Raw genomic sequence first — 57671 nt, forward strand, 5'->3', positions numbered from 1 at the left:
AGTAACTGCCAATTTATCTTCTAACCAAATATCATCTTGATCAGAAAAGAAATAGTAATCGGCTTTGCTATGTTTTAAAAGGGTATAAAAGTTTTTAATAACACCAAAATTTTCACGGTTGTCAGCATTAATAAAAACAATACGTGAATCAAACTGCGTATATTGCTTAATAATTTCGGGTGTCGTATCACTAGAGCCATCATCACGAATATACAAAGTCCAATCCTTGACTGTTTGTTTCTGGATACTTTCAATCTGTTCAGCCAAAAATTGTTCACCATTGTAGGTAGACATGAGAATATTAATCTTCATTTAAAAATAGTCCCTCGTACTCTCCAACGATTTTTTCCCATGTGTAATTTTGTTTAACAATGGCACGCGCACGATTACCATATTCCGTAAAATCATAATGACCATCGGCGTCATTAATCAAACATGAGAGATTACCTGATGTTTTATTCCAATAAAAAGCACTTGCTCCTGCAACTGACTTATTGAAAGGCACATCAAGCACAAGATTTAACTTGGTATGTCCTAGAGCTTCTAACAAACCAGGATTTGTTCCACCAACTTCATGACCGTGGATATAAGCAAAAGCGTTCTCACGAATGTAGTTCAGCAAATCACGATCATACACCGTACCAACAAACTTAACCCTGTGATCACGTTCAAAGTTTGTCAAATGTTTCAATTTATCAAAATAAGCACTATTTTTGTGGTTAGAAATAATAATCAAATCACGTCTTGTATTTGATTTCATAAACTCACGAATTGCTGTTTCATAATTGTTTTCTGGCACAAATCGGCCAACGATCAGATAATAGCCATTTTCCTTAGTTTTCCAATTATCAAAACATTTTCTAACCTTATAATCATCAGCTGTTAGAGTTGATTTTTTCAAATCCGTTCCATAAGCAATAAAACGTGTCTTAGCATCTGGATAAGATTCTTTTATATAGTTTTCAATACCAATATTATCTGAAATAACCAAATCAACTGTTTTAGCCATCAATTTTTCAGCATATTTTAAATAAGCTTGAACCGGTTTTGACCATTTTGAGCGTTTCCACTCAAGACCATCTGGATTGACATAAACTTTCCCACCAAGAGCGTGAATTCTCCAAACAAAAGGTGCAATAAATGCCCCAATTGTGTTACCCAAAATATAAAAAATAGGGTGTTCAATACCAGATCTTTTTACCATTTGAAGTCCATAAGTAATTGCCATCATATCATAAGCAATCACTCGTGCTGGACCAATTTTAGGTGCCTTGATGGTAAAACAATCTGCGCCCTCATATTTAAAATGCGTATGATGTTTATCATCACTTAAACAAGCGACGTGATAAACAATATCTGAGCTCTGCTTATTTTTTACCAACTCCTCAACAAAAGTCTCAAAGCCACCATACTTTGCAGGCAAACCTCGACTTCCGATGATGAATACATGTTGCATAGCACACTTCTCCATTCTAAAATACAATCAAAAATATTATACCATATTTTAAATAAGCTGGCGATGGAAAAACGAAAGCCTCTTGAGAATATAGGTAATCTGGTGGAAATTTCACACAAAAACACCAGCATTTCTACTGGTGTCATCTTTTATCTAATTCCCAAAGCAATGCGGGCATAACGACTCATTTTATCAACTGACCAAGCTGGGTACCATACCAATTTGACTTCAGTATTAGTTACCTCAGGAATCTCACGCATTGCATCGTGAATTTGATCGGTAAGAAGATCCGCTAGTGGGCACCCCATTGTTGTTAAGGTCATATCAATTTCAGTGTGTCCATTTTGCTCGAATCGAATCTCATAGACAAGCCCTAGATTAACAATATCAATCCCTAATTCAGGGTCAATAACTGTTTCCAAAGCTTCAAGGATACAATCTTTAATCTTTGCGACATCTTCTTCTGTATATTTTTGTTCAGACATAAGCGAACCTCTTGACTATTTTTTAATCTTCGATAAAATCACGGAGCTGTTTGCTACGGCTCGGATGGCGAAGTTTGCGAAGTGCTTTAGCTTCAATCTGACGAATACGTTCACGCGTCACATTGAAGACTTTACCAACATCTTCCAATGTACGCATTTTACCATCATCGAGACCAAAACGCAAGCGCAAGACGTTCTCTTCACGGTCAGTCAATGTGTCTAAGACTTCATCAAGTTGTTCACGAAGAACAACACGAGTTGTGTAGTCTACTGGATTTTCAATAACTTCATCTTCAATGAAATCTCCAAGATGGCTATCATCTTCTTCACCGATAGGTGTTTCTAGAGAGACAGGTTCTTGAGCAATTTTCAAGATTTCACGAACTTTATCAGGCGTCATATCCATACGTTCAGCAATTTGTTCTGGCGTTGGATCTTGTCCAAGTTCTTGAAGAAGGTTACGTTGTTCACGAACAAGTTTGTTGATTGTTTCAACCATGTGAACAGGGATACGGATTGTACGAGCTTGGTCAGCAATCGCACGTGTAATAGCTTGACGAATCCACCATGTTGCATAAGTTGAGAATTTGAACCCTTTTGAGTAATCAAATTTATCAACGGCTTTCATCAATCCCATGTTACCTTCTTGGATAAGATCAAGGAATTGCATACCACGTCCAACATAGCGTTTTGCAATAGATACAACCAAACGCAAGTTAGCTTCTGCCAAACGTTGTTTTGCTTGAAGATCGCCCGCTGCGACTGCAACTGCCAATTCTTTTTCTTCTTCGCTTGACAACAAAGGCACAACCCCAATTTCTTTAAGGTACATACGAACTGGGTCATTAACTTTAGCAGAGTTGCTACCAAGCAATTCTTCGTCAGTTAGTTCTTCAGGTTTTGGTTCTTCAACCACATATTTTGTTGATGGGTTACCTTCTTTATCAGTAATTGAAATACCACCGTCTGTCAAACGTTCCAAAAGATCATCAATTTGATCAGCATCGAGTGAAAATGGAATAACCAATTTTTCTGTCACTTCGTCATCGACAGCTGTTCCGTTCTTTTTATGATTACGAATAAATTCTGCAACTTGAACATTAAAAGTAGTAATTTCTTTTTCTTTTGCCATATTTTCCTCTATTCCATTTTTCTTTTTTGAGCAATGAGATTTTCCAAAGCCGCAAGTGCTGCATCAACATCCCCAAGATTGCTAGATTCACGAATTAACTTACTTTGCTTTTGCAAATCTCTTTCTTGGAGCAGGCGATTGCGTTTTTGAATAATTTCCTCAATTTCATTAGGGGCAACATCTTCTGGTAGATTTTCTTCTAACACTTGATAATACATCTGCCGCGTTCGGTCATCTAGCTGCGCTAAATCATAGGAAGTCACCTCACCTTGTTGCATCAACAAATCATAAAGTGTCTGCAATTCTTGGGTATCAAAGGTAAATTCTTCCCGATTTCTAAATTCATTAAGAAGATAATCATGCGTCAACAACCGTTGCATCAATTGACTCTCTGCTTTCATAATCGCAGAGATATTCTTTGATATTGGCAATTCAACGACCGTCACTCTTTGCTTAGCAGCTTCCGACTGAAGAGCTGAACGATTTTGAAGTCGCTCGCTGTTTACCGACTGTTCAACTTGATAATAATCAAAGTCAGGCAATAAATCAGCCACCATATTAATATACGAATTTTGTGCTGTAATTGACGGCGATTGTGCAATAATCCTAGAAATTTTTTCCACATAAGCAATCTCAGCCTGGAGATTATCACTATTTTCCGGTTTTAAGTAATGAATAAAGAATTCAGTACTGCTAATGCGACTATTTTCAAGCAAGTTAGCTAGGGCTTGAGGTGAATTCTTTTGAATGAACTCATCTGGGTCCATCTGTTCAGGAACTCGCACAATTTCAACATTAAAATCTTTTAAAAGCTCTAAAGACTTAGCAATCGCATTCTGCCCAGCATTATCACCATCATATGTTAAAATAACTTTTTTAGCATATCGTTTTAAATGTCTGACGTGCTCAGGTGTTAATGCCGTACCCATCGAGGCAACAGCATTTTCAATACCAGCGCGATAAGCCGCAATAACGTCCATGAAACCTTCCATCAAGTAAACTTCATGTTTTTTAGACATAACCGGACGAGCTTTATCAAGATGATACAATTCATAAGACTTATTAAATAAAGCTGTCGACCTTGTGTTCTTATACTTAGCTTGCTGACTATCTAAATCCTCTTTCGTCCAAATACGCCCAGAAAAAGCAACCACCTGACCATTATCATCCGTCAAAGGAAACATGATACGATTTTGAAACGCATCATAAACTCGATTGGTACGTTCAGACAAATTAAAAAGACCTGAAGCCATCAAAGCATTCTCTTCATAACGTTTTGCAAGAGATTGATAAAGAAAATCAGGCTCATTTGGCGACAATCCAATATTGAAATAATCAATCAATTCATCCGTCAAACCACGTTGCGCTAGATAAGCTTTCGCTTCTTGACCTTCTTTGGTTGTTTTTAAAACAGCATTGTAAAACTTAGCCGCATCCTTATGAATATCAATAAGAACTTGGTTAGGATTTTGCGGTTTTGCTTGTGCTTGCTGTGTTTCAACCTGCAAAGGAATTCCAGCACGTTCAGCGACACGATGAACACTCTCTAAAAAACTAATCTGATGATATTCCTCTAAAAACTTGTAAACATCCCCAGATTTTCCGCAACCAAAACAATGAAAAAACTGCTTGTCTTCAATAACATTAAAAGATGGCGTTTTTTCCTTATGAAATGGACATAATCCTATATAGTTGCGTCCTGCACGTGTAAGATTGACCACTTCGCCAATAACATCAACAATATTAACGCTATTTTTTATCTCGGTAATTAACTCTTTGTCAATTGCCAAAAGATCACCTCCACGCACTATTCCCATTTTAGTTTTGTATTTCATTATACCATTTTGATTCAGATTTGTAAATTCTCAAAAACCAGACTTTAGCACATAATTTTGGTATAATAATACTAATAAAACATACAGGAGGTTTTTCGTATGATTAAAGAACTCAAAGAATTTTTGTTCAAAGCAAACGTTCTTGATCTCGCTGTCGCTGTTGTTATGGGGGCTGCTTTCAACGCTATCGTAACATCACTTGTTAATGATGTCATTACACCACTTTTCTTAAACCCAGCTCTAAAAGCTGCTGGTGTTGCCAAAATAGCTGACCTTTCTTGGAATGGTGTCGCTTATGGTAGTTTTCTAAGTGCTGTTATCAACTTCCTTATTGTTGGTACAACACTATTCTTCATCGTCAAAGCTGCTAACGCCGCTGCTGCTCTTACTAAGAAAGAAGAAACTGAAAAAGCAAACGAAGATGCCGCTCCAACTCAAGAAGAACTTCTTACAGAAATTCGCGATTTGTTGAAAGAAAAATAATCTTTATCAATCGTTAAAGCATAAAAAGAGACGCCTAGCTTAGCGCCTCTTTTCTTTGTATCTAATGTTTAATTAGAATTTTTTACGTTTGCGAGCTGCTTCTGATTTGCGTTTACGTTTTACAGATGGTTTTTCGTAGAATTCACGTTTACGTGATTCTTGAAGAGTCCCAGCTTTAGTCACAGAACGTTTGAAACGACGAAGTGCATCGTCAAGTGATTCGTTTTTACGTACTACTGTTTTTGACATATGTTTCACCTCCTCAAGATATTGTAACATTTACACGTTCTCTATTAGGATACCTAATTTATCAAAAAAAGTCAATCCTTACACGCGCTAAATGCCATAAAAATTTAAAAAATGTTTTCAGCAAAATTTCCATCACACTTATGATTTTTTTAAGGTTCCTTCACTATACTATAAACAATCCTAAAACTTTTCTTTTTCATAATCTCCTAAAAGACGACTGCAGAAATGCAGTCGTCTTTTTGTTATTTAGTATGTATTTTTCTTGCTTCTGGCATTTCGACAGTTATCTCAAAGTGTTAAGAAAAGCGGCAATCTGTTTATTCACTGTTACAGGATTATCAACATTGGAATTATGGGCAGAATCAGCAATCCAAACTAACCGAAATCCTGTTCTTTTAGACCATTCTCTGTTATAGGCTTTCACCTTACCTGTGGTATCCTTTTCACCTACTATCAAAAGTGTCGGACAAGGTATAGACAGTTCTTGATTATCTTCTAGGAACCCTGCATATCCAATTCCCATGAGATGGCACAGCTCCGCTTTATCATACTTGGCAATCATTGTTGCCATATTTTCTCGACCCCATTTCGTGATAGTATTTTTCTTCACAATAGATGATTTCAATAATTTCTCAGGGAATAATTTTGCCATCCACTCAATTTGATGTAGCCACCACATATCAGATTTTGAATAGTAATTGCCATACGGTGATGAGTCAATGGATACAAAGGCCTTCACCATTTCTGGATATCGCCTTATGAACGCCTGCGAGATAAACCCGCCCATAGACTGTCCGATTAGAATAACCTGCGATATACCACATTCAGTAAGGATTGTTTTTATGGCATTTGCAGCCTCACCATAGGTAAAAGAGACGTAAGGGCGAGACTCCCCATGTGCTGGTGCATCCCATGCGATGATATTATAATCATTTTCAAAAAATAAAAATTGTTGTTCAAACATCGTATGATCTGCTGTCAATCCATGAAGAAAGAACAGAGTATCTCTGGATAAAACAAAGACATCTGATTTCCAGTAAGCAATACTTCCATTGGGATTATCAATCTGCATTTTCTTCATAATCTATCACCCTACATTCCGTTTTAACTGTATACCCCACCTGTTGCGTGTTGTTTGTTGTTGCACTACTGATAATAGTATTATTCTTTTCATTATATCATATTCAAAATAAAATTGCAAAATGGTAACCTTGACAAAAAAGCCAACTGATGACTAAATCAGCACCAATCAGCTTTTACCACGTGTGATTATTATAGCAATTGTTTTGCTTCTGTAACGGTTAGTTCCAAGACACTTCGCAAAAATGGAAATTTTGTTTTCATTTCGTCAAATTCTGCGCCCTCATTGACCAATCTACCCGTTCCTAATATTCTAACCCCCCGTCCCTTGATAGCCGTTAAATCCCTCTACTTGACGAGCACCACATGTCAGAATAAGATTCGGATTAACCTTTAAATCCTTTTCTGTACTATGCATCCCCGCTACTGGCAAGAGTATCCGATTATCTCCCTTTAAAACAAGATAAGAATTCCAAGTGCACGTAACATGCGGCATTTCTTCACCCCACGACATTATCGAAACAACACCCTCATGATTTAAAACATTTTTAAAAGTCTCAGTAAACATAAGAAATATCCTCTGTGTTCATATTTTGAGCTAAATCACGCTTCAACTCAGGGTCATTGTAACATCTCAATTTAAAGAAATGATTTCAGTTATGCTACAAGTAAACTTTTATAATTAAAAATTTTCTGGCATGATAATTATGATTTTTTAAGAATCTCCCTCTATACTATAGACAATCCTAATAAACTTTCTTTTTCATAATCTCCTAAGAACGACTGCCAATGGTGGTCGTTTTTTTTGGGGGGATATAAAAGAGAGTGAGACAAATAAAGTCTCCACTACAGACTTTATTCATGAGCCTAAAAATTAAAAAGCGAATCAGTAGTTTCGCAGAAACTTGATTTCTCAGCAAGCCTCAATTTCTTGTTACTGACCTAAAACGGTCTATTCCAAGATAGTTTTTGACACTTACTTCGTAAGCTTTATTTCCCGATTATAAAAGTTCTCCGAACCTTTATAACTCACCCCCGCATGACTCAAAAGCTTGGGGAAGCTTTTGAGGTGGGAAATAGAGTCAAGTGAAGCTTGACATCAAAAAGGTTTGGGGAACCATTTTGAGGTGGGAAATGAAGTCAAGCGCAACTTGATGTCAAAAAAGGGTTGTAAAAGCTGATTTATCAGCACATTAGGACCCACTCAGCAGTGATTGATTGCTCAAACAATTGAAAATTGTTTGAGGTTGGAAATCTACGTCAAAAAGTGCTTAATCAATTGTGCATGGGAAAATAAAGTCAGTAATCGCTGTTTTAATATTTCTTGACAGAGACCTCCAACAATCTATCGCCAGATTGTTGACCTTGTAAATAATCACTATGTAAACAAAGAAACTGGGTACTTTGTCCCAGCCTCCTTTATTTATTCATCTTCATCAACCGCATCGCCTGTAAGTTGTGCAGCATCTGAAATGAATTGCTTATATTTATCTTCTTTGGCTAATTTTTTGATAACTTTATTAACCGTTTTGACAAGTTTTCCGCTACCTTTTGGCATTGCTACAGCTTTAGCATCACCGTCACTTGTTTTCAATGCAAAATTAGCTAGCGCTAAATCTGAATTTTGTGAAAGGTACCCTTCGGCAACTGGTTTTTCAAGGTCAACTGCTTGGACTTGACCAGATTTCAATTCGTTAATAGCCTCACCCATTGCTGTCAAAGAAATGATTTTTGAATCTTTCAATTGTTCTTTAGCCAAGCCTTCTTCAATTGTTCCTTTTTGAACAGCTACTTTAAGACCTGACAAACTACTAATTGAAGTGAATTTATCAAGGTTGCTTGTTTTGACAAGAATGGCATTTTCAGTTTCGTAGTACGGGTCTGAGAAATCGTAAGCATTTTTACGTTCCTTAGTTGCTGACAAACCAGAAATCGCAATATCAGCTTTACCAGTTTGAAGACTTGAAAGGACGTTATCAAAACTCATTGAAGACAATTCAAGTTTAACGCCAAGTTCGTCAGCAATAGCTTTCGCCAACTCAACATCAGCACCGACAATAGTATCTTTGCCATTAACCAAAGCTTTAAACTCAAAAGGTGCATAGTCTGGACTGATTGCAACAACTAGTTTACCTTTTTTAACCACTTTTTCTTGCAAATTTTCATTTGATGAAGATCCGCAAGCTGCCAAGGCAAAAACAGAGACAAATGCAAGTGCCCCTAGAACAAGCTTTTTAATTTTCATATTTATTCTCTCTTCTCTTAACATTATCTCTATTTTATCCATTTTTTTGCGATTAGTCAACGATTTTTGAATAAAAATTCAATTATTTATTCAAACATAAAGATAATAACTCTAATCCCTTTTCTAAAGTTTCTTTTTTACATGAATATCCCAATCTGACATAACCTTCTCGGTCAAAGCGGTTCCCAGGAACCAATAAAACACCGTAGTCTTTGAGCAGAGTCAGGCAAAATTCTTCAATCGGACAAGTGACTTCCAATTTTACAAAAGAGGTTGGTACTTCTGCTGGTCTTATATAGGAAGCTTTTTTCTCTTTTTTTATCCATTGGTCAAGAATTTCAAGGTTCTGTCTGATGATTTTGCGATTACGCTCTAGAATTACGTCCTTATGTTTCAAAGCTAAGCTAGCAACCATATCGTCAAACACACCCGCACAAATCATGGTATAGTCGCGATAATCACGCAAAATATCAGTTACTTTATCACAAGCGGCCACCCAGCCGACACGAATTCCTGGCAGTGAAAAGGTCTTAGAAAGACTATTTACCGAAATTCCCTTTTCATACAAATCAATAATCGACGAAACTTTTGTGTCCGTAAAAGGACGATAAACCTCATCAGCCAAAATATAAGCTCCGCAAGATCTAGCAATAGCGACTAGTTCACGCAGATAATCATCATCCATAACAGCACCCGTCGGGTTATTGGCATTATTAATGCAAATCATTTTGGTATTTGGACGAATCAATTGACGAAGTTCTGCTAAATCTGGTAACCACTTATTTTCTTCACGGACCTGCCATAAATCAACCTCCGCTCCCAAAGATTTTGGAATATCATAAAGTTGTTGGTAAGTTGGATACAAAGAAATCACATGATCCCCAGGTTCAATCAAACCATACAAGACCAGCATATTGGCACCCGTGGCACCGTTGGTTTGGAGAATTTGATTTTCAGTCACAGATTCATATAATTGACTGACCGCCTTTTTAAATTCTGGCGAGCCTTCAATCCAGCCATAATTTAATTTTTTAGCAAGTAATTCCTGATAAAAAGACGTTTCAGACTCCCCAGTCAATTCAAATAATTCTTGCAATGTTAGAGCTTCTATTGACACACCTGCAATGTCATACACAGCTTCTCTTTCGTGGCTATTGAGCCATTCTTCGACTCCAAATCGTGGTAATTTCATCGCTTACCTCTTTTGACTTTCTAAGATTATTTTACCATTCGTAAGGAAAAACTGAGAGCAATAACCCTCAGTTTCTTTTCACTTCATTATTCTGATTCAGAACTACTCTGCGTGTAAGTTGAAGCTTTTTCAATCCAAGCATCAAACTCACCTGATTTCTTAGCTTTCTTGATAACTTTATTCACAGAAGCAATTAACTTTTTATCAGTTCCTTTAGCAAAGGCTACCGCATAAGCATCTGTATCAGTTGATTTCAATGGCATATCTGCGATGGCTAAATCAGGATTTTGAGAAATATAGCCCTCAGCAATCGCTTTTTCTAGCACAACTGCCTGAAGTTGATTATTTTTCAATTCATTAATCATTTCACCGTTTGAAGTTAGTGAAACTAGACTTGAACTTGGTAATTGGTCTTTGGCAATGTTTTCTTGAATTGACCCTTTTTGTGCACCAACAGATTTTCCTGCCAAGCTTTCAAAACTTGTATAAGTCGCTAAATCAGCTTTTTTAAGAATCACGACATTTTCTGCTTCATAATAAGCATCTGAGAACTCGTAAGCTTTTTTACGTTCATCTGTCACTGAAATTCCCGCAATAGCGATATCAGCTTTACCAGAAGTCACAGAAGCGAGAACGTTATTGAAGGACATCACTGAAAAATCAGCTTTAACATCCAATTCTTTAGCAATTGCCTTAGCTAGTTCAATATCTGCACCAACCAAGGTATCTTTTCCATCAATTAAAGTTTTAAATTCAAAAGGTGCAAATTCTGATTCCGTCGCGATGACGATTTTACCTTTATTTTGAATACTTTTTTGACTTGTTCCTGACGTTGAACAAGCTGTCATCGTTCCTAATGCTAAAAGTAGAAACAAACCTCCTAAAAACTTCTTCATATCATTTTCTCCTTAGTTACTTGATTCACTAGTTGACAAAGCATATGCTTCTTGAACAAATTGATCAATTTTTCCTGAATCTTTCAAGTCTTTGATAACTTTATTGACCTCTTTAGTCAATTTGTCGTCACCTTTAGGAAGTGCTACAGCATAAGCATCCGCGTCATCATTTTTCAACTTGATATTGGCAATTGTCAAATCATCGTTATTAGCAGCGTAACCTTCTGCAATTGGTTTTTCAAGGACAACTGCTTGGATTTGACCATTTTTCAATTCATTAATCATTTCGCCATTTTGTGTCAAAGCAACAACTTTTGAACCTTTCAATTGTTCAGAAGCCACATTTTCTTGGATAGATCCTTTTTGAGTTCCGACAGACAAACCAGCTAATGAACTTGTTTTTGTATATTTATCAACGTCTGTTTTCTTAATCAATACAACATTTTCTGATTCGTAATAAGCTTCTGAGAAATTATAAGCTTTTTTACGTTCAGGCGTTGCTGAAATACCTGAGATAGCCACATCAGCTTTACCTGATTGAAGGCTTGCCAAAACATTGTTAAATGACATTGAAGAGAATTTCACTTTAACACCAAGCTCTTCTCCGATAGCTTTTGCAATCTCTACATCCGCACCAACAATAGTATCTTTGCCATCAACTAAAGTTTTAAATTCAAATGGAGCGAATTCTGGATTCATAGCAACGACAAGAGTTCCTTTATCTTTAATATCTGAAACTGATGTATCTTTTTGATTTCCTGAGCCACAAGCTGTCAATAGAAAAGCTGAAGCAACAAGAGCTAACCCACCAAACATTTTACTTACTTTCATAGTCATTTTCTCTTTTCTTTTTTGATATGTATACATTTTATTTAATATTTATACATTTGTCAACCCTATTTTTATAAAAATTCATTATTTTTGTATTTTTTCTGTATATACATAAAACGCGAGGTCTTTTTATCAACCTCGCGTTCTTGTTTATACTCTATTTAATCTTATTTGCTGTGCCAGATTTCATCGTTGTATTGTTCGATTGTACGGTCTGATGAGAAGAAACCAGCCTTAGCAATATTTTTGATAACTTTAGTCATCCAAGATTTTTGATCTTCGTAATCAGCAAGCATTTGTTCTTTAACAGCAATGTATTCTTTAAGGTCAATCAATGTCATGAACCAGTCTTTGTTAATCAATTCATTATAGAGACGTTCAAGACGTTCAGCATTACCATGTTTAACCAATTCATCACTAACAATAAAGTCTACTGCTTCTTTGATGACAGGATCATTTTCATAGTAATCAGTTGCTACGTAACCTTGAGTTGCATAAAGATCAATGATTGTATCTGAATCTTTACCGAATGTATAAATATTATCCATACCAGCAAGTTCAGCGATTTCAACGTTGGCACCGTCCATTGTACCAAGCGTCAAAGCACCATTAAGCATGAATTTCATGTTACCAGTACCTGAAGCTTCTTTAGAAGCAAGAGAGATTTGTTCTGAAATATCTGTCGCAGGAATCAAGTGTTCAGCTACAGTAACATTGTAGTTTTCAACTAAGTGAACATTTAGGTATTTGTTTACTTCTGGGTCGTTGTTAATCAATTCAGACAAGCAAAGGATCAAGTGAATAACATCTTGTGCAATGATGTATGCTGGTGCTGCTTTACCACCAAAGATAACAGTAATTTTACGTTCTGGTAGGTTACCACGTTTGATTTCAAGGTATTTATGAATGACATAAAGGGCATTCATTTGTTGACGTTTGTACTCATGGAAACGTTTGATTTGTGTATCAATAATTGAGTTTTCATCAAGTTCAATACCTTTATTATCTTTAAGGTAACGTTTAAGCGCCAATTTGTTATTGTGTTTAATTTCAGCTAATTTAGCATGAACAGCTTCATCGTCCGCATAAGCAAGTAATTTTTCAAGCTTAGTAGCATCAGTAAGGTATTCATCACCGATAAGCTCTTTAAGGTAATCCGCTAAATCTTGGTTAGCAAATTCAAGCCAACGACGGAATGTGATACCGTTTGTTTTGTTGTTGAATTTTTCAGGGTAAATGTCATAGAATGGTTTCAATTCACTGTTTTTAAGGATTTCAGTGTGAAGAGCAGCTACACCATTTACTGAAGTTGAGAAGTGAATGTCCATGTGTGCCATGTGAACACGACCTGATTCATCAATGATTTGAACAGCTGGATCTGAATATTGGCTAGCAACAAGTTTGTTTAATTTTTCAATGATTGTTACCAAGTGAGGGACAACTTCATTGAGGTAATCAAGCGGCCATTTTTCAAGCGCTTCAGCCAAGATTGTGTGGTTAGTATAACCAACCATGCTTTTCACGATTGAAACAGCTTCTTCAAATTCAATACCATGTTTTTCAGTCAAAAGACGAATCAACTCAGGAATAACCATTGATGGGTGAGTATCATTGATTTGAACATAAGCGTAGTCAGCTAAATCGTGAAGATTTGAACCACGTTCAAGAGCTTCATCAATCAACAATTGTGCAGCATTAGATACCATGAAGTATTGTTGGTAGATACGAAGCAATTCACCATTGCGGTCTGAATCATCTGGGTAAAGGAAGAGTGTCAAGTTCTTCTTGATTTCAGTCTTATCAAATGAAATACCATCATGAATCAAACCATAGTCAAGCCCGTCAATATCAAACAAGTTCAAGTAGTTTTTAGTATCACGTTTGTAACCAAGAACATCAATACGGTCAAGACGAGATTTAAGTGTAAAGTCTTTAAATGGAACATCGTAGCTGATATCAGTTGGCACAAGCCATGAATCTTTTTCAATCCAGTAGTTAGCTTCTGCTTCTTGTTGGTTATCAACGAAGACTTGTTTGAATAGACCACAGTGGTAGTTAAGTCCAACACCTTCACCATTGATACCAAGAGTTGACATTGAATCGATGAAACATGATGCCAAACGTCCAAGACCACCGTTACCAAGTGATGGTTCAAGTTCGACGTCTTCTACTTCTGCAATTGATTTACCAGCTGCAGCAAGTTCAGCTTTAACATCTTTATAGATACCAAGGTTAATTAAGTTATTTGACAAAAGTTTACCAATAAGGAATTCAGCAGAGATGTAGTAAACTTTGCGTTTTGCAGTATTTTTTGGTTTTTCTGCAGCTAATTCTTTAACGTAGTGCAAAAGCGCTACATAGATGTCTTCATTGCTCAATTCAGCAAGTTTTTGGCCTTTCGAAGTTACGTAATCTGTAAATTTAGTTGTCATTATAATATCCCTTTTTCTTTTTTATTTAAATGTATTTTTGCGGCAATAAAGTGCAGTAATGTCTTTCAAGAATGCTTTGCGTTCATCTGTCAAATCTTCTTTTAACATACGCCATTGCCAGTTGCCACCAACAGTATTTGGAATGTTCATGCGAGACTCAGCTGGTTTGTCTAGAATATCTTGCATAGTCGCAATTGCAATATCACTAACCGTTGCAAACAAAGTACGAAGCATTGTTTGTGTGATTGGTTCGTCTTCATGACGATGTGTATAAGCATCAACAAATGCTTTTTGTTCATCAGTCAAGTTGTCATACCAACCATTAACCACTTCATTATCATGTGTGCCGTTATAAGCAACGCTATTTTTATTGCAGTTATGTGGAGCATCGATACTCTTACCTTCGGTATCATAGAAACCAAATTCAAGAATCTTCATACCTGGGAAAGCAGTGTCAGTTAACAATTGCTCAGCTTTGGCATCAATATAACCAAGGTTTTCTGCAATAATAGGAAGTTCGCCAAGCTCGTCACGTACGACATCAAACAAAGCGCGTCCTGGACCAGGTTGCCAGCTACCATCATTTGCAGTTTCGTAATCCCCACGAATTTCCCAATAATCTGAGAAACCTTTAAAGTGGTCAATACGAAGAAGGTCGTAGAGCTTAATCCCCTCTTTAATACGGTAAACCCACCAAGCATAATTTGTTTTCTTGTGGTTTTCCCAATCATAAATTGGATTTCCCCAAAGTTGACCATCATCACTAAATGAATCCGCAGGAACACCAGCAATACAAAGTGGGTTCTTTTCAGCATCAACTTTGAAAAGTTCAGGCATTGTCCAAACTTCTACGCTATCAGCAGAAACGTAGATTGGCATGTCACCAATAATCTTAATACCTTTTTCATTGGCATAAGCTTTTAAATCAGCCCATTGTTGGTAGAAGAAATATTGAGTGACTTTATGGTAAGTGATAACGTCTTTTAGTTTTTCACGATAAGTTTCAAGAGCTGCTTCTTCGCGACGAACAACCGCTTTATCATCCCATTCTTGCAAAGCTTTATTGCCAAAGAATTCTTTAATAGCCATGAATTCAGCATAATCTTTCACCCATGTCGCTTCTTTTTCGAATTCTGCTAGAGCTTTTTGATTGTCAGCACTTTGCATAAATTTTGCAACTGCTTTCTCTAAAATTGGACGACGAGCTTCAAAAATGCGAGCATAATCAACGTTTTCTAAGTCATCACCGAAGTTAACAGTTTCATAGTCTTCTTTTGTTAAATAGCCTTGTTTACAAAGCAATTCTAAATCAATTAAATGAGTGTTCCCAGCTGTTGCTGAGAATGATTGATAAGGGGAATCACCATAACTTGTCGTTGTTAATGGTAGGATTTGCCAGTATGTTTGGTCAGTTTCAACCAAGAAATCAACAAAGTTATAAGCTTCTTGACCAAATGTTCCCACCCCTTGTTTGCCGGGTAATGATGTGATATGCATCAGTACACCACTTGCACGTTTTTCCATATGTTTTCTCCTTTATCAACGATCTTTACACTGCAAATTATAACGCAAGCGTTTGCGTAAGTCAATCATTTTTTGCAAAAAAATATAAAAAAACACCTTAACTGCTAAAACTAATAGCAATTAAGGCATTTATTTTCATTCATAAAAACCGCTAGAAAGGGATTTTATTTGTCTTCAACATGCAATTGACGGACACTTTCACGCTCTCTCAAGGTAAAAGGAACAATGATTTTTTCGGTAATCGCCGTTTCAGGAGATTTAATCAATTCGACCAATCGTCTGAAACTAGTTCGACCCAAATTAGAAACATTAATATCAAATGTTGTCATATAGGGGTGAATCAAAGTTGAATACGCTGAGTTATTGAAGGTGATAATTGAAATATCATCCGGAACCTTCAATTGATAATAAGATAAGAACTGAGCTAATCGAACTGAAATTGTATCAGCAATCACAATCAGAGCCGTTGCTTTACTTGATTCGATTTTTTCAATTAATTCTTCCAAAACCATCGGATTTCTACGATCAAACAACAGTGCTTTATCACTTGTCAGACCAAGCTTTTCCATGCCTCGAAGGTAACCAAAATAACGTTCTGATGACACTTCAGATTTTAAATCATCCGTAACAAATAGAATCTCACGATGTCCTTTTTGATAAAGATATTCAACTGCTTTTTTACCCATCAATTGGTTATCATTATCTATATAAGTAATATCATTTTCGAAACCTTCGGGAGCACCGACAATCACAAAAGGTACATTATTATCCATTAAATACTTACGAACTGGATCTTCTGGATCAGAGTATAAGATAATAAATCCGTCTACACGTTTTTGGCGATACATTAATTTTACTTGTTCTTCTAATTCATCAACTGTCATACCGGTTGCAATAGAAACTGTAAAATCATTTAATTTCGCTTCGCTAGTTATAGTAGAAAGAATTTGCATAAAGAATGGTTCGTTTAAACGATCTGGTGTGATTAACGGTGGAAAAATCAAACCAACATTATACGTTAAGCCACTAGCTAACATTTGGGCAGCTACATTAGGAACATAACCTAACTCTACCATCGCTTTCCGAACTTTGTCTTTTGTTTTCTGAGAAATGGATTTATTATCCTTCAAAACACGGCTAACCGTCGAAGGATTGACGCCAGCTTTAGCCGCTACATCTTTAATTGTAACCATCTAAGTCTCCTTTGCATCTTACATTTTATAATAGATTTACTGTACTGACAAGGTTTTAGAGGTAAAAACTCTTATTTTTATCCCCTATTATACATAAATAAGATATTTCTGCAATTGTTTGCCCTATTTTGTGATTTTTTTTAGAAAAATATTGTTTTTTCAAGCTATTTTATAGTAAAAACTGACCAATATATATCAGATTAACGCACTTATTATCACTTTCTTTGTTTGACCTTTCAAGTTTTTTAAATTTTTTTACTAAAAATGCTTGACAATAACTGCAAACGGTTGCATAATATAAGTGTAAATAATATTACTAATCTTTCTCTAGGAGGGGAAACTCATGAAGAAGAACACATGGAAAAAAATGGTCCTTGCTGGCGCAGGTTTAACACTTGCTGGAAGCGTTTTAGTTGCTTGTTCGAATAACTCATCAACTAAATCATCTTCTGCCTCTGACAGCAAGACAATCAAACTTTGGGTACCAACTGGTGCTAAAAAATCTTACACTGCTATTGTTAAAGATTTCGAAAAAGAATCTGGTTACACAGTTAAGATGGTTGAATCAAACGATTCAAAAGCACAAGAAAACGTTAAGAAAGACCCACAAAAAGCTGCTGATGTCTTCTCACTTCCACATGACCAACTTGGTCAATTAGTTGAATCAGGTGTTATCCAAGAAGTTCCAGAAGATTATGCCAAAGAAATTGCTACAAATGATACTGAACAAGCAGTAGCTGGTGCAAAATACAATGGTAAAACTTACGCTTTCCCATTTGGTATCGAGTCACAAGTTCTCTTCTATAACAAATCAAAACTTTCAGCTGACGATGTTGCTAACTACGAAACAATCACAAGCAAAGCAACATTCGGTGCAACATTTAAAGCAATGAACGCTTACGCAACTGCTCCACTCTTTATGTCAGTCGGTGATACACTATTTGGTGAAAATGGTGAAACTGTTGACGGTACTAACTGGGGTAACGATGCTGGTGTATCAGTTCTTCAATGGATTGCTGATCAAAAATCAAACAAAGGTTTCGTTAACTTGACTGCTGAAAATGCAATGTCTAAATTCGGTGACGGAAGCGTTGCTTCACTTGAATCAGGTCCTTGGGATCTTAAAGCTGCACAAGACGCTGTTGGTAAAGATAATCTTGGTATCGCTGTTTATCCAAAAATCTCAATCGGCGGTAACGAAGTACAACAAAAAGCTTTCCTTGGTGTGAAACTCTTTGCTGTTAACCAAGCTCCTGCAGGTTCAGATACAAAACGTATCGCTGCTTCTTACAAACTTGCTTCTATGCTTACTAGCGCAGAAAGCCAAGAAAACCAATTCACTTACGAAGGTCGTAACATTATTCCTGCTAACAAAGAAGTTCAATCATCAGATAAAGTTCAATCAGATGAATTGGCTCAAGCAGTTATCAAGATGGCTTCATCATCAGACTACACAGTTGTAACACCTAAACTTAGTCAAATGACTACATTCTGGACTGAAAGCGCTGCACTTCTCAGCGATGTCTACAATGGTAAAATTCAAAGTGGTGACTACCTCGCTAAATTGCAACAATTTGACAAAGATTTAGCTAACGCTAAGTAAGATGTTCTGAAGTGGGGAGTTACATCCCCACTTTATTTTTAGGGAAACTCTTGTCGGAGTTATTGCTAAGAACTTTAAGATTAAATTTTTAGCAGTGACTTCCAACAAGATTAATAAAAGGAGTTTTGTATGACTAATTCACACTATTTTGACAGTGTATCAGTTACTGAGGCTTTTAAAAAAGGAAAATTTGATACCAAACTGTCATTTCTGATTATGGGATTCTCAAATTTTTACCATAAACAGATTATTAAAGGTTGTTTGTTTTTACTATCAGAGATTCTTTTCTTAATCACTTTCTTCTCTCAGATTATTCCAAACTTGCAAGGATTAATCACTCTGGGAACACACCAACAAGGTCTTGTTGAACAAACCGTCAACGGGATTAAGATGAAAGTTGCTGTTGATGGTGATAACTCAATGTTAATGCTTATCTTCGGTCTTGCTTCTCTTATCTTCTGCCTTGTTTTTGCTTACATTTATTGGTGTAACCTTAAGAGCGCTAGAAATCTTTATGTCATCGATAAAGAAGGTTTGAAAGTTCCTACCTTTAAAGAAGACTTTGAAACATTGGCAAACGGTCGTTTCCACATGACTTTGATGGCAGTCCCAATGATTGGGGTTCTTCTCTTCACTATCTTGCCATTAATTTATATGATTTGTTTGGCCTTCACAAGCTATGACCACAATCACCTACCACCGAAAAGTTTGTTTGACTGGGTTGGTTTTGCTAACTTCGGTAACATCTTTAACGGTCGTATGGCAGGAACATTCTTCCCAGTTCTTTCTTGGACTTTGATTTGGGCAGTATTTGCTACAGTAACAAACTTCTTCTTTGGTATTGTCTTAGCACTTATTATCAATACTAAAGGTTTGAAATTGAAAAAAATGTGGCGTACAATCTTCGTTATCACAATTGCCGTACCACAATTCATTTCTCTTCTTATCATGAGAAACTTGCTCAGTGATGCTGGTCCAGTCAATGCATTCCTTGAAAAAATCGGACTTATCTCTGCTGCAAACCCACTGCCATTCTTGTCAGATCCACTTTGGGCTAAATTCTCAATCATCATCGTTAACATGTGGGTAGGTATTCCTGTCACAATGCTTGTCGCTTCAGGTATTATCATGAACCTTCCACAAGAACAAATAGAAGCCGCTGAAATCGATGGTGCCAATAAATTCCAAATCTTTAAATCAATCACATTCCCTCAAATCTTACTTGTGATGATGCCAAACTTGATTCAACAATTTATTGGTAACATCAACAACTTCAACGTTATCTACCTTCTTACTGGTGGTGGTCCTACTAACTCTAACTTCTACCAAGCTGGTAGCACAGACTTGCTTGTTACTTGGCTCTACAACTTAACAGTTACTGCAGCTGACTACAACCTTGCTTCTGTTATCGGTATTCTTATCTTTGTTCTTTCTGCTGTATTTAGTCTCTTGGCTTACACAAGAACAAGTTCTTACAAGGAAGGGGTTGCTAAATAATGAAAAACAAAAAAAGATTAACACTGACTTTTGTCTATATTTTATTGATTGTTTTATCAATCATCTGGCTCTTTCCAATCGTTTGGGTTGTTCTTACTAGCTTCCGTGGCGAAGGAACAGCATACGTTAACTACTTCATTCCAAAAACTTGGACGCTGGATAATTACATCAAACTCTTTACCTCAGATGCCTTCCCATTTGGGCAATGGTTTATGAATACCTTATTTGTAGCTTCTGCTACTTGTGTGATTTCAACATTCATTACCGTTGCTATGGCATATTCTCTTAGCCGTATCAAGTTCAAACACCGTAATGGTTTCTTGAAACTAGCTCTTGTGCTTAACATGTTCCCTGGATTTATGAGTATGATTGCAGTCTACTACATCCTCAAAGCATTCAACCTCGACCAAACATTGTTGGCACTTATCCTAGTTTACTCAGCTGGTGCGGCACTTGGTTTCTACATTGCCAAAGGTTTCTTTGATACAATTCCTTACTCCCTTGATGAATCTGCCATGATTGATGGGGCAACACGCGCTGACATTTTCTTTAAAATCACTCTCCCTCTATCAAAACCAATCATTGTCTACACAGCGCTTATGGCTTTCATCGGTCCTTGGATTGATTTCATCTTCGCCAAAGTTATCCTTGGTGATGCGACAAGTAAATACACCGTTGCCATTGGACTCTTCTCAATGTTGCAACAAGATACCATCAATGACTGGTTCATGTCATTCACTGCTGGTTCAGTTCTTATCGCTGTTCCAATCACATTGCTCTTCATGTTCATGCAAAAATACTACGTTGAAGGCATCACTGGTGGTTCAGTTAAATAAGAAGAAGTTACCAACTTCTCCCCTTCTATTTATTAATTTATTTATTAATTATCAAAGAAAGCTTGGAACAATAGTTCCAAGCTTTTTGTATGTATTAAAATCTTCTCATATTATAGGAAGAAAACTTTCTATTCTCACCAAAATTCACGTAAGAAATCGTCTTTCAAACGTTCACGATAAAAGAGTTCATTGAGATTATCTTCTTCAAAAACACGTAGCAAATTTAGCATATCATAAGCTAAGTCAAGGTTAGGTAAATCTTTTCTAGCTACCCATTTAATTTCTCCTTCATCAGTAGAATGAATATCCCCTTCAAAATCAGAAGTTCGGTACAAGAAAACGAGATAACGTTCATCTTCTTTAGTGTACCAATGTTTCATTCCAACTAACTGAGGATTTTTAATGGTAAGTCCTGTTTCTTCTTTGACTTCACGGATAACTGATTCAACTAAACCTTCATGGGCTTCGATATGTCCTCCAGGAAGAGCATAGCCTGACCAAGAATAACGTTTTGGGTCACGAATCTGCATGACGACATTGCCTTTGCCATCTTCAATTAAGCACATATTGGTTAAAATCACACGTTGTGCACGAGACATTTTCTTACATTTCCCCCTAATCCATAGCTTTCAACTCTAATACCATATCACGCAGTTGAGCAGCTAGCTCGAAATCAAGCATTTCAGCAGCTTCATGCATTTGTTTTTGAAGTTTCTTAATAGCATCTTTGCGCTCCGCCTTGTTCATACTTGAGTAATCTGGCGTATCCTCAGCTACTTCAGTATCTGTCGCTTTAGAAATAGAAATCAAATCGCGAATTTCTTTCTTAATGGTTTGCGGTACAATACCATGTTCTTCGTTGTAACGCATTTGAATCTTACGACGGCGCGCTGTTTCATCCATAGCTTTTTGCATTGATTCTGTAATCTTATCTGCGTACATGATAACATGACCTTCACTATTTCGCGCAGCACGACCAATGGTTTGAATCAGACCACGTTCATTACGGAGAAATCCTTCTTTATCCGCATCAAGAATAGCAACCAAGCTAACTTCTGGTACGTCAATCCCTTCACGCAGCAAATTAATCCCAATCAAAACATCAAAAACACCTAAACGCAAATCGCGAATAATCTCGGTACGTTCCAAAGTCTTGATATCTGAGTGCATGTATTTGACTTTGACACCCATTTCTTTGAGATAATCCGTCAAATCTTCTGCCATTTTCTTGGTTAATGTCGTGATAAAGGTACGCTCACCTTTTTCAACACGAGCGTTGATTTCACCAAGAAGGTCATCCATTTGCCCCATCGTCGGACGAACTTCGACTTCAGGATCAAGTAGACCTGTCGGACGAATAATTTGTTCAACGACGGTATCGGTTTGTTCTAGTTCATAATCACCAGGGGTCGCTGAGACGTAAACAATTTGGTGAACATGACTTTCAAACTCTTCACGACGAAGCGGACGGTTATCAAGTGCACTTGGCAAGCGGAATCCATAGTTAACCAACATTTCCTTACGTGAACGGTCACCATTGTACATGCCCTTGATTTGTCCCATGGTCATGTGACTTTCATCAACCATAATCAAAAAGTCTTCAGGGAAGAAATCAAGAAGAGTAAATGGTGGCTCACCTTCTGAACGTCCATCCATATAACGAGAATAGTTTTCGACACCATTTGTATAGCCCATCTCGCGAAGCATTTCGACATCATATTCTGTACGTTGACGAATACGCTGTGCTTCGATGAGTTTACCTTCAGCTTCGAACTGCTTAACCTGCTCTTCCATTTCTGCTAGGATTTTTTGAATAGCTTCTTCCATGTGTTCTTCATTGGTCATGAAGTGGGTTGCTGGGAAAATCGCCAAATGCTCAACATCACCTAAAACTTTGCCTGTCAAACTTTCGATTTCTCGAATGCGATCAATTTCATCACCGAAGAATTCGACACGAAAGGCATGTTCGTCTCGGCTGGCTGGGAAAATTTCAACCACATCACCGCGCACACGAAAACGACCACGTTGAAAATCAATGTCATTTCGTTCAAATTGAATGTCAACAAGGTCATTTAACAATTGGTCACGTGAGATTTCCTGACCTGGACGAAGACTTACAACACTATCAGCATATTCTTTCGGTGACCCCAAACCATAAATGCATGATACAGATGCAACGACAATAACATCATTTCGTTCAAGAAGTGATGACGTTGCTGAGTGGCGTAGCTTGTCAATTTCATCATTGACCGAGCTATCTTTTTCAATATAGGTGTCACTTGATGGCACATAAGCTTCGGGTTGGTAATAGTCATAGTAAGATACAAAGTACTCAACCGCATTTTCTGGGAAGAATTCCTTGAATTCCCCATAAAGCTGACCAGCCAGGGTCTTATTATGTGCAATAACAAGGGTCGGTTTATTAACTTTAGCAATGACTTGACTCATCGTATAAGTTTTACCAGTACCTGTTGCTCCGAGAAGAATCTGAGCTTTTTCTCCCCCTTCAATATTATCAACTAAAGTCTCAATTGCCTGTGGTTGGTCACCAGATGGCTCATATTTCGAGACTAATTTAAAATGATTATTTTCTATTCTATCAATCATAATATTCCTCAAACTGTCATTTAATACCTTCATTCTACCATAAATAAGGGCAAAATACTCCCTTTTGATATCGAAGGCAATTCGCCCTGACTTCTCATGTTAGGTTTTCTAACATGATACAAAAACTTAAGTTGCTTAAGTGTCTGAATTTTGATATAATTAATGCAATCTATTCTAAAGGAGACTAACATGAAGCACAAATTGAAAGCTATTATGCTAGCAATGGTTTCTGCAATCTTTGTGTTTGGTGCAAATGCTAACGCCGATACAATCAGTATCGTGTCTGACACTGCATATGCCCCATTCGAATTCAAAGATTCAGATCAAGTTTATAAAGGTATTGACGTTGACATTATTAATGAAGTCGCAAACCGAGAGGGTTGGAATATCGATATGACATTCCCTGGTTTCGACGCAGCTGTTAATGCGGTTCAAGCTGGTCAAGCCGATGCCCTTATGGCTGGTACAACAGTCACAGAAGCTCGTAAAAAAGTCTTCACATTCTCAGATACTTATTACGATACAGCTGTTGTTGTCTACACTCGTAGCGATGCTAAAGTGTCTAACTATAAACAACTGTCAGGTAAAACTGTTGGTGTTAAAAACGGAACTGCTGCACAAGCATTCCTTAAAGAAAATCAAAAGAAATATGGCTATAAAATCAAAACTTTTGATACAAGCGACTTGATGAACAACAGCTTGGATGCTGGTTCAGTCTATGCTGCTATGGATGACCAACCTGTTGTCCAATACGCTATTAGCCAAGGTAAAAACTACGCTATCAATATCGACGGTGAAAAAGTCGGAAGCTTCGCTTTTGCTGTTAAAAAAGGAAGCAAATACGAATACCTCATCGACGAATTTAACCAAGCTTTTGCTGAAATGAAAAAAGATGGTACTTACGATACTATCATGGCAAAATGGCTTGGTGATTCTGATAAAGCTGCTGATCAATCAAGTGTTGTTGCCTCAAGCAGCCTAAAATTATCTGGTGACGCTTCTGCAAAAGCAACTCCAGTCAAATCAAGTTATAAAATCGTTATGGATTCTTCATTTGCCCCATTTGAATACCAAAATGACTCAGGTAAATATGAAGGAATCGACGTTGACTTAATCAAAGCTATCGCAAAACAACAAGGTTTCAACATTGAAATCTCAAACCCAGGTTTTGATGCAGCACTTAACGCTGTCCAAGCTGGTCAAGCTGATGGTGTTATGGCTGGTATGTCAATCACTGATGCGCGTAAAGAAATCTTTGATTTCTCAGATGCTTACTACACTTCAAACATCTTGCTTGCTGTTAAAAAGGGAAGCTCAGTAAAATCATACGATGACTTAAGCGGTAAAACTGTTGGTGCCAAAAATGGTACATCATCTTACACATGGTTGTCAGAACACGCCGCTCAATACGGCTACACACTTCGTGCCTTTGATGAAGCATCTACAATGTATGATAGTTTGAACTCTGGTTCAATCGACGCCCTTATGGATGATGAAGCTGTACTTCGTTATGCTATCAAACAAGGTCGTAACTTTGATACACCAATCGATGGTGAAAAATCTGGTGAATACGGATTTGCCGTAAACAAAGGTGCTAACCCAGAATTGCTTGAAATGTTCAACAACGGTCTTGCTGCACTTGTCAAATCTGGTGAATACGATAAAATCGTAAGCAAATACCTTGGTTCAACTGATTCTAAAAAATCAACATCATCAAGCGTTGATGAAACAACAATTTGGGGACTTATCAAAAACAACTATTCTCAATTGCTCACAGGTCTTGGAACAACTCTTAGTCTAACACTAATTTCATTTGCAATTGCTATGGTTATTGGTATCATCTTTGGTATGATGGCCGTTGCTCCAAATAAAGTTCTTCGTACAATCTCAGCAGTCTTTGTCGATGTTGTTCGTGGTATCCCATTGATGATCGTCGCTGCTTTCATCTTCTGGGGAATTCCAAACCTTATCGAATCAATGACAGGTCACCAAAGCCCAATCAATGATTTCCTTGCTGCAACAATCGCACTTTCATTGAACGCTGGTGCTTATATCGCTGAAATTGTTCGTGGTGGTATCGAAGCAGTTCCTAAAGGACAAATGGAAGCAAGTCGAAGCTTAGGTATCTCATACGGTAAGACAATGAAAAAAGTTATCTTGCCACAAGCCGTTCGCGTGATGTTGCCAAACTTCATCAACCAATTCGTTATTTCATTGAAAGATACAACTATCGTATCAGCAATTGGTCTTGTTGAACTCTTCCAAACAGGTAAAATCATTATCGCTCGTAACTACCAATCATTCCGTATGTACGCTATCTTAGCAATCATCTACCTTGTAATGATCACCCTTTTGACTCGTTTAGCAAAACGTCTAGAAAAGAGGCTTAAATAATGGCAGAATTAAAAATTGATGTTCAAGATTTGCATAAATCTTATGGAGATAATGAAGTCTTAAAAGGAATTACAACACAATTCCACGAAGGTGATGTTGTATGTATCATCGGTCCTTCAGGTTCAGGAAAATCAACTTTCCTTCGTACTCTTAACCTTCTTGAAACAATCACAAGTGGTAAAGTTGTTGTTGATGGTTTTGAACTATCTGACCCAAATACTGACGTCGATAAAGTTCGTGAAAATATCGGTATGGTATTTCAACACTTCAACCTTTTCCCACACATGACTGTTCTTGAAAACATCACTTTCGCTCCTATTGAATTAGGAAAAGAAAGCAAAGAAGATGCTGAAAAACACGCTATGGAACTTCTTGCAAAAGTTGGTCTTGCTGATAAACGCGATGCCAAACCAGATAGCCTATCTGGTGGTCAAAAACAACGTGTCGCTATCGCACGTAGTTTGGCAATGAATCCTGATATCATGCTCTTTGACGAACCAACTTCTGCACTTGACCCTGAAATGGTTGGTGACGTTCTTGGTGTTATGAAAGACTTGGCAGAGCAAGGCATGACTATGTTAATCGTTACCCACGAAATGGGATTTGCTCGTAAAGTTGCCAACCGTGTTATCTTCACAGACGGCGGACAATTTATTGAAGATGGAACACCTGAGCAAATCTTCGATAACCCTCAACACCCACGTCTAAAAGACTTCTTGAACAAAGTATTGAACGTCTAATAACTTAAAAAAACTAGGTTTTAAGACCTAGTTTTTTTGTGTCTCCATATTGACCAAATAACAATATTTTCTTTTAACAATCTCTGTTAAAATTTTGACTTTCATTTTTGCTTTTGGTAGACTGAAGGTAAGTTATCAAGACAAGCTACAAACAAAAACTCAACCCTAATAACTTAGGGAATTACCTCACTTATATTGACAGAAAACTCCTTTTTTAAGCGAGATATGAGCACTAAGGTAGCAAATCCATAACTTTTTTCTGTGTAAAATCAGTAGGTATCTACTGTTTAATATAAGGAGGACTTTGATATGTCTAAGTATGCTGGTACTCAAACCGAAAAAAATTTGCAAGCTGCATTTGCTGGTGAATCTCAAGCACGCAACAAGTACACTTTCTTTGCTTCAAGAGCCAAAAAGGATGGCTTTGAACAAATCGCAGAACTTTTCTTGAAGACTGCTGACAACGAAAAAGAACACGCCAAAATGTGGTATAAAGAACTCTTTGGCATTGGTGATACTGCCGAAAACTTGGAAACTGCAGCAGATGGTGAAAACTACGAATGGACAGATATGTATGTTGAATTCGCCAAAACCGCCGAAAAAGAAGGATTCCCTCAACTTGCTAAAAAATTCCTCATGGTCGCTGAAATCGAAAAACACCACGAAGAACGCTATCGTGCTCTTCTCAAAAATGTCGAAACTGCTAAAGTCTTTGAAAAGAGCGAAGTTAAGATTTGGGAATGTCGCAACTGTGGTCACATTATTGTTGGTACAAAAGCACCAAAAGTTTGCCCAGTCTGCGCTCACGCTCAATCTTACTTCGAAGTCCGAGCTGAAAATTATTAATCTCAAAAATCCTCAGCCTTTTGACTGGGGATTTTCGCATATTCTTTGACAAAAATAGCACTCTTTTGCTAAAATGAAAGCAAATCAAGTAGGAGGAATTTAAGCAATGAACAACTAAGAACAAGACGTTTTGGTATACCATATCAGGTTTTGTTTTTAGTGCACTTCTCTATTCTCTTGCTTATCCATCAGACGTGTTGGGTATTTTTAGCGTTGACCATAATGAGATTCACACTCTACCTGCTATGGTAGAGTGTGTTTTTTTGAAAGCGAGGATCTTATGCTAGAAATTAATCAGTTATCCATTCACCATCTCAAGGATTCTAAGCCAATCATTACAGACTTGCATCTCATTGTAAATCCTGGTGAGAAATTAGCCATTATTGGAGAGGAAGGGACAGGCAAATCAAGCCTACTAAAAACTATCGTATCCCCAAAATTAATTGCAAGCTATGCTGACTTTACTGGACAAATTCGTAATCAGTTTAAAAAAATCGGATACCTTCCACAATCCCTGTCTAAAAATGACCAGACCATCTCTGATTTTCTTTATAAAAATATGGATTATCTTTTCAATTATACAGCTTTTTATCAAATGGCTGCACAACTAGGTTTGAATCTTGCTACATTAGAAGAAAAAAATCAACTTTTATCTAGCTTATCAGGCGGTGAGAAACTTAAGCTCCAACTGTCTAAATTAACTGGACAAGAAGCTGATTTACTCTTATTAGATGAGCCGAGCAGCGATCTTGATATTGACAGTCAAGTAGTCTTAAAAAAATTCATTCAAGAATCTAATAAGACCATTATTTTTATCTCTCACGATGAAGCTATGCTTGAAGATACTGCTACTGCCATCTTACATCTTGAACTTCTTAAGCATCGTCAACTTCCTCGCGCTAGCTATTTCCAAGGAAAGTACCTAGATTACCTTAAACAGCGCCAAAGCACTTATACTAAGCAATTACAAGAAGCCAAAAACGACTATCGCTTAAAGAAAAAACGAGATGCAAAAATCCATCGCATCCACCAAGCTGCCCAATACAATGTTAGACACACTCATGACAGCACTCTTGGAAGACTGGCGGCTAAAAAGATGAAAACTGTTCTTTCACTTGAAAAAAGGTATCAAAAAGAAGATAGCAATCGTGTCGACTTTCCAGAAAACATGGACAACATCGCGCTCTTTTTTAATGATATTTCAACACTTGATAAAAACAAGAGAATTCTTTCTTGGAAAAAGCACCAGTTACCAACTGGACAGAAAATTAATTTAGATATTTTCGGACAAGATAAATTAGTGATAACAGGTAAAAACGGCATTGGAAAAACAAGATTAATCAAACAGATTTATCACGACCTAAACCAAAATCAGCAACTCTCTATCGGTTACATGCCACAAGATTACGACAGTTTCTTTTCAAAAGAGATTTCAACTCTCGAATTTTTAGACGATGTAGCAAATGAGAATACCTCAAGAACCATCCTAGCTTGCCTTCAATTTACAAGAGAAGAAATGGAGCACTCTGCTCTTAACCTATCTGGGGGGCAAAAAGCTAAACTTTTCTTAGCCCACATGGTCCTTTCTAAAAATCAAGCGATTATTCTTGATGAACCAACACGACATTTTTCACCAACAAGCCAACCGCTTATCCGCGAACTCTTCCTTAATTATCCAGGATGCATAATCAGTGTTTCTCACGACCAACATTTTATTCAAACCGTTGCAAGAAAGCACTACCGTTTAACTGAAAATTCCTTAGATAGCAACTAAAAAAGCCCAGCCAAAAAGCTGAGCTCAAGTAGGAGTGCAGGTTAAGACTCTTGGTCTTCTGCTTCTCCTGCTTTTTCTTTTGCTAATTTTTCACGTTCTAAGCGAAAACGTCGATTTGGATTAAGGGTATTGAAAAGTTCTTCTAGCTTTTCAGCATTCCAAACATCGGCTGCTGATACAAAATTACCATCTTTATCTCTAAAAGATATCGGTTTTTCACCCATAAGAACCTCCCGTTAAAAATATCTATAAAACTTATTATCGTTGATAAACACCTGCTACCACGTGAGAAAATGGGTTCGATATCAAACCATTTTCGAACTAGTAAGATACCTAGGCAACGCTCTATAGAGCTTGCCACAACTGTTAATTAGTATACCAATTAGTAATAGCTAACATAACAATCGAACACGTCCTACGAGCTAAACATTACCTTACTTGTTAACAGACATACTACGACGTGAGAAAATGGGTTCGATATCAAACCATTTTCGAACTAGTAAGATGCCTAGGCAACGCTCTATAGAGCTTGCCACAACTGTTAATTAGTATACCAATTAATAATAGCTAACATAACAATCGAACACGTCCTACGAGCTTGGCAAAAAAGATAATTTTTCCTAGAGCTCATTGCTCTTCGTTAAAATTTCTATTTTTGCTTTGCTCGCTTAACGGACTTTGTATCTTATATTAATCCACGAATTCGAATTCAAAGTTACCAATACGAACGATATCTCCGTCTTTAGCACCGCGTTCACGGAGGGCTTCATCGACACCCATACCGCGCAATTGACGGGCAAATTTCATAACTGATTCGTCACGTTCCATATTTGTCATGACAAAGAGTTTTTCAAGTTTTTCACCTGACAATACCCAAGCAGCATCGTCATCACGTGAAATTTCAAACGGACGTTCGTCTGGATCAAATCCGTAGTAAACTTCTTCATCAATCATATCATCTTCAGTGTAAAGCAAGAATTCATCAGTCTTATCAAGCAATTCTGCTGTTGCTTCCATCAGATTTTCCAAACCTTGGTGAGCTAAGCTTGAAATTGGGAAAATCATTGGCATTTCATCGAAATCATCGTAATTTGCTGCCAATTTTTCTTTGAAGACTTTCAAGTTTTCTTCTGCTTCTGGCATGTCCATCTTGTTAGCAACAATGATTTGTGGACGTTCCATCAAACGAAGGTTGTAAGTTTCAAGTTCGTTATTGATTGAAACATAATCTTCGTAAGGGTCACGACCTTCACTTGCTGACATGTCGATAACGTGCAAGATAACACGTGTACGCTCGATGTGACGAAGGAATTGTGTTCCAAGACCTACACCTTGTGAAGCTCCTTCAATCAATCCTGGAAGGTCAGCCATGGCAAAGCTGTCACCTGATTTTGTGCGAACCATACCAAGGTTAGGCACGATTGTTGTAAAGTGATAAGCACCGATTTTGGGTTTAGCAGCTGTAACAACACTTAGTAATGTAGATTTACCAACTGATGGGAACCCAACCAAACCAACATCTGCCAAGATTTTCAATTCAAGTTGAAGTTCACGTTCTTCACCTGGTTCACCATTTTCGGCAATTTCTGGTGCAGGGTTACGTGGTGTCGCAAAGCGAATATTACCACGTCCACCACGTCCACCATGAGCGACAACAAATTCTTGACCATTTTCAACAAGGTCAGTGATAACTTTATTTGTCTCAGCATCACGAACAGTTGTTCCTTGTGGGACACGAACAATAAGGTCTTCTGCACCACGTCCGTGCATTCCCTTTGTCATCCCTTTTTCACCAGATTTAGCTTTAAAAATACGGTTGTAACGGAAGTCCATCAATGTACGAAGTCCTTCGTCAACTTTAAAGATGACTGAACCACCTTTACCACCGTCACCTCCCCAAGGACCGCCATTAGGGACGTATTTTTCACGACGGAAGGCAACCATGCCATCACCACCACGACCAGCTTTAACGCTGATTTTGGCAGTATCTAAAAACATACTCATTATTAATTCCTATTCTTTCATTGTAATAACTGTTGCACTAAAATTGGATGTGCAAAAGCATAAAAAAACGCCTCTTCAGCGTTCTTTAAATAATTGAACCAATAGCAGTCGCAATAAGACCACCTACAGTTACTAGAACCATTAAGATAACAACTACTAAAGTCAGTTTTTCAAACGCTGTTTTTTTACGTGGTCCGTTTTCACCAAATGCCACCTTAATACACCTCGCTCAATTGATTTTATTACTATTATCTTAACATGATTAGGCTAAATAATCAAATAAGTACTGTAAGAAATTTACAGCTCAACGTCAAATACTTCTAGTTTCGCTAGCTCTTCTGCTGTCAATCGACGCCACTCACCTAGTGATAAGTTTTCATCCAATTGTAATGGTCCCATACTCAAACGTTCTAGGTCTGTGACTTCCTTGCCACAAGCTAAAACCATGCGTTTGACTTGATGGAATTTGCCTTCTTTAATCGTAATAGCCACTAAGCTTGTCTTGGCAGCTTCATTAACCTCTAAAATCTCTAGCTGCGCTGGTTGACACGTGAAATCTTTCAACTCGATACCTTTAGCAAAATGCTCGACATCTTCAGCTGTCATAATCCCAGCTACTTTAGCGCGATAAAGCTTATCAACATGCTTTTTAGGCGAAAGCATGGCATGCGCCAATTTCCCATTATTTGTCAAAAGCAAAAGCCCGTGAGTATCAATATCTAATCGCCCAACAGGAAAGACTTCTTTATCCCAAGCTGTCTTATCAAGTAAATCCAGTACCGTCTTATGTTGATTGTCCTCAGTTGCAGAAATGACTCCTTTTGGTTTATTAAGCATGTAATAAACGTATTTTTCATAAGACAGATTTTGTCCCTGACAAATGACTTGATCTACTTTTTCATCGATTTGTGTCTTAGGAGAGGTCTCGATTTTTCCATTGACAGAGACTTGTTTTTTCTTAAGAAGCTGTTTGACTTCTGTGCGTGAGCCTTGACCTGCTTCAACTAAAAATTTATCTAAACGCATATATTTCCTTTTACTAATATGATACTTTCATTGTACCATTTTTTAAGTCATAAAAAAACAAGGCTCGATAGGCTCGAACCTTGTTTAATCATCACCTCATGATTTATTTTTTGTATGCGTGTGTGAAGTCTACAGACAAACCTGTTGAGTTACGGACAAGACCTTTAAGATCTGGATTTTGAAGTGATTTTGTACTACGGAAGTAGATTGGGTTATAAAGTGCGTTGTCATAAAGAGCTTTTTCAGCGGCTTTATAATCATCAGCAGCAGCTTTAGGATCTAGAGCATCTGTAGTAATAGCTTTTTGGTAGGCAGCATCATAATCTGCATTTGAGAACTTACCATAGTTGTATGATGAACCAGTAGTAAAGAGTCCGTAGAATGTAGATCCTTCTGGATAGTCACCACCCCAAAGAACAAGGGCAACATCAAAGTTTTGGTTCTTAGTATCTTCAAGACGTTGTTTGAAAGTAACGAATTTTTCTTCGACTTTCAATCCTGGAAGAGCTTCTTCCCAAGTTTGTTTGATATAGTCAACTGATGCTTTAGCAACTGGAGCATCTGAGTCAGCTGTGATAGTCAATTTAACTGAATCAGTACCAAGTTCTGCAAGACCTTCTTTGAAGAGTTTTGTAGCTTCTTTCTTATCATAGCTGTAACCTGGTGATACGTATTTAGCCAAGTCAGTTCCATCAGGAAGTTTTTCAAGACCTGTTGGTGCTAGAGCTGTTGCAGCTTTTGAACCAGTATCGATGGCAGCTTTAACGATACCTTCACGGTCTGTTGCCAAGTTAAGAGCTTGACGGATTTTAGTGTTATTCAAAGCAGTCACTGTACCAGTTTGGTTGTAAACCATGTAAGTTGTAGTTGCTTCTGGAACTGGAACAACATCTTTACGGTTTTTGTTAGCTTTAAATGTTGCTTCTGTATTTGAGATGTTTGCTGTATCAAGGTCGCCATCTTTGTACATTTGAACAGCTGTATCTGGTTTCTTGATTGTTTGAACGTTTACTTTCTTAGTTTTAACGTCTTTAGCATCCCAGTAGTATTTGTTTTTCACAAGTGTGAAGTTACCGTTTGTACCGTTCCATTTTTTAACAGTGTATGGACCAGAATACAATGCTTTATCTGAAGTTGTACCGTATTGGTCGCCTGCTTTTTCAACAAATGCTTTACTTTGAGGCATGAAGTTTGCAAATGATAGAAGGCTCTCAAATTGTGGAGAAGGGTTTGACAAAGTAAAGATAACTTTGTTTCCATCAGCTTTTACACCAAGTTCATCAACTGATTTTTTACCTGCAATAATATCTTCAGCGTTCAAGACATGAGCGTCTGAGGCAAGATATGAATATTCTGAAGCTGTTTTTGGATCAACAAGACGTTGCCATGTGTAAACAAAGTCTTCAGCAGTCAATTTGCTTCCGTCTGACCATTTAAGGTTATCACGAAGAGTAGCTGTATATGTCAAACCATCTTCTGAAACTTCAACACTTTTAGCCAAATCTGGTTGCAATTTACCATTTTTATCAACTCGAAGAAGGTTACTTCCTGAGTTACCAATAGCAATTGATGAGTAAGTATCAGTTACTTTTGAAATATCAAGTGTGCTGATTTCAGTTGGTACAAACCAATTGATATCTTTGCTAGCAGATTTTGATGATGAATTATTTCCACCACATGCTGCTAGTGTAGCAGCAGACAACAATGTGACAGCCCCAAGACCGACACGTTTTAAAGTTTTGATCTCCATAATAGATCCTCCTACCATATAACTTTCTTTCGGTATGTTATGTATTATAACACAATATTATCTAAAAATACAGAAAATTTGAAAATTAATTAAAATTTCAAAAAGAGTGCTTTCACTCATTTTTCACTCATTTTGCAAACATTTAGACTGATAGAGATGGAAATTGTTCGTTATTTTATAAAAATTCACTTGTTTTGGTGATTTACAATCAGTTTTCTTTTATCATTTTCAGCGATTATTAGAGTTTTAATCACTCAAATAATCATACTTTTCAAAGTATTTGTCAGCGTATAAAAGCTGACATCGTTTTACATATTTTTACATAAAAAGTATAAATATCACACAAAAAATAAGCCCAAACATCAGTTGGGCTTATTTGGTTAAACTAAATTCTAATGCTTACTTTTTATAAGCATGGCTAAAGTCCACTGTTAGACCTGTTGAGTTACGAACAAGGTTTTTAAGATCTGGATTTTGAAGCCATTCAGTACTACGGAAGTAAATTGGATTGTAGTGTGCACCTTCGTAAAGGACTTTTTCAGCTGCTTTATAATCCGCTGCTGCTGCATCAGTATCCAAAGCATCAGTTGTCAAAGCTTTGTTATAAGCTTGGTCAAATTCTGGGCTTGATACTTTACCATAGTTGTAAGCTGATGCTGATGAGAATAAACCATAGAATGTTGATCCTTCTGGATAATCTCCACCCCAAGAAACTAGTGCAACTTCAAAGTTTTGGTTTTTAGTATCTTCAAGACGTTGTTTGAAGGTTACAAATTTTTCTTCAATCTTCAATCCTGGAAGAGCTTCTTCCCAACTTTGTTTGATGTAATCAACAGCTGCTTTTGTAACAGCGTCATCTGAATCAGCAGTCACTGTCAATTTAACTGAGTTTGTACCAAGATCAGCTAAGCCTTCTTTAAATAATTTAGCGGCAGCTTTTTCGTCGTACTTGTAACCTGGTTCAACGTATTTAGAAAGGTCAGTACCATCAGTTAATTTAGCAAGTCCTGGTGTTGCAAGAGCTGTGGCTGGTTTTGATCCTGTATCGATAGCTGCTTCAACAACTCCTTTACGGTCAGTCGCTAGGTTAAGTGCTTGACGGATTTTTTCATTAGCAAGAGAGGCAACTGAGCCCGTTTCGTTATAAACGATGTAAGTCATTCGAGCTTCTGGTACTGGAACAGCATCTTTGTTTCCTTTATTAGCTTTATAGATTGATGAGGTTGCTGAGATATTTGCGGTATCAAGCTCACCGTTTTTGTACATTTGAACGGCAGTATCTGCTTTTTTGATTGCTTGAAGATTGACTTTTTCAGTCTTAACGTTCTTAGCATCCCAATAGTATTTATTTTTAACTAAAGTAAAGCTGCCATCACTTCCGTTCCAGCCTTTGATAGTATATGGTCCAGAATAGATTTGGTCTTTAGAAGTTGTAGCATATTTATCGCCTTCTTTTTCAACAAATGCTTTTTTCTGTGGCATAAAGTTAGAAAAAGCTAGATAGTACTTAAATTGTGGGCATGGACTTGTAAGCTTAAAGGTAATTTTATTACCATCAGCTTTAACACCAAGTTGACTCAAATCAGAGATTTCACCAGTATTAATCTTATCAGCATTTTCAAGATGTGATTCAACAGCTAAATAAGCGTATTCTGAAGCTGTCTTTGGATCAACCATACGTTGCCATGTGTAGACAAAATCATCAGCAGTCAAGTCACTACCGTCTGACCATTTCAAACCATCACGCAAAGTCGCTGTATATGTCAAACCATCCTCAGAAACTTCGACACTTTTTGCCAAGTCTGGTTTTGGTTCACCTTTTTTATCTACACGAAGTAGGTTACTTGATGAGTTCCCAATTGCTAGCGCAGAATATTGGTCAGTATTTTTTGAGATATCCAGTGTCAAAATCTCAGTCGGTGTGTACCAATTAATCTCGTTTTTATTAGCTGCAGTTTTATTTCCGCCCCCACATGCTGCTAGTAGAGCGACAGAAGCCAAACTAACCGCTCCCAGACCAACACGTTTCCAAGTTGATTTACTTTCCATAAAAATTTCCTCCTACCATAAACTTTCTTTCGGTATGTCTGGTATTATAACACACTATTTTCTAAAAATACAGAAAATTTTAAAATTAATAAAAATTTCAAAAACTCACTTTATGATAACAAGATGTCATTTATGGCTGAAAAATGGTGAAATTGCTTGAAAATACAGGCTTTTAAGGCACTTTTATGGCAAAGTCCACTACTTCTGGTATTCTTGATTTTTCACTTTTTGCAAAGATTAAAAAATAAAAGCATAAAATTTTACGCTTCTTTCCTGCAAAATAAGTGAGAAAAACTAACACGATAATAAAAAAGAATGCCCAAAGGACACCCTTTTATCTATATTATTTTGCTAAAGTTGCTGCGCGTTTTAGTGAAGCATCAATATTTTCACAAAGATTTTCTTGACCAACTTTTTCGATAAAGCCAGCTTTTTCCATCACACGATATGGTTGTTTATTAACGTGAGATAAAATCAATGTCATGCCACGTTTTTTGCAGATTTCAAGTGTTTCTTCAAGAGCTTCAAGTCCTGAAATATCCATAGCAGGCACATTACGCATACGAAGAATCAAAACATTTTTGCCTTCTTCATGAGTGAAGTTAAGGAAGTCATTTGCTGCACCGAAGAACAATGAACCAAAGATTTCATAAACAACTGTGTTACTTGGCACATGTTTCAAATCAGTGTTTTCTGAAAGTTCAGCGTCATCAAGGCTATCTTTATCAACCCATTGACGAACTGCGGCAACGTCTGACATACGTTTAAGGAATAAGAAGGCAGCCAAAACCATACCAAATTCGATGGCTACAACAAGGTCAAAGAAGACTGTTAACACAAGTGTAATTACCAAAACAGCAATATCACTCTTAGGTGCTTTTTTAAGCATGTGAACAAATGTACGCCATCCACTCATGTTATAAGCAACCATAATCAAGATTGAAGCAAGACAGCTCATTGGGATAAGTGATGCGTAAGGCATCAAGAACAAGAGGATCAAGAGCAATGTCACAGCGTGAGTCATACCAGCGATTGGTGTACGACCACCATTTTTAACGTTGGCTGCTGTACGAGCGATAGCACCTGTAGCAGGGATACCACCAAATAGAGCAGACATCATGTTACCAACACCTTGTCCGACCAATTCAGCATTTGAACGGTGGTGACTACCAATCATACCATCTGAAACCACACATGAAAGAAGTGATTCGATAGATGCCAAAATTGCAATTGTAAAGGCTGGTGAAATCATTTGACGGATAAGACCAAATGACAATTCAGGCATTGTAAATGACGGTAAACCAGCTTTGATAGTGTACAAGTCACCGATTGTTTTAACTGACATGTGACCAAATCCAACAAGAGCTGTTGTCACGATAATAGCAACAAGAGAACCTGGGATTTTTTGAGAAACACGTGGCCAGAAGATTTGGATAAGCAATGCAATCATACCAATCAAAAGTGTAGGCCAGTTGATTGTATTGATGTGTTGAGCGTAAGCTACCATTTTCTCAACAAACTCAGCTGGAACAGCACCCATGCTTAGTCCGAAGAAATCTTTTAGTTGACCAACAAAGATTCCGACAGCAATACCTAATGTGAACCCAACTGTGATTGTTTTAGGGATGAATTTAATCAAGTCTCCAAAACGAAGAAGCCCCATGACAATCATCATAATACCAGCTAAGAATGTTGCAATGGTAAGACCTGCCATACCATATTGAGCAATGATACCATAGATGATAACAACAAACGCTGCTGTCGGTCCACCGATTTGAACACGACTACCACCTAAAAATGAAATAAAAAAACCTGCGACAACTGCAGTATAAAGACCTTGTTCTGGATTAACACCTGATGCAATCGCTAAAGCAATTGACAATGGTAGGGCAATGATCGCCACAATAATCCCCGCAACAAGGTCTTTTGCAAACTGTGCACCCGAATAATTTTTAAGAGTACTAAACAGTTTTGGCTTAATATACTTAAAAGCGTCCATCTTTTCCTCCTACTTTTATTTGTTCTCAGACGCTTACGAGAACTGACGTTACCATTTTATCACACCAAAAGTTAGAATTCTAGGGATATTAACATAAAAACTTGCAATATTTGCCCCTTTTTTGCTCCTCTAAGGGCTTCTACTTGAAATTTTGACCAAAAAACACTAACCAGCTAAAATGTAAGCGCTACACGTCAATATACGCTTATCTAAGATAATCAAAAAATGTCAGTAGGAAAAATTCTGATTTTTTCATAAAAAATATCCGAGATTTTCACCTCAGATATTAAAATTATTCAAATGCCTACTTTCTACAAAACTTCTACAACTTCAAACTCTTCAAAGACAACTGACATTTGTGGTGAAAAGTGATACCCAAGCATCTCTCCCTCACGAGTGAAGAAACGCTCGTGGCTTCTTTTCCAAGAGTCTAATGTCTCATCTTCGCCTTCAAGCTTAGCAAGGTCATAAGTGATTTCTTCATAAGGAAGAATGTGCAATTTCTTTGTTCTCACCACACAACGAGGATTGCCATCCCAATCAGTAATGACACTTAACTCTCCTTCTTTTGGCATAGTTTCATCACCAAGTTCAAAAGCTGCTAAGCTGCTTGACGTCGCTCTTTTCTGACCTTTTAAAACCAAATCAAGCAAACTATTACAAGCTTTCTCGGTCAGCTCGAAATGCCATTTTTCAAGATTTTCGATGTTCATTTACTTTTCCTTTTCTCTCTTATTTTTATTAAATGTTACAAATTGCCATCACAGATTGATACCATTTTTCAGGATATGATGCCAAAAGTTCTTCGTGACGATAATTTTGTCTATGAATAATAGGATTTTTGAAATGTTTTTTATAGCGTTTTAAATACTTCTCGCCCATTTTTTCCGCATAAAAAATATGTACCTTAGTCTCATCATTTTCAATCATATTAGCTAAAGGCGTGATTAAATCTGAGTAGAATTGATTGAAAAGTGATTGTTTACTGACAAATGTCAAACCAGTCATGAAAGAAAAAATATCCCTCACATAAGAATCTTTAGAAGACTCTTTTTGAAAATAGCTTTGCACACATTTGGAACAAAATACCCGTTTTTCAAAAAAGGATGCATTAGCATTACTAGCAATTTTCCCTTTAAAAAGGCTAATAGATGATTCTCTTGGTCAAAATCCGAACTACCAATAATTGCTTTTGACATTATCACTTTCTTTCGTGCCACAAGCTGTGCGACAAGTGTTCCACCAAGTGATGAACCATAAGCTGCAAAAATTTTTCCTTGATAATTTTGCTGAATCATCTCTTCAATCTTTTGAACCTCAGCCAAAATTGATTGAAAATCCTCCCTATCCTCACCATCAAATCCTGTATACGAAACAACAAGGACAAAAAAATCTGACAGCAATCGTGGAATCACTTTCTCAAAATTCGCTTTCCAGTGACACATGGTTCCTGGTAACAAGATGATAATCGTTTTTGAAGAATCACCAAATTCATGACATAACATGACTAAACTTACACTCACCTTCTAAATTGACATCGACTCCCTAGCATTATATCACTTTCTCAAGAAAAAAAGCTGTAACAACTTGTGCTACAGTCGATTTAACTTATCTACAATTTCTTAGTAGAGATTATGTTGCATGTTTTGATAATCTTTAAAAAGTTTCAAACAATCATCATGACTAAGTTGAACAAGGTAATCTTCAGGGAGATTTTTTCGTCCTCCCATAAGCTCATCAAAGCGTTGGTCACGAAAACCAATCATGGCATTATCAGCAATCGTACAACCATAATATACTTTATCAATATTTGCCCAAAGACAAGCTGCTAGACACATTGGACACGGCTCTCCAGTTGTAAACAAAGTTGTTCCTGACAAATCATGCGTGCCAAGTTTTTGACCTGCTGCTCTGATTGCCGTTACTTCTCCATGTGCTGTTGGATCGTGGTGAGCTAGAACCATGTTATGCCCACTAGCAATGATCTTACCATCTTTTACGATAACTGCACCAAAGGGGCCACCATCTCCCTTTTTAATCCCTTCGTAAGCCTCTTCAATAGCCTTTTGCATGTATTCATTATCCATATGGGGCACCCCTTTCATATCTGTTAACTTAAGTATATCACACATTTTCAGAAAGCGATATCATAAAAAATTGATTTACATCATCTAATAGTAAATCTTACGTCCATAAAGAGGTGATAAACAAAGCTGAACAATTTTCGCTTTTGACAAAGCCACAATTTTCATAGAAATCAATCTCCTTATTGTAGCCAATCACAGCAATTCTCATAAAAGATTTGTATTTTTCTTTGACCAGTTGAATCAACTTACTTCCAATCGTGTGACCTTGATAGGCAGGATCAACAAGCAAATAATGAATATAAGCATTCATCACCCCATCATCCATAGCACAAATCATGCCAACTAATTGGTCGCCATCCCAAGCCGAATAGACAGTATTAAAATTCTGCATAGCCAGAACAAGCTTTTCAGGATAATGCCCTGATGACCATTCTACTGAAAGAAATAAACGCTCCAAATCACTGCACCTAAAGTCATGAATTGCTTTGTATTCAATAGCCGCCATAATACAACCTCTTTCTTTATTCAGCTAAATCTTCTGTGTTAGTTATCACGCGCTTTAGTTTTTACTGTTTCCCTTCAAATGTTTTTCAATATAATCAAAAAATGGTTTCTTTTTGACGTCGAAGACGTGGTTTTCATACCATGTGTAGGATTCTTTTAAGCCAATTTCTAGAGGTGTTAGCTCTGGTAATAATTTCTCTTGCCTTTTGACATCTAAAAAGAACTCATAGTCGTAAAAACTAAAGTAATTGCGCTGATCGACCTCATCAAAGACTTCGATGAATTCTGGAATTTTATTGCTGCAGGCATAGCAGAGCTTCACCCACTGGCGAGTACTTATAACTTCAGTATTTCCTACGTTATAGAGGTGTTCTGTTGGCCGCTTTTCAATAATAGCTTCCATCATGCGGCACAAATCCTTAATATAAAAGAATTGTAATTTTAATTCACCGTGGCGTGGCAGATAAAATGGCAAATCATCCTTAGCACAATCAAAGACAAAAGCTTCGCGATAGACATTATTCATCGGTCCGTATAGATATGGTGGACGTAAAATATAAGCTTCTGGAACCAGCTCAAGCAAACGTTTTTCTGCTGCAATCTTATCTAGACCATACTGGCCCCAGAATTTATTTTCACCAAGTTGAGAGGTTTCTAAAAATGGTTGCGCGCCGTCATCTGGATAAACAGAACTTGAACTAATCATGATATATGTTTCAAATGAGCCTATTGCTTCTACTAAACAAGAAATGTCATTAGCGTTATAAGCTGTCACATCCAAAACGATATCGAAATGGAGACTCTTCAATCGATTACCCAAATCATGTCGGTCAGCTTGAATCACAGTCACGCCTTCAACTTGTGTCTTGGTATTTCGATTGAGCACATAGACGTCATAGCCTTTTTTAGCAAAATAAGCCGCTGTATACTTGCTAACAAAAACTGTGCCCCCCGTTACAAGTACTGTTTTCATCCAGAAACCTCCTTTTGAATTATCAGAATATTATGATACTTGCATTGTAGCACAAAAAGACAGCACTTACAAAGAACAACTGTTTTTTAGCTTCTATCTCGCGTCATCCTCTAAAACATTCAAAAACTGCAGCCAGAAAAGCTACAGTTTAACATCTTATTCTTTATAGATTCAATCGTCTGATAAATTACTCGCCTTCATCATCGTCATCTTTGTCAATAAATAATCCAACCATAACCCCAAAGGCAATACCAAGTGACATCCAAAGTCCAATATTATGTGTTAGAAAGCCTATTCCTGCACCAATGGCTACTCCAAATCCCATACCAATTAAAATACCATTTCCTTTAGTCATAATATTGCCCTCCTAAAATCTGAAACTATAAGTGCTTTTCAAATCGAAACATTTCTGAAGCCTCATCATCATTTGGATCTTTGTGATGGCTGTTAAAGAATTCAACAATCTTAAACCCACAGCGATTCACATAAAAATGAATGTTACGTTTTTCAAAATATGGCGTCACGGTTTCCCAGATTTTCACCTGAGGAAACATCTTTTCAATTTGACACCAAGCGCCGTAGCCAACTCCCTTACTGTGGCATTTTGGAGAAACAAAAAGCAAATCCAAATCTCCTCTATCTCCCTCAATACGGACTACAACACCACCGACAACCTTTCCATCATCAAGGATACGGTAGGCTTCTCCACTATCTATGGATTCTTCAATTGTCTCTCGAGAGATGATTTGACCATCTTCTTCAAAATGGTCATCTCGAAGACCAAATTCCTCTAAAGCTCCATAATTAAAAGCTTCTTGGTTATCTTTAATAAATCGTTCACGGTCACTTGAAACAAGTGGTTTCAACTCAATCATACTTACCTCTTTTAGTGAAAAATTATTATCCTCCAACTTTTGAGACGAGTTTTAAAAATTTTTTGGCATTCATCTGCTCATTTGTGACATAATCCCCGTTGTAAAAAAGAGCGTAGGTCGTTATGGGTGTCGGCGCAGCTTGCGCTGTTTTCCTATCCGTAATTTGAATAGCCTTAAAAGAAATCCCTTCTTGCTTAGCTGTTGCTTCAAGGATTGGAACGTATTTCGCATTAAAAGGACATTGGCTGGTGTAATACAAAACATAACCTGATTTTTCGATGTGAGGGTGTTTGGCACAAGCTTTAAAGTTTGGTACTTTAGCATCATCGGAAAACGGCAGATACCAAAGTTGAATGCCATTATCAGCTTCATCAGCCACCTTAAAACCTTTGTAGGCTAAATACTTTGGATCAGCAAGAAATGGTTTCTTCTTAGCTGCTGCTAAGATACACAAGCCATTCTTCCCTTTTGCTTTGCTATCAGCGATACAAGCCTCCAGCAAATCAGTCGAATAACCATGACCTTTTAAAGAACCCGAAACCCAGAGACAATCAATATACATGTAATCTTCTGCCTCAATGGGATTCCAAGCCTTTTCTGCAGGGATATACTCGATAAAACACTTGCCACGTTCAACACTTTTTAGAAAAACAAGTCCATCATCAAAGCGCTCAGATAACCAAGCTTTTTTAGACGAGACTTGAGCGTCTTTGTTGTTAGAAATAGCACAGCAAATATGCTCCTTTTCTAAATTATCTTTTGTCACTTGGATGTATTCCATAATCAATACCTCCTAATCACCTAAGAAAACGTTATCACTCTTTGTTTTCATTGTAGCAAAATCAGCTCATTATGACAAAAGAAAAACGAGCCTTTGACAGGCTAGTTTCCTTTTTTCTTAGGTTCTGGCAGTTCTTCGTACATGGCTTGCAACAAGCGGCTGAGTAAAGCTTTGTCATCAAGTTGATCGACTAAAAGCATCTTTTTAGCACCATCATAGGGAAGTTCAAGCCTTGCTTCTGGTAATAAAGCTGTAGCAGACTTAGTTGGTTTAATCAAAAAACGATTGTCATAAATCCCACCAATGACCTTACCACGGTAATAAAGGATGTATTCTCCCATCATTGAACGGTAGGAAATCTCTGGAATTTCTGAAAGTTTGTCCAATATAAAAACTAAGTATTCTTTACTCGATGCCATATCGTTCACTCCTTAATCATAAGTTCTCCAAGAGTTCTTTCACATATAAATCTGGCTGGTTAATCGCATATTGACCGTGAGCCAGACCAGCTTTGATTTCCAAGCGACTGTCTGGTAAAAGATCATGTAAATACCTTGCTGAAGCATGCATCTTTTTAGTTTCTTTTTCTCCCACAATAATGCGAACACGCGCTAACGAATTCTTCAAATTTTTCTTTACTTGATACAAGCTACTTGCTTTTGTAAAAGCAATCAAATTTTGCTTAGAAAGTTTCACCGTGTCCTCATAATAGTGTTCAAACAAATCAGCTCGAATGCCAAGGGAGCGAAACTGCATCTTTGCAAACCACTTCTTCTTAATCAAAGGAAAACTCATCGAAAATAGCGGAGCGACCAAACCTGCTGTCAATTTATCTGGAATAATGGCAGCACTTTCTACAATAGCGTACTGACAAATATCTTTTCGCAAAGCAAGCATTTCTAAAAGAATCTGACCACCTAGCGACAAACCAGCAATCAGAAAAACTGAACCACCGTAGGTTTTATCAATATAATCCAGAAGTCGCTTAGCATTATCTTCAATGCTTGTAAAATCAGCATCACTTCCAGCATGTCCATCAAGAATTGGCAAAACCACATGATAGTTTTCACACAGCAAATCCATCTGAGCTTGATATTGCCACCACGACAAACCGCCACCGTGAAGTAACACGATAACGTCTTGATTTTCTTGACCAACTTCAACAACTTTCATCACAATCTCCTCCCCCAAAATGCTAACAAAAAAGACCAAAAGTCCTAGTAAAATAATAACACAGCACAACTAATCAAGTACCTGTTATCATATTACCATACTTTTGATTTTATTTGATGGGGGTAATGTTTTTAGAAAGTGGGATAGAATATTTGATAATATCACAATAGGACAACTGTTAAGTAGATATCAGACTTAAAGTAACTATGCTTCAATCTCGCTACTACAATCCTCAATTTCATTAAAATCATTTTTCTGTATCACTTGAGATAGTCTCGTCTAATATAAATTAAAATAGCTTCTAAAATCAGACAAATTGCTGATAACAAAAAACTGATGGTAATGCCAAAATTCTCGGTAATATAGCTCATTAGTAACACAAATACTGAAAATGATAGTGTTGAAATCACTTCAATAACAGAATAAACATTGACCAAATTATTTTCCTCTACAGTCTCCTGAAGAAATACACTTTCAGGAACTTCTTTTAGCTGTGACAACATACCAACTAAAGCGGAAAAAAATAAAAACATCTGTGCATTTGGAAATAAAATAATGGCCAACGTCACTATTGCTATTGATACAAGAGGAAAAAGAATACTTTTCCATTTAGCAGCTAGGAACTTTTCAGATAATCTGAAAGCAATTAAACCACTGGTTATAATGCCAATAGAGTATGCTGTATTTGAATATCCCCAGTAGCTTTCTGTTTTATTTAATAACTCAGTTACAAAAACAAGTATAATGGAAGAAACCCAAATCGTATTTGAGAAAATTTCAAATAAATTTGCCGAGATAAAAAGTCTTAATCTAGGATCTCTAGCAACTGACTTCCAACCTTTGACTAAAATGTCAAGATTAGTCTCTGACTCTAGCACCTCCACCTCAGCATCAGGAAGAAATAACATCATGAAGCTGGAAATTATATACAACAGTAAAATTATAAGAGTGGTAGATAAAAGGCCAATCGTTGCAAACAAGAGTCCACCTAATCCCCACCCCACCAATTGAGTAGCTTCACCACTCATTGACAATGCTGAGTTTGCCTTACCCAAATCAGTTGCATAACGTGGGACAATAGCATAGGAAACAGGTGCTGCAAAACCATCTAATATGGAAATTACAACAACAAATAGATACATCACCAAGGGCGGTACTGATTTCATGACTATAAACATTCCTACCAGTATCAACAATAATATAGTCTTTCCGAATTGAGATAAAGATAGAACCTTATTTAGTGCTAACCGTTTAGTAACTAAAGGAACTAAAATACTAGCAACAAAAGAGGATATTCCTATTAAAATAGGAACTAATGAAGTGGCAATTACTGATTTTGAAATAATGTATATGTTAGCAATGATAGTTACTCTAAAGAAAATATCTGCTAAATTTGCAACCAATTGAGAAACTAACAACTTGATAAATGAGTTAGACATACATTACTCCCACCTTTTCTTTCAAAACTCCCATTGCACATAGTTCAACTGTATCTTTTAAGTTTTTTTCTCTCTGTTTGAAAAAGAAAATAATACCAAGCAAAAAAGACTTACTGTACCAAATATTAAATAATTACTCCTTATACTAAAATTATCAGCAAAAATACCAGCTAGAAAATCTGCTACCATAAAACTTATTGAAATAAATAAATTATATACCGACCACGATACTGCTCTATTTTTTTCTATCGACATATTAAATTTAGAGTAAAAATGGTTATTATAACTGGAATTGAGAATACGCATTAATAGAAAAGTTATAATTTGGATGAATAAATTGGTTTGAAAAAACATAAAAATAGCTAGTATTGGCAGCATTAAACTTATTTTAAACTTAATTTTTAGATAACTTCCCAAAGCCATAGATATATTAAACATAAATAGTACGATACCCAACATATCTAATGAAAGTCCCTGTTCATTTAAAAATATACCTGCATAAGAATTGCTAATCATAATTAGAGTCGAGAATGCTACTCCTAACAATATTAAGTTCCATGGAATATCTTTAACATTATCAATGCTGAATATTTTTTGATCATTATTCAGTGTATTTCTGATTTCAGGTAATCCTATTAAACTTAATTGACTTAAAACCACAAATACAATGGAAATAATAATCGGATAACTAAAATTCCTATTCAATAAATATGGAGATATAATTGTAACAATAGCTATAAAAACATATTTTATTGTATTGAGATATTTCAAAAATGATTTATACACTACTTCATCATCAATTATTTCAAAATTATAGGCATTAAGAACACCTGAAGATAATGATTCCGACAATCCAAAAGATATTGCTGAAATATATATTATATTTGATTTTCCAAAGAGTAAACAAGATAGCGCTAAAATTAATAGAAAATTTGATATAACCAAAATTTTCTTGTAACCAAACTTACTTGAAATAACGCTTAATGGAATATCAAAAAATGAACCACATAACTCGGTAATAACAGATAAACTAGCTATTTCTGTGAAAGAGAAACCTAGATGCTTTAAAAGTAACATTGTTACAAAGTAGTACGGTAATCCAGACAGAAATATATTCATCACATATAAATTAAAAATCCTTTTACTCATAATTTGCAAACTGAGTCTCTAAAATATTCTGGACTCTTCTCCTTAATCAAGTTAACATAGCAGCCGCCTTCGCAAATTTTTACTAAGCACTCCGTTATCTTTTGCCTGACGCAAAATTCACTCCCAATCTTTAGCAGGTTTGGAACTTCTATCTTCTCGATTTGCTAAAAAACAAAAACCACATTTTAAATCACAATACATACTAGGGTATATTACTAATTCGAGTGGAAAACTCAATACATTATGCTTTTTTAATTTTGCTACATACTCCCTCGCATTTTTTAAAGTCTCGGCAGGATCTTTCAATGATCCCTCAATATTTTTATCAGAATAGATATCTAATGATAATGCTCGTTTTAATTTTCCTGCTTCTATATCTTTTTTAAAAAAAGAAACAGCAATTTCAAAACCATGGCTTTGAACTAGATATAGAAAAAAGCCTCAGTCTCATCTAATTCAACTCGATCAAAATTTGTTTTATTTATTAAAATTCCACCAAACTTCTCTAGTCTAAATAAAACATCTTCTGAAACCGTTCTCATTTCGAATGCCTTTCTAAAAAAGCAGAGGAAAATGTAACCTCTACTTATCCTATGAGATAAATTACCAGATCACTTCCAACCGTCGCCTTTTGCCATAGAACTAGACTCAAGGACTTTCTCAAGTTCTTTAGACATAATTGTAACTCCTTTCAAATAGGATACTATAATTATATTCTTTTTCATCACTTACAATAAAACATTCCCATATCTGCACACTACCCTTTATCTGCTAAAATTTTTTCTAAATGTCCTTCATAAATCTTTGCTATATGATTGCTTCCAGCTAATTTCATTGCGGCAATACTCTTCCTCATTTCAACAATTGCTTTTCTATCTCCTTCTTTTTTATATTGATATAAGTGTTGTACATACTGAAATACTAACCTCTCATAGATTTCCGTCTCAGTGAAAAAACATTGCTTTAGTTGTTTTTCAAAATACAAAGCATCAAAAATTTTTCCTCTCTCAACACATGTGATATATCCATTTAATAACATCGATGAAATCATTCGCCTATTCTTTGGTATTTCTTTATAAAAATCTGAACGCCTACACATTTCTCTAGCCAAAACCATAAAAACATCATGATTTAAGGCATCTAATGTATTTGCAAATATCAATAATTCGTAATATCCCCAGTATTCAACACTAAATAAATAATCTGTTAAATAAGATAAATCATCACTAGAATAATAAGGCTCTCCCGATAAATCTTGTAATCGAATTTTTAACAAAATTGTATTTATTTGATGAAATTTGCTCCGCTTGGAATTTGACTCCATTTGTAAATAGAGTAATTTTTTCATACCTTCAACATCATGATTAGATACAAAACAATTAACCTTTAACAAAAGTTCATTTAGTTCATCACGACGGAAGTCATGAACTGCATACATAAATTCATCAATCGGTACATTAACCTCATCTAAAACAGCTATAAACTTTGAAATTGTTAAATCAGTCTCACCATTTTCAAAACGTGATAACTGAGATGTTGATATACCAACCTTAGCAACATCTTTTAATCGTAATCCTCTAGATTCTCGAAACTTTTTAAAAATTTCTCCAAATTTTTTCATATTGTACCTCTGATATGCATATACAGGAATATTCTTAATTTTCAGTATTTTATCATAAAACATAAAAAATTGAAAGCGAGAAAATTTACATGAAAAACAATAGGTTATTAACTATATTACTTCTAGCCTTTGAGGGAATCATTATCATTGTTATGGGCTAATTGCTATTTTGAAAATAAAAAACGAAGGTATAATTACAATACCCTCGCTAAAATATTTCTATAAGTATTTATTCAATACCCCTTTTATCTAATACAACTCTGCTCAATAAAATAAAAACTAAAAAAGGACTTTACTTCACTGCTTTATCAGCTCGTACAAGTAGTGATACTGCCACCAGGACAAACCGCCACCATGAAGTAACACGATAACGTCTTGATTTTCTTGACCAACTTCAACAACTTTCATCACAATCTCCTACCCAAAATGCTAACAAAAAAGACCAAAAGTCCTAGGTAAAATAACAACACAACTAATCAAGTGCCTGTTATCATATTACCATACTTTTGGTTTTATTTGATGAGGGTAATGTTTTTATTAGTAAAGTGAATATACAAAACTTAAAAAGTTATTTTAAAGACATAAGATAGATTTGACAAGGATTTTGCTCGTCCCACAATGTTGGGAATACCTCAAATCCCTTAAAACCAAGTGAAAGATAGAAACGATTTGTGCTATCATAACTATCGTATTTTCCCATTTGAACCGTTTTGACTTGAAGAAAAGTGTAACCTTTTTCGGTAGCAATCTCTTTAGCTTTCAAAACAAGAGTTTTTCCAACACCCTGTCGGTGATATTTTTTCAAAACTCCCATTACAAATAGCTCAACTGTATCTCTTCCAGTTTCTCAAATAAACAAAACTAACTGGGTGTTTTTTATCATAAGCAGCTATAAATGGGCACTTTGCACTTTCTTTGATGTAGTTCTCACGCGCTTCAGAAATCCCAAACCATTCAGGCAAGGCTTCTAAAATAAGACGTGTTATATCTTGTTTCTCAGTATAATCAATTATTTCTTTGAGTTTCATTGTATTTTTTAATTATTACAGTTTATAACAACTTTAATTGTTCATATATTTTTTGAACATCTTGTTTTGCACCACCAAATTTAGGCCATGCATCTATTCCGTCATCATTTTTTCTCGGAATAATATGAATATGAAAATGAGGAACCGATTGTCCCGCACTCTCATCACTAGCATTAAGTAGATTGACACCATCATAACCACAATTTTCTGTAAAATGCACAGAGAGTTTTTGAACTGTTTGCATAACAGCATTTAATAGAGTCGAATTACAATCTAAAATATTCTTACAATGTGTTTTTGGAATCACCAAGACATGACCATCAACATCCCTAGCAATATCCATAAATGCAATTGTTAAATCATCTTCATAAATTTTCAAACTTGAAATTTCACCAGAAATAATTTTGCAGAAAATACAATTTGTCATACTACATCCTCCTCAACAAGTCGGGCTATATTCATTAAGTTACGTAGAAATCTACTGATAAATCTTCATCAGATTCATACGGTTTCCATGCAACATAAAATCCATATCTCTCACTCCAACTTGAACGCCAAATATCATAGTAGCAGTAGTTACTAACCAATCAAGCTTCGTAACCTCGCTTTCTTGGAGTAACTGTGCGTAGCATACTCCTAAGTTGCTAAAGCAACAAGGATTATCCTATATCGCATGGGCGGAACATCTACTTCTACTTCGCTGTTTCAGCAGCTCGTACAAGCAGTGATACTGCCTCAACATGATGCGTGTTCGGGAACAAATCCACTGGCTGTACTTTTTGGAGTTTGTAGCCGAGTTCTTGGTAAAGTTTGATGTCACGCGCCATGGTTGCTGGGTTACATGAGATGTAAGTAACTTTTTCTGGTTGCATGGCTACGCTTGCTTTGATGAAGTTTTCTGTCAAACCTTTACGTGGTGGGTCAACCAAGATGACGCTTGGTTTGATACCATTTTTACTCCATGTTGCCATAGCATGCTCTGCTGAATCTGCCACATAATGCGCATTGGTAATGCCATTAAGCGCAGCATTGCGTTTTGCATCTTCAACGGCTTCTTCAATCACTTCAACACCGTAAACAGCTTTGACGTTTTTCGCAAATGAAAGCCCGATAGTTCCAATACCAGAATAAGCATCAATCACGATATCGTCAGCTGTCAAATCAGAAAAGTCAATGGCTGTTTGATAAAGTTTTTCAGCCATTTCAGTGTTCACTTGGTAGAATGAACGTGCTGAAATTTCATATTGATTGCCAAGCATGCTGTCAACAATCGTGTCTTTACCATAGAGTGTTCTAAAGTCATTACCAAAAATCGCGTTGGTATTTTTATCGTTGATATTTTGGACGATTGATTTTACTGCTGGAAATTCAGCAACGATTTTTTCAATGATTTGCTCGATGCGGAAAATTTTCGGACGTGTTGTGACAAAGACAAGCATCATCTCACCAGAATAATGTCCACGACGAACGACCAAGTTACGAATTAAACCAGTTTGCTCTTTTTCATCATAAGGTTTGAGGTCAAAACGACGAAGTAAATCACGTGTGAAATTAATCAAACGGTCAATCTCTTTATTTTGAATGTAAAAATCAGAAATTGGCATCAAATCATGTGAATGTTTGCGGAAGAAACCAGTTTCCAACTGTCCGTTAACACGACGAACTGGTACTTGTGCTTTGTTACGGTAAGCGTAAGGATGCTCCATACCAAGTGTTTCTAACACTTCAACATCAGAAATGCCGGCTGTTTTGTACAAATTATCAGCAACTTGTTTGCGTTTAAATTTCAATTGTTCAGCGTAAGCCAAATGTCCAAAATCCGCAATTCCTGTACGCAAGTAATCCACATTCAAATCTTGGTTACGGTGTTCAGAAATAGTGAGGTATTCTTCAACTTTACCAAAACCAATATTTTTCTTCACTTTCAAGACGCGCATCTTGATTTTTTCACCTGGAAGAGCATTTTCAACAAAAAAGACGAAGCCATCAACTTTGGCAACCCCTGCTCCTTCATGTGATAAATCTGTGATTTCAACCTCTACAATGCTATTTTTTTCTAACATATTTTCCTTTCATGCCTGACTTATATAAGTCATCAGTAATATCTTATTCTCGGTTTCTTCACTATAAAAAATAGAGAAGCTTAACTGCCTCTCTATTATATCATATTATTAACGTAGCCCAATGTCCTTCAACTCTTTTTGGTATTTATTAAAATCAATGGCAATTCCAAGACCGCCATACATATCATAGCCATCTGTCCAGTCGCCTTCTGCAGGAACTGTCTTTTGCTCAATTCCTTTTTGACCACTTGTCACCACACCTAAACCTTCTTTGACAAGAAATGGATAAGAGATGTTGGTTGAGGTAAGGGCATAGATTTTGCCGATTGCTGCTGAGCCTGTGAAAAGTTTTGAAGGGTCTTTGATTTGATTGACAATTGCTGAAATCACTTGTTGCTGGCGCTGTGTACGACCATAATCGCCGTCATCATCCTTACGAAAACGCGCATAATTTAGCAAAGTCCGTCCATCCATCCTTTGTTGACCAACTTCAATGGTCTGATTTGGGACACTACCATCTGCTTGCATGCTAAGGTCATCTGGTACTTCAACCGATGACACTTCTTGACCATCAACCGTACCGAACTTGGCATCTATCTCAACACCCTTTGGAAAGAGCGTATTGATAGCTTCTGCGAAGGTTTCAAAGTCAACCATGACATAATACTTGACGTTAATATCAAAATTATCCTTCAAGGTTTTGCGCATGAGCTCAGCACCTTGACGGTCATCTTGTTCGCCAATATTAAAGGCCACATTTAGCTTTTGGTCATTAGCATAGTCATTATAGCTGACACCATTGATATTCACCAAAGTATCACGCATGAAGCTAACTAGTTTAACTTTACCTTCTTTGTTGCCAATATTCATCACCATGATGGTATCTGTTCTAGCATCAGATGAGCCTTGCGAAATCCGCTTATCACTGCCAAGAATCAAAATATTAGTCCCGTCATGACTATCTTGACCGTTAAAAGGTTCTACCACTGCAGCAGAATAATTCGTCTCGCCACTAGAAACTTCGTGAACCCCATGATAAAACATGTAAACCATGCCAATCATAATAATAACAACTAAGAAACCACAAAATTGCAAAAAATGCTTAAAACGTTTTTTATGGTTCTTCTTTTTGGGCTTCTTTGCTTTGGTCACCTTAGGTTCTTCGTGTGCAATTCCTTCGTAATAATCTAAATAAGAAGTTTGCTTTTTTGCCTTTTTCTTTCGCTTTGAAGGACGTGACTTTTTTGCCTTCGGGTATTTTGGCAGACCTTGTGAAGTGACTTGATTATCATAATCATCATAATCGTCGTACTCATCATAAGTCACATAGGCATCATAATCATCGTCATAGTCGTCATCGTAGTAATCATAATACTCGTAATAGTCACCATAATCGTCGTAACGCTCATAATTTGGCTCTTTATTGGCAGACGAAGGATATCCAGATGACATCTCTTGCATACTCATCTGCTTTTTATGATAGAGATAACCAAATTCTTCCTTTTGTTGCGGATTTAGATATTCTAAATTTCCCAAAAGGTATTCATATCTTAATTCTTCGTGTCGACTTAATTTATCTTGTGCCATATCTCATACCACTCTTTCAATCTAGCTATACTAAAGTCAGTACAAGTTTAACGAAACGACTATACTATTATTATACTAAAAAATGACAGCGCTTGCTACTTTGGGCACAATTCCAGCAAAAAACACCTGATTTTGCAGGTGTTTCTTTAGTATTATAATTTGTAAACATCATAATTGCCTAGAGTTTTGTAATCAATGCCCAAAAGCTGCAGTTCCTCAAGGGCACATACGACTAAAGCTTCGTTTGAATTGTCTACATCAACAATGAAAAAGTATTCTCCAAGAGCTGTCTTCAAGGGACGACTTTCGATTTTTGTCAAATTAATCCCACGCCAAGCAAAGACAGACAGAGCTTTATAAAGCGCACCAGGCAAATTATCCTGCAAAGTGATGGCTAAAGACAGTTTTTGCTGAGACTTAGGCAAATCAAATACAGGCTTTTGGCGTCCAAGTAGCCAAAAGCGCGTGTAATTTTCATCCATTTCTTGAATATCTTTTGCGATAATCACAAGACCATACTCTTTTGCCGCTGCTGCTGGAGCAATGGCTGCGTATGGCTCATCAGGATTTTCTGCAATATAACGCGCGGCATAAGCAGTACTTGCTGTCATTTCGATTTGAGCATTTGGATAATGTGCTTTAATGTATTTCTTGCCCTGAGCAATAGCCTGAGGGTGTGAAAAAATCTTTTCGATTTTTTTATCCTGTGACGTTGCTAAAAGCTGTTGCTTAATCGGCTGAATCATCTCGGCAACTGCTTCAATATTGGCTTGGTGATAAAGATAATCAAGCGTTTCATGGACAGAGCCCTCAATTGAATTTTCAACTGGAATAATGGCATAATCCACGACACCTTCTTCATAAGACTTAATCACTTCTGTGATATTGGCAAATGGCATGCGCTCGTCATCTGGAAAAGCCTTAACAGCAACATTGTGCGTAAAAGAACCACTCGGTCCTAGGTAGCCAACTTTCATCCGATTTCCTCAACAATTTCTTCTGGTGTTTTTCCAGCGACTTCGATAATGCGATTAGCTGCTGACTCATACATTTCTCTACGTCCATCAAAGATAGCTTTAAATGCTTCTTTGCTATTATTGATAAATAGCGGACGCACATTTTTCGTATCATTTTTGATACGGTCATAAAGCGTGTCAAAATCAGCTTTAAGATAAATCGTCTCACCATTTTTTGCCAAAATGTCACGGTTAATAGGATTAATCACAACACCGCCACCAGTGGAAATGACATGCTCAGAATTAACCAACTCTGCTAGCACTTGAGACTCAATCTCACGGAATTTTGCTTCGCCTTCTTTTTCAAAAAAGTCAGCAATCGACATGCCAATGCGCTCCGTAATCAAAGCATCCATATCGACATAATCTTTATCTAAAAGTGAGGAAATGGTTGATTTACCAGACCCCATAAATCCAATAATAATTCTAGCCATGTGACAAGACCTCCAAATCACTAAAGAAGCTTGGGTAGCTTGTGTTGATTGCTTCTGCGCGCTCTAACTCAACATCACCATCTGACACCAAAAGCGCAGCAATTGCTGTCATCATGCCAATACGGTGGTCGCCAAAAGTATTGATTTTAGCACCATGAAGCGGTGTTTTTCCTTTGATAATCATGCCATCATCTGTTGGTGTGATGTCAGCGCCCATTGCATTAAGAGCATCCGCAACTACCTGAATGCGGTCAGTTTCTTTGACCTTCAATTCTTCCGCATCACGAATCACAGTTGTACCATTTGCTTGAGTCGCAAGAAGAGCAATAATTGGCAATTCGTCAATCAAACGTGGAATGATTTCACCACCGATTTCAGTACCATGAAGTTCAGAAGTTTCAACAGTAATTGTCGCAGATTTTGCGATGTCATCGACATCTGAAATCGTCATCTTGCCGCCCATCGCTTTAATAACATCAAGAATACCAGTTCGCGTTTCATTGATACCAACGTTCTTCAATGTCACTTTTGCATTTGGGACAATAAGCCCTGCAACGAGCCAGAAAGCTGCTGATGAGATGTCACCTGGCACCACCACATCTTGACCAGTAAATTCTTGACCACCTTTGATACGGATTTCTTTGCCGTTTACATCAATTTTTCCACCAAATTGAACAATCATATCTTCGGTGTGATTGCGAGTCTTCTCTTTTTCAATGATGACTGATTCGCCATCTGCCTGCAAAGCAGCAAAGATAAGTGCTGACTTGACCTGAGCAGATGCCACAGGAAGTTGGTAGTGAATTGGTTTTAAAGATTTGCTACCATGCATAGTAAGTGGTGGCAAGTCACGCTCAGTCTGACCTGAAACCTCAACACCCATTTGGCGAAGCGGAATCGTCACACGGTCCATGGGGCGTTTTGACAAGCTATCATCTCCAAACATTTCAACGGTGAAATCTTGCCCAGCCAAAACACCAGAAATCAAGCGAATTGATGTTCCTGAATTTCCCATATTCAATTTATTTTTTGGTGCTTTAAGTCCGTCAAAACCAACACCTGTAATGGTCACTAGCTCACCATCATCTTGAATATCTACACCCAAATCACGAAAAACTTGCATCGTTGACAAAACATCTTCGCCACGCAAAATATCGCGAACAGTCGTTTTTCCCTTAGCAAGACTTCCAAACATGATTGAACGGTGGCTAATTGATTTATCGCCAGGAACACGCAAGGTTCCTTGTAATTGTGACACATTTGTCAATAATTTCATACAACTCTCCCATGATTTCATTTTTAATCTATTGTACCATAAAAATACTGAAAATTTGCACAACTCTCTAATTATTCTCTTTTTATGGCTGAAATAAGTAGAAAAACAGCTGAAAATTCAGCTGTTTAATGGTTTATTTTTTACTGCTTTCGTCATCCATTGAAAGTACTGACAAGAAGGCTTCTTGTGGCACTTCAACTGAACCGATAGCTTTCATACGTTTTTTACCTGCTTTTTGTTTTTCAAGCAATTTACGTTTACGAGAAACGTCACCACCATAACATTTTGCAAGCACGTTTTTACGAAGGGCTTTAATATCTGAACGAGCCACGATTTTTTGACCGATAGCTGCTTGAATTGGCACTTCAAATTGTTGACGTGGAATGATTTTCTTCAATTTTTCAACGATTAATTTACCACGTTCATAGGCAAATTCATTGTGAACGATGAAGCTAAGCGCATCGACTTTGTCGCCGTTAAGCAGAATATCCATTTTAACCAATTTAGATTTGCGGTATTCTGAAATTTCGTAATCAAAGCTTGCATAACCACGTGTTGATGATTTCAATTTATCAAAGAAATCAAAGACAATTTCAGCAAGTGGGATTTGGTAAATGACATTAACACGATTTTCATCGATGTAATCCATCGTCACAAAATCACCACGTTTACGTTGAGCAAGTTCCATAACAGCTCCGACAAATTCTTGTGGGACCATGATTTGTGCTTTAACATATGGTTCTTCGATGCTTGCAACCTTAGTTGGGTCTGGGAATTCAGACGGGTTTGACACCTCAAGCATGTCGCCATCAGTCGTATTAACATGATAAACAACGGATGGTGCTGTCATAATCAAATCAATGTTAAATTCACGTTCCAAACGTTCTTGGATAACATCCATGTGAAGAAGTCCCAAGAAACCACAACGGAAACCAAAACCAAGCGCTTGTGACGTTTCTGGTTCAAATTGAAGACTAGCATCATTCAATTGAAGTTTTTCAAGAGCTTCACGAAGGTCGTTGTATTTGTTTGATTCGATTGGGTAAAGACCAGCAAACACCATTGGGTTCATTTGTTTATAACCGTGAAGTGGGGCTTCTGCTGGGTTATCCGCAAGAGTAACCGTATCACCGACACGAGTGTCCGCTACAGTCTTAATTGATGCTGCGATATAACCAACATCACCAGTTGCTAGGAAATCACGACCCACTGCTTTTGGTGTGAAGATACCCACTTCAGTGACATCAAATGTTTTACCATTAGACATCAACTGGATAGTATCGCCAGGTTTTACCATACCATTGACGATACGAACTTGAAGAATAACCCCACGATAAGCATCGTAAACTGAGTCAAAGATAAGTGCTTGGAGCGGTGCTTCAACATCACCTGCTGGCGCTGGCACGTACTCAACGATTTGCTCAAGGATTTCTTCAATCCCGATACCAGCTTTTGCTGAAGCAAGTACTGCTTCTGATGCATCAAGTCCGATAACATCTTCGATTTC

At 36.9% G+C, this 57671-nt stretch carries 55 protein-coding genes and 1 pseudogene (2 of these 56 cut by a window edge); 8 read left to right on the plus strand and 48 right to left on the minus strand.

Annotated features, from left to right (window positions below; translation table 11 throughout):
• From GPZ88_RS00295 to dnaG, 5 genes are all read right to left on the minus strand, one after another.
• Positions 1-312: the 5' end (the start) of a glycosyltransferase family 2 protein gene (locus GPZ88_RS00295; RefSeq protein ID WP_166042874.1), read on the minus strand. It extends 624 nt beyond the left edge of the window; only the first 312 of its 936 coding nucleotides appear in the window; it begins with the start codon at positions 310-312; its stop codon lies beyond the left edge, outside the window.
• A complete protein-coding gene (cps2T, locus tag GPZ88_RS00300; protein WP_166042875.1) occupies positions 302-1456 on the minus strand; it encodes a beta 1-4 rhamnosyltransferase Cps2T in 1155 nt (384 codons plus the stop codon). The genes GPZ88_RS00295 and cps2T overlap by 11 nt, the downstream gene beginning before the upstream one ends.
• 149 nt (positions 1457-1605) lie before the next feature.
• Positions 1606-1941, minus strand: a complete 336-nt coding sequence (locus tag GPZ88_RS00305) for a metal-sulfur cluster assembly factor (protein ID WP_166042876.1) — start codon at positions 1939-1941, stop codon at positions 1606-1608.
• 22 nt (positions 1942-1963) lie between these two features.
• Positions 1964-3073 carry an RNA polymerase sigma factor RpoD gene (rpoD, locus tag GPZ88_RS00310; protein ID WP_024343868.1) on the minus strand — a complete coding sequence of 370 codons (1110 nt, stop codon included), beginning with the start codon at positions 3071-3073 and terminating at the stop codon, positions 1964-1966.
• An 8-nt stretch (positions 3074-3081) separates the two neighbouring features.
• The gene (gene dnaG, locus GPZ88_RS00315; RefSeq protein ID WP_074564789.1) at positions 3082-4890 is read right to left on the minus strand and encodes a DNA primase; all 1809 of its coding nucleotides are present in this window, start codon (positions 4888-4890) and stop codon (positions 3082-3084) included.
• A gap of 117 nt (positions 4891-5007) precedes the next feature.
• On the opposite strand from dnaG, the gene mscL reads away from it, so the two are divergent.
• Positions 5008-5391 (plus strand): large conductance mechanosensitive channel protein MscL, encoded by a 384-nt coding sequence (gene mscL, locus GPZ88_RS00320; RefSeq protein ID WP_074563973.1) that lies wholly within the window; start codon positions 5008-5010, stop codon positions 5389-5391.
• Between the two features lie 72 nt (positions 5392-5463).
• Here the strand turns inward: mscL and rpsU are convergent, their stop codons facing one another.
• From rpsU to GPZ88_RS00370, 10 genes and pseudogenes are all read right to left on the minus strand, one after another.
• Positions 5464-5640, minus strand: coding sequence for a 30S ribosomal protein S21 (gene rpsU / locus GPZ88_RS00325; RefSeq protein WP_000048058.1), 177 nt, complete (start codon positions 5638-5640; stop codon positions 5464-5466).
• A gap of 283 nt (positions 5641-5923) precedes the next feature.
• Positions 5924-6721, minus strand: a complete 798-nt coding sequence (locus GPZ88_RS00330; RefSeq protein ID WP_039696670.1) for an alpha/beta fold hydrolase — start codon at positions 6719-6721, stop codon at positions 5924-5926.
• Positions 6722-6912: 191 nt separating this feature from the next.
• A pseudogene (locus tag GPZ88_RS00335) lies at positions 6913-7288 on the minus strand (pyridoxamine 5'-phosphate oxidase family protein).
• Between the two features lie 855 nt (positions 7289-8143).
• Positions 8144-8965: a transporter substrate-binding domain-containing protein gene (locus GPZ88_RS00340; protein ID WP_166042877.1), complete on the minus strand. Its 822-nt coding sequence runs from the start codon at positions 8963-8965 to the stop codon at positions 8144-8146.
• 82 nt (positions 8966-9047) lie between these two features.
• Entirely contained in the window at positions 9048-10157 is a 1110-nt protein-coding gene (locus tag GPZ88_RS00345; RefSeq protein ID WP_166042878.1) for an aminotransferase, read from the minus strand.
• A gap of 86 nt (positions 10158-10243) precedes the next feature.
• A complete protein-coding gene (locus tag GPZ88_RS00350; protein ID WP_157629153.1) occupies positions 10244-11053 on the minus strand; it encodes a transporter substrate-binding domain-containing protein in 810 nt (269 codons plus the stop codon).
• 12 nt (positions 11054-11065) lie between these two features.
• Positions 11066-11884: an ABC transporter substrate-binding protein gene (locus tag GPZ88_RS00355; RefSeq protein WP_333492714.1), complete on the minus strand. Its 819-nt coding sequence runs from the start codon at positions 11882-11884 to the stop codon at positions 11066-11068.
• 167 nt (positions 11885-12051) lie between these two features.
• Positions 12052-14316, minus strand: a complete 2265-nt coding sequence (gene glgP / locus GPZ88_RS00360) for a glycogen/starch/alpha-glucan family phosphorylase (protein ID WP_074560560.1) — start codon at positions 14314-14316, stop codon at positions 12052-12054.
• A gap of 21 nt (positions 14317-14337) precedes the next feature.
• On the minus strand, positions 14338-15840 hold the full coding sequence (malQ, locus tag GPZ88_RS00365; protein ID WP_166042882.1) for a 4-alpha-glucanotransferase: 1503 nt from the start codon (positions 15838-15840) through the stop codon (positions 14338-14340).
• 164 nt (positions 15841-16004) lie between these two features.
• Complete coding sequence (locus tag GPZ88_RS00370) at positions 16005-17033, minus strand: LacI family DNA-binding transcriptional regulator (protein ID WP_166042884.1); 1029 nt, start codon at positions 17031-17033, stop codon at positions 16005-16007.
• A gap of 343 nt (positions 17034-17376) precedes the next feature.
• Here GPZ88_RS00370 and GPZ88_RS00375 point away from each other — a divergent pair, with 343 nt between their 5' ends.
• From GPZ88_RS00375 to GPZ88_RS00385, 3 genes are all read left to right on the plus strand, one after another.
• Positions 17377-18636, plus strand: a complete 1260-nt coding sequence (locus tag GPZ88_RS00375; protein ID WP_157629156.1) for an extracellular solute-binding protein — start codon at positions 17377-17379, stop codon at positions 18634-18636.
• Between the two features lie 129 nt (positions 18637-18765).
• The gene (locus tag GPZ88_RS00380) at positions 18766-20133 is read left to right on the plus strand and encodes a carbohydrate ABC transporter permease (RefSeq protein ID WP_157629157.1); all 1368 of its coding nucleotides are present in this window, start codon (positions 18766-18768) and stop codon (positions 20131-20133) included.
• On the plus strand, positions 20133-20969 hold the full coding sequence (locus GPZ88_RS00385) for a sugar ABC transporter permease (RefSeq protein ID WP_004232368.1): 837 nt from the start codon (positions 20133-20135) through the stop codon (positions 20967-20969). Before GPZ88_RS00380 ends, GPZ88_RS00385 begins: the two co-directional genes overlap by 1 nt.
• A gap of 134 nt (positions 20970-21103) precedes the next feature.
• Here GPZ88_RS00385 and GPZ88_RS00390 read toward each other — a convergent pair whose 3' ends face one another.
• Both GPZ88_RS00390 and uvrB read right to left on the minus strand, forming a co-directional pair.
• Positions 21104-21568, minus strand: a complete 465-nt coding sequence (locus GPZ88_RS00390) for an 8-oxo-dGTP diphosphatase (RefSeq protein WP_074965221.1) — start codon at positions 21566-21568, stop codon at positions 21104-21106.
• Between the two features lie 16 nt (positions 21569-21584).
• On the minus strand, positions 21585-23576 hold the full coding sequence (gene uvrB, locus GPZ88_RS00395) for an excinuclease ABC subunit UvrB (protein WP_074560565.1): 1992 nt from the start codon (positions 23574-23576) through the stop codon (positions 21585-21587).
• Positions 23577-23765: 189 nt separating this feature from the next.
• Here uvrB and GPZ88_RS00400 point away from each other — a divergent pair, with 189 nt between their 5' ends.
• From GPZ88_RS00400 to GPZ88_RS00415, 4 genes are all read left to right on the plus strand, one after another.
• Positions 23766-25970 (plus strand): ABC transporter substrate-binding protein/permease, encoded by a 2205-nt coding sequence (locus GPZ88_RS00400; RefSeq protein WP_039696659.1) that lies wholly within the window; start codon positions 23766-23768, stop codon positions 25968-25970.
• Entirely contained in the window at positions 25970-26710 is a 741-nt protein-coding gene (locus tag GPZ88_RS00405; protein WP_039696658.1) for an amino acid ABC transporter ATP-binding protein, read from the plus strand. Before GPZ88_RS00400 ends, GPZ88_RS00405 begins: the two co-directional genes overlap by 1 nt.
• A 309-nt stretch (positions 26711-27019) precedes the next feature.
• Positions 27020-27556, plus strand: coding sequence for a rubrerythrin (rbr, locus tag GPZ88_RS00410; protein WP_039696657.1), 537 nt, complete (start codon positions 27020-27022; stop codon positions 27554-27556).
• A 280-nt stretch (positions 27557-27836) separates the two neighbouring features.
• Entirely contained in the window at positions 27837-29330 is a 1494-nt protein-coding gene (locus GPZ88_RS00415; protein ID WP_166042885.1) for an ATP-binding cassette domain-containing protein, read from the plus strand.
• A 41-nt stretch (positions 29331-29371) separates the two neighbouring features.
• Here the strand turns inward: GPZ88_RS00415 and GPZ88_RS00420 are convergent, their stop codons facing one another.
• The 31 genes from GPZ88_RS00420 to lepA all read right to left on the minus strand — a co-directional run.
• Complete coding sequence (locus GPZ88_RS00420; protein ID WP_014334954.1) at positions 29372-29554, minus strand: hypothetical protein; 183 nt, start codon at positions 29552-29554, stop codon at positions 29372-29374.
• Between the two features lie 466 nt (positions 29555-30020).
• On the minus strand, positions 30021-31334 hold the full coding sequence (gene obgE, locus GPZ88_RS00425) for a GTPase ObgE (protein ID WP_039696654.1): 1314 nt from the start codon (positions 31332-31334) through the stop codon (positions 30021-30023).
• An 85-nt stretch (positions 31335-31419) separates the two neighbouring features.
• Entirely contained in the window at positions 31420-31548 is a 129-nt protein-coding gene (locus GPZ88_RS00430; RefSeq protein ID WP_003065505.1) for a DUF4044 domain-containing protein, read from the minus strand.
• Between the two features lie 83 nt (positions 31549-31631).
• On the minus strand, positions 31632-32360 hold the full coding sequence (locus GPZ88_RS00435; RefSeq protein ID WP_157629161.1) for a pseudouridine synthase: 729 nt from the start codon (positions 32358-32360) through the stop codon (positions 31632-31634).
• 103 nt (positions 32361-32463) lie between these two features.
• Positions 32464-34110 carry a peptide ABC transporter substrate-binding protein gene (locus GPZ88_RS00440; protein WP_158914144.1) on the minus strand — a complete coding sequence of 549 codons (1647 nt, stop codon included), beginning with the start codon at positions 34108-34110 and terminating at the stop codon, positions 32464-32466.
• A gap of 399 nt (positions 34111-34509) precedes the next feature.
• Positions 34510-36159, minus strand: coding sequence for a peptide ABC transporter substrate-binding protein (locus GPZ88_RS00445; protein ID WP_166042886.1), 1650 nt, complete (start codon positions 36157-36159; stop codon positions 34510-34512).
• Positions 36160-36502: 343 nt separating this feature from the next.
• A complete protein-coding gene (locus GPZ88_RS00450) occupies positions 36503-38158 on the minus strand; it encodes a SulP family inorganic anion transporter (protein WP_133018328.1) in 1656 nt (551 codons plus the stop codon).
• Between the two features lie 311 nt (positions 38159-38469).
• A complete protein-coding gene (locus GPZ88_RS00455; protein ID WP_074566478.1) occupies positions 38470-38871 on the minus strand; it encodes an ASCH domain-containing protein in 402 nt (133 codons plus the stop codon).
• Positions 38872-38899: 28 nt separating this feature from the next.
• Positions 38900-39166, minus strand: a complete 267-nt coding sequence (locus GPZ88_RS00460; RefSeq protein ID WP_166042888.1) for a hypothetical protein — start codon at positions 39164-39166, stop codon at positions 38900-38902.
• A 17-nt stretch (positions 39167-39183) separates the two neighbouring features.
• Complete coding sequence (locus GPZ88_RS00465) at positions 39184-39663, minus strand: alpha/beta fold hydrolase (RefSeq protein WP_166042890.1); 480 nt, start codon at positions 39661-39663, stop codon at positions 39184-39186.
• A 117-nt stretch (positions 39664-39780) separates the two neighbouring features.
• Positions 39781-40245 carry a nucleoside deaminase gene (locus tag GPZ88_RS00470; protein ID WP_166042893.1) on the minus strand — a complete coding sequence of 155 codons (465 nt, stop codon included), beginning with the start codon at positions 40243-40245 and terminating at the stop codon, positions 39781-39783.
• Between the two features lie 97 nt (positions 40246-40342).
• Positions 40343-40750: a GNAT family N-acetyltransferase gene (locus GPZ88_RS00475; protein ID WP_166042895.1), complete on the minus strand. Its 408-nt coding sequence runs from the start codon at positions 40748-40750 to the stop codon at positions 40343-40345.
• Between the two features lie 54 nt (positions 40751-40804).
• Complete coding sequence (locus GPZ88_RS00480) at positions 40805-41722, minus strand: NAD-dependent epimerase/dehydratase family protein (RefSeq protein WP_166042897.1); 918 nt, start codon at positions 41720-41722, stop codon at positions 40805-40807.
• A gap of 187 nt (positions 41723-41909) precedes the next feature.
• Positions 41910-42077 (minus strand): glycine zipper domain-containing protein, encoded by a 168-nt coding sequence (locus GPZ88_RS00485; protein WP_006532590.1) that lies wholly within the window; start codon positions 42075-42077, stop codon positions 41910-41912.
• Positions 42078-42102: 25 nt separating this feature from the next.
• The gene (locus GPZ88_RS00490) at positions 42103-42597 is read right to left on the minus strand and encodes a GNAT family N-acetyltransferase (protein ID WP_074965210.1); all 495 of its coding nucleotides are present in this window, start codon (positions 42595-42597) and stop codon (positions 42103-42105) included.
• A 25-nt stretch (positions 42598-42622) separates the two neighbouring features.
• A complete protein-coding gene (locus tag GPZ88_RS00495; RefSeq protein ID WP_166042899.1) occupies positions 42623-43378 on the minus strand; it encodes an N-acetyltransferase in 756 nt (251 codons plus the stop codon).
• 101 nt (positions 43379-43479) lie between these two features.
• A complete protein-coding gene (locus tag GPZ88_RS00500) occupies positions 43480-43797 on the minus strand; it encodes a TfoX/Sxy family protein (RefSeq protein ID WP_166042901.1) in 318 nt (105 codons plus the stop codon).
• Positions 43798-43813: 16 nt separating this feature from the next.
• Positions 43814-44551, minus strand: coding sequence for an alpha/beta fold hydrolase (locus GPZ88_RS00505; RefSeq protein WP_166042903.1), 738 nt, complete (start codon positions 44549-44551; stop codon positions 43814-43816).
• A 260-nt stretch (positions 44552-44811) separates the two neighbouring features.
• Complete coding sequence (locus GPZ88_RS00510; RefSeq protein WP_157629171.1) at positions 44812-45990, minus strand: ryptide export MFS transporter; 1179 nt, start codon at positions 45988-45990, stop codon at positions 44812-44814.
• A gap of 57 nt (positions 45991-46047) precedes the next feature.
• Positions 46048-47139 (minus strand): MFS transporter, encoded by a 1092-nt coding sequence (locus GPZ88_RS00515; RefSeq protein WP_166042905.1) that lies wholly within the window; start codon positions 47137-47139, stop codon positions 46048-46050.
• Between the two features lie 611 nt (positions 47140-47750).
• On the minus strand, positions 47751-47864 hold the full coding sequence (locus GPZ88_RS10435) for a KxxxW-cyclized peptide pheromone (protein WP_374057259.1): 114 nt from the start codon (positions 47862-47864) through the stop codon (positions 47751-47753).
• 32 nt (positions 47865-47896) lie between these two features.
• Complete coding sequence (locus tag GPZ88_RS00530) at positions 47897-48760, minus strand: helix-turn-helix domain-containing protein (protein ID WP_074626518.1); 864 nt, start codon at positions 48758-48760, stop codon at positions 47897-47899.
• 568 nt (positions 48761-49328) lie between these two features.
• A complete protein-coding gene (locus GPZ88_RS10310) occupies positions 49329-49574 on the minus strand; it encodes a GNAT family N-acetyltransferase (protein WP_240915094.1) in 246 nt (81 codons plus the stop codon).
• 10 nt (positions 49575-49584) lie between these two features.
• Positions 49585-49788: a hypothetical protein gene (locus GPZ88_RS10315; RefSeq protein WP_240915095.1), complete on the minus strand. Its 204-nt coding sequence runs from the start codon at positions 49786-49788 to the stop codon at positions 49585-49587.
• Positions 49789-49810: 22 nt separating this feature from the next.
• Entirely contained in the window at positions 49811-50215 is a 405-nt protein-coding gene (locus tag GPZ88_RS00545) for an HIT family protein (RefSeq protein ID WP_166042908.1), read from the minus strand.
• Between the two features lie 265 nt (positions 50216-50480).
• Positions 50481-51851 (minus strand): 23S rRNA (uracil(1939)-C(5))-methyltransferase RlmD, encoded by a 1371-nt coding sequence (gene rlmD / locus GPZ88_RS00550; protein ID WP_166042910.1) that lies wholly within the window; start codon positions 51849-51851, stop codon positions 50481-50483.
• 108 nt (positions 51852-51959) lie between these two features.
• Positions 51960-53438 carry an LCP family protein gene (locus tag GPZ88_RS00555; RefSeq protein WP_166042912.1) on the minus strand — a complete coding sequence of 493 codons (1479 nt, stop codon included), beginning with the start codon at positions 53436-53438 and terminating at the stop codon, positions 51960-51962.
• Positions 53439-53590: 152 nt separating this feature from the next.
• Positions 53591-54415 (minus strand): prephenate dehydratase, encoded by an 825-nt coding sequence (gene pheA, locus GPZ88_RS00560; protein ID WP_024343825.1) that lies wholly within the window; start codon positions 54413-54415, stop codon positions 53591-53593.
• Positions 54412-54888, minus strand: coding sequence for a shikimate kinase (locus tag GPZ88_RS00565; RefSeq protein WP_021142653.1), 477 nt, complete (start codon positions 54886-54888; stop codon positions 54412-54414). The genes pheA and GPZ88_RS00565 overlap by 4 nt, the downstream gene beginning before the upstream one ends.
• Positions 54881-56164, minus strand: coding sequence for a 3-phosphoshikimate 1-carboxyvinyltransferase (aroA, locus tag GPZ88_RS00570; RefSeq protein ID WP_157629182.1), 1284 nt, complete (start codon positions 56162-56164; stop codon positions 54881-54883). Before aroA ends, GPZ88_RS00565 begins: the two co-directional genes overlap by 8 nt.
• Positions 56165-56297: 133 nt before the next feature.
• Positions 56298-57671 carry the 3' portion of a translation elongation factor 4 gene (gene lepA, locus GPZ88_RS00575; RefSeq protein ID WP_024343822.1) on the minus strand. 462 nt of this gene lie beyond the right edge of the window, so only the last 1374 of its 1836 coding nucleotides appear in the window; its start codon lies off the right edge, out of view — the gene reads right to left on this strand; its stop codon occupies positions 56298-56300.

The organism is Streptococcus ruminicola, assembly GCF_011387195.1.
Lineage (GTDB): Bacteria > Bacillota > Bacilli > Lactobacillales > Streptococcaceae > Streptococcus > Streptococcus ruminicola.

Excerpts from the sequence above, each read along its gene's own strand:
- rbr (WP_039696657.1), top strand. The coding sequence starts at position 27,020 with ATGTCTAAGTATGCTGGTACTCAAACCGAAAAAAATTTGCAAGCTGCA.
- GPZ88_RS00420 (WP_014334954.1), bottom strand. The coding sequence starts at position 29,554 with ATGGGTGAAAAACCGATATCTTTTAGAGATAAAGATGGTAATTTTGTA.
- mscL (WP_074563973.1), top strand. The coding sequence starts at position 5,008 with ATGATTAAAGAACTCAAAGAATTTTTGTTCAAAGCAAACGTTCTTGAT.
- rlmD (WP_166042910.1), bottom strand. The coding sequence starts at position 51,851 with ATGTTAGAAAAAAATAGCATTGTAGAGGTTGAAATCACAGATTTATCA.
- GPZ88_RS00445 (WP_166042886.1), bottom strand. The coding sequence starts at position 36,159 with ATGGAAAGTAAATCAACTTGGAAACGTGTTGGTCTGGGAGCGGTTAGT.
- GPZ88_RS00545 (WP_166042908.1), bottom strand. The coding sequence starts at position 50,215 with ATGACAAATTGTATTTTCTGCAAAATTATTTCTGGTGAAATTTCAAGT.
- GPZ88_RS00505 (WP_166042903.1), bottom strand. The coding sequence starts at position 44,551 with ATGAAAGTTGTTGAAGTTGGTCAAGAAAATCAAGACGTTATCGTGTTA.
- uvrB (WP_074560565.1), bottom strand. The coding sequence starts at position 23,576 with ATGATTGATAGAATAGAAAATAATCATTTTAAATTAGTCTCGAAATAT.
- GPZ88_RS00415 (WP_166042885.1), top strand. The coding sequence starts at position 27,837 with ATGCTAGAAATTAATCAGTTATCCATTCACCATCTCAAGGATTCTAAG.
- obgE (WP_039696654.1), bottom strand. The coding sequence starts at position 31,334 with ATGAGTATGTTTTTAGATACTGCCAAAATCAGCGTTAAAGCTGGTCGT.
- GPZ88_RS00490 (WP_074965210.1), bottom strand. The coding sequence starts at position 42,597 with ATGATTGAGTTGAAACCACTTGTTTCAAGTGACCGTGAACGATTTATT.
- GPZ88_RS00485 (WP_006532590.1), bottom strand. The coding sequence starts at position 42,077 with ATGACTAAAGGAAATGGTATTTTAATTGGTATGGGATTTGGAGTAGCC.
- GPZ88_RS00435 (WP_157629161.1), bottom strand. The coding sequence starts at position 32,360 with ATGCGTTTAGATAAATTTTTAGTTGAAGCAGGTCAAGGCTCACGCACA.
- GPZ88_RS00555 (WP_166042912.1), bottom strand. The coding sequence starts at position 53,438 with ATGGCACAAGATAAATTAAGTCGACACGAAGAATTAAGATATGAATAC.
- rpsU (WP_000048058.1), bottom strand. The coding sequence starts at position 5,640 with ATGTCAAAAACAGTAGTACGTAAAAACGAATCACTTGACGATGCACTT.
- rpoD (WP_024343868.1), bottom strand. The coding sequence starts at position 3,073 with ATGGCAAAAGAAAAAGAAATTACTACTTTTAATGTTCAAGTTGCAGAA.
- GPZ88_RS00390 (WP_074965221.1), bottom strand. The coding sequence starts at position 21,568 with ATGTCTCGTGCACAACGTGTGATTTTAACCAATATGTGCTTAATTGAA.
- pheA (WP_024343825.1), bottom strand. The coding sequence starts at position 54,415 with ATGAAAGTTGGCTACCTAGGACCGAGTGGTTCTTTTACGCACAATGTT.
- GPZ88_RS00470 (WP_166042893.1), bottom strand. The coding sequence starts at position 40,245 with ATGGATAATGAATACATGCAAAAGGCTATTGAAGAGGCTTACGAAGGG.
- GPZ88_RS00380 (WP_157629157.1), top strand. The coding sequence starts at position 18,766 with ATGACTAATTCACACTATTTTGACAGTGTATCAGTTACTGAGGCTTTT.
- GPZ88_RS00330 (WP_039696670.1), bottom strand. The coding sequence starts at position 6,721 with ATGAAGAAAATGCAGATTGATAATCCCAATGGAAGTATTGCTTACTGG.
- GPZ88_RS10315 (WP_240915095.1), bottom strand. The coding sequence starts at position 49,788 with ATGAAACTCAAAGAAATAATTGATTATACTGAGAAACAAGATATAACA.
- GPZ88_RS00450 (WP_133018328.1), bottom strand. The coding sequence starts at position 38,158 with ATGGACGCTTTTAAGTATATTAAGCCAAAACTGTTTAGTACTCTTAAA.
- GPZ88_RS00400 (WP_039696659.1), top strand. The coding sequence starts at position 23,766 with ATGAAGCACAAATTGAAAGCTATTATGCTAGCAATGGTTTCTGCAATC.
- cps2T (WP_166042875.1), bottom strand. The coding sequence starts at position 1,456 with ATGCAACATGTATTCATCATCGGAAGTCGAGGTTTGCCTGCAAAGTAT.
- malQ (WP_166042882.1), bottom strand. The coding sequence starts at position 15,840 with ATGGAAAAACGTGCAAGTGGTGTACTGATGCATATCACATCATTACCC.
- dnaG (WP_074564789.1), bottom strand. The coding sequence starts at position 4,890 with ATGGGAATAGTGCGTGGAGGTGATCTTTTGGCAATTGACAAAGAGTTA.
- GPZ88_RS00480 (WP_166042897.1), bottom strand. The coding sequence starts at position 41,722 with ATGAAAACAGTACTTGTAACGGGGGGCACAGTTTTTGTTAGCAAGTAT.
- GPZ88_RS00385 (WP_004232368.1), top strand. The coding sequence starts at position 20,133 with ATGAAAAACAAAAAAAGATTAACACTGACTTTTGTCTATATTTTATTG.
- GPZ88_RS00500 (WP_166042901.1), bottom strand. The coding sequence starts at position 43,797 with ATGGCATCGAGTAAAGAATACTTAGTTTTTATATTGGACAAACTTTCA.
- GPZ88_RS10310 (WP_240915094.1), bottom strand. The coding sequence starts at position 49,574 with ATGGGAGTTTTGAAAAAATATCACCGACAGGGTGTTGGAAAAACTCTT.
- aroA (WP_157629182.1), bottom strand. The coding sequence starts at position 56,164 with ATGAAATTATTGACAAATGTGTCACAATTACAAGGAACCTTGCGTGTT.
- GPZ88_RS00305 (WP_166042876.1), bottom strand. The coding sequence starts at position 1,941 with ATGTCTGAACAAAAATATACAGAAGAAGATGTCGCAAAGATTAAAGAT.
- GPZ88_RS00530 (WP_074626518.1), bottom strand. The coding sequence starts at position 48,760 with ATGAAAAAATTTGGAGAAATTTTTAAAAAGTTTCGAGAATCTAGAGGA.
- GPZ88_RS00355 (WP_333492714.1), bottom strand. The coding sequence starts at position 11,884 with ATGAAAGTAAGTAAAATGTTTGGTGGGTTAGCTCTTGTTGCTTCAGCT.
- GPZ88_RS00345 (WP_166042878.1), bottom strand. The coding sequence starts at position 10,157 with ATGAAATTACCACGATTTGGAGTCGAAGAATGGCTCAATAGCCACGAA.
- GPZ88_RS00340 (WP_166042877.1), bottom strand. The coding sequence starts at position 8,965 with ATGAAAATTAAAAAGCTTGTTCTAGGGGCACTTGCATTTGTCTCTGTT.
- GPZ88_RS00460 (WP_166042888.1), bottom strand. The coding sequence starts at position 39,166 with ATGACTGGTTTGACATTTGTCAGTAAACAATCACTTTTCAATCAATTC.
- GPZ88_RS10435 (WP_374057259.1), bottom strand. The coding sequence starts at position 47,864 with ATGAAAAAGAATATAATTATAGTATCCTATTTGAAAGGAGTTACAATT.
- GPZ88_RS00405 (WP_039696658.1), top strand. The coding sequence starts at position 25,970 with ATGGCAGAATTAAAAATTGATGTTCAAGATTTGCATAAATCTTATGGA.
- GPZ88_RS00510 (WP_157629171.1), bottom strand. The coding sequence starts at position 45,990 with ATGTCTAACTCATTTATCAAGTTGTTAGTTTCTCAATTGGTTGCAAAT.
- GPZ88_RS00370 (WP_166042884.1), bottom strand. The coding sequence starts at position 17,033 with ATGGTTACAATTAAAGATGTAGCGGCTAAAGCTGGCGTCAATCCTTCG.
- GPZ88_RS00465 (WP_166042890.1), bottom strand. The coding sequence starts at position 39,663 with ATGTTATGTCATGAATTTGGTGATTCTTCAAAAACGATTATCATCTTG.
- GPZ88_RS00495 (WP_166042899.1), bottom strand. The coding sequence starts at position 43,378 with ATGGAATACATCCAAGTGACAAAAGATAATTTAGAAAAGGAGCATATT.
- GPZ88_RS00475 (WP_166042895.1), bottom strand. The coding sequence starts at position 40,750 with ATGGCGGCTATTGAATACAAAGCAATTCATGACTTTAGGTGCAGTGAT.
- GPZ88_RS00515 (WP_166042905.1), bottom strand. The coding sequence starts at position 47,139 with ATGAGTAAAAGGATTTTTAATTTATATGTGATGAATATATTTCTGTCT.
- GPZ88_RS00455 (WP_074566478.1), bottom strand. The coding sequence starts at position 38,871 with ATGAACATCGAAAATCTTGAAAAATGGCATTTCGAGCTGACCGAGAAA.
- GPZ88_RS00440 (WP_158914144.1), bottom strand. The coding sequence starts at position 34,110 with ATGGAGATCAAAACTTTAAAACGTGTCGGTCTTGGGGCTGTCACATTG.
- GPZ88_RS00350 (WP_157629153.1), bottom strand. The coding sequence starts at position 11,053 with ATGAAGAAGTTTTTAGGAGGTTTGTTTCTACTTTTAGCATTAGGAACG.
- GPZ88_RS00565 (WP_021142653.1), bottom strand. The coding sequence starts at position 54,888 with ATGGCTAGAATTATTATTGGATTTATGGGGTCTGGTAAATCAACCATT.
- glgP (WP_074560560.1), bottom strand. The coding sequence starts at position 14,316 with ATGACAACTAAATTTACAGATTACGTAACTTCGAAAGGCCAAAAACTT.
- GPZ88_RS00375 (WP_157629156.1), top strand. The coding sequence starts at position 17,377 with ATGAAGAAGAACACATGGAAAAAAATGGTCCTTGCTGGCGCAGGTTTA.